The 57,671-nt window shown below is 43.7% G+C and carries 59 protein-coding genes and 4 tRNA genes (2 of these 63 only partly in view); 31 read left to right on the forward strand and 32 right to left on the reverse strand.

The annotated features are described in order from the left end of the window. The 15 genes from rpsN to CDG61_RS02660 all read left to right on the forward strand — a co-directional run. A protein-coding gene (gene rpsN, locus CDG61_RS02590; protein ID WP_087512813.1) for a 30S ribosomal protein S14 crosses the window boundary here: on the forward strand, positions 1-275 show its 3' portion. Its footprint begins 31 nt before the window's first position; the window shows 275 of its 306 coding nt (coding positions 32-306); its start codon lies off the left edge, out of view; its stop codon occupies positions 273-275. 13 nt (positions 276-288) lie between these two features. Beyond that, a complete protein-coding gene (gene rpsH / locus CDG61_RS02595; protein ID WP_087512812.1) occupies positions 289-684 on the forward strand; it encodes a 30S ribosomal protein S8 in 396 nt (131 codons plus the stop codon). A gap of 13 nt (positions 685-697) precedes the next feature. Continuing rightward, on the forward strand, positions 698-1,231 hold the full coding sequence (gene rplF, locus CDG61_RS02600; RefSeq protein WP_087512811.1) for a 50S ribosomal protein L6: 534 nt from the start codon (positions 698-700) through the stop codon (positions 1,229-1,231). A 14-nt stretch (positions 1,232-1,245) separates the two neighbouring features. Then, positions 1,246-1,596, forward strand: coding sequence for a 50S ribosomal protein L18 (gene rplR, locus CDG61_RS02605; RefSeq protein ID WP_004650473.1), 351 nt, complete (start codon positions 1,246-1,248; stop codon positions 1,594-1,596). A gap of 2 nt (positions 1,597-1,598) precedes the next feature. Further along, positions 1,599-2,096, forward strand: a complete 498-nt coding sequence (rpsE, locus tag CDG61_RS02610) for a 30S ribosomal protein S5 (protein ID WP_087512810.1) — start codon at positions 1,599-1,601, stop codon at positions 2,094-2,096. Between the two features lie 6 nt (positions 2,097-2,102). After that, entirely contained in the window at positions 2,103-2,279 is a 177-nt protein-coding gene (rpmD, locus tag CDG61_RS02615; RefSeq protein ID WP_087512809.1) for a 50S ribosomal protein L30, read from the forward strand. Positions 2,280-2,282: 3 nt separating this feature from the next. Beyond that, the gene (rplO, locus tag CDG61_RS02620) at positions 2,283-2,723 is read left to right on the forward strand and encodes a 50S ribosomal protein L15 (RefSeq protein WP_087512808.1); all 441 of its coding nucleotides are present in this window, start codon (positions 2,283-2,285) and stop codon (positions 2,721-2,723) included. A 45-nt stretch (positions 2,724-2,768) separates the two neighbouring features. Next, complete coding sequence (gene secY, locus CDG61_RS02625) at positions 2,769-4,088, forward strand: preprotein translocase subunit SecY (protein WP_171405524.1); 1,320 nt, start codon at positions 2,769-2,771, stop codon at positions 4,086-4,088. A 20-nt stretch (positions 4,089-4,108) separates the two neighbouring features. Beyond that, positions 4,109-4,225 carry a 50S ribosomal protein L36 gene (gene rpmJ / locus CDG61_RS02630; protein WP_068973582.1) on the forward strand — a complete coding sequence of 39 codons (117 nt, stop codon included), beginning with the start codon at positions 4,109-4,111 and terminating at the stop codon, positions 4,223-4,225. Positions 4,226-4,332: 107 nt separating this feature from the next. Next, on the forward strand, positions 4,333-4,689 hold the full coding sequence (gene rpsM, locus CDG61_RS02635) for a 30S ribosomal protein S13 (protein WP_004725722.1): 357 nt from the start codon (positions 4,333-4,335) through the stop codon (positions 4,687-4,689). A 19-nt stretch (positions 4,690-4,708) separates the two neighbouring features. After that, positions 4,709-5,095, forward strand: a complete 387-nt coding sequence (gene rpsK / locus CDG61_RS02640) for a 30S ribosomal protein S11 (RefSeq protein ID WP_001040166.1) — start codon at positions 4,709-4,711, stop codon at positions 5,093-5,095. A gap of 12 nt (positions 5,096-5,107) precedes the next feature. Continuing rightward, positions 5,108-5,734 (forward strand): 30S ribosomal protein S4, encoded by a 627-nt coding sequence (gene rpsD / locus CDG61_RS02645; protein WP_087512806.1) that lies wholly within the window; start codon positions 5,108-5,110, stop codon positions 5,732-5,734. 17 nt (positions 5,735-5,751) lie between these two features. After that, on the forward strand, positions 5,752-6,759 hold the full coding sequence (locus CDG61_RS02650) for a DNA-directed RNA polymerase subunit alpha (protein WP_087512805.1): 1,008 nt from the start codon (positions 5,752-5,754) through the stop codon (positions 6,757-6,759). A gap of 18 nt (positions 6,760-6,777) precedes the next feature. Beyond that, a complete protein-coding gene (gene rplQ, locus CDG61_RS02655; protein WP_067726622.1) occupies positions 6,778-7,143 on the forward strand; it encodes a 50S ribosomal protein L17 in 366 nt (121 codons plus the stop codon). Positions 7,144-7,849: 706 nt separating this feature from the next. Further along, positions 7,850-9,340, forward strand: a complete 1,491-nt coding sequence (locus CDG61_RS02660; RefSeq protein ID WP_087549948.1) for a flavin-containing monooxygenase — start codon at positions 7,850-7,852, stop codon at positions 9,338-9,340. Between the two features lie 181 nt (positions 9,341-9,521). Here CDG61_RS02660 and CDG61_RS02665 read toward each other — a convergent pair whose 3' ends face one another. Continuing rightward, on the reverse strand, positions 9,522-10,694 hold the full coding sequence (locus tag CDG61_RS02665) for an acyl-CoA dehydrogenase family protein (protein ID WP_087549949.1): 1,173 nt from the start codon (positions 10,692-10,694) through the stop codon (positions 9,522-9,524). 181 nt (positions 10,695-10,875) lie between these two features. Between CDG61_RS02665 and CDG61_RS02670 the strand changes: the two genes are divergently transcribed. The 6 genes from CDG61_RS02670 to CDG61_RS02695 all read left to right on the forward strand — a co-directional run bounded on the left by CDG61_RS02670 (position 10,876) and on the right by CDG61_RS02695 (position 18,517). After that, entirely contained in the window at positions 10,876-11,133 is a 258-nt protein-coding gene (locus CDG61_RS02670) for a succinate dehydrogenase assembly factor 2 (RefSeq protein ID WP_087512802.1), read from the forward strand. Beyond that, positions 11,126-11,506: a hypothetical protein gene (locus CDG61_RS02675; RefSeq protein ID WP_087549950.1), complete on the forward strand. Its 381-nt coding sequence runs from the start codon at positions 11,126-11,128 to the stop codon at positions 11,504-11,506. Before CDG61_RS02670 ends, CDG61_RS02675 begins: the two co-directional genes overlap by 8 nt. Positions 11,507-12,022: 516 nt before the next feature. Beyond that, positions 12,023-13,108: a hypothetical protein gene (locus CDG61_RS02680; protein WP_087549951.1), complete on the forward strand. Its 1,086-nt coding sequence runs from the start codon at positions 12,023-12,025 to the stop codon at positions 13,106-13,108. 71 nt (positions 13,109-13,179) lie between these two features. Next, positions 13,180-13,752 carry a rhombosortase gene (gene rrtA, locus CDG61_RS02685; protein WP_087549952.1) on the forward strand — a complete coding sequence of 191 codons (573 nt, stop codon included), beginning with the start codon at positions 13,180-13,182 and terminating at the stop codon, positions 13,750-13,752. A 177-nt stretch (positions 13,753-13,929) separates the two neighbouring features. Then, the gene (locus tag CDG61_RS02690; RefSeq protein WP_087549953.1) at positions 13,930-16,125 is read left to right on the forward strand and encodes a TRAP transporter large permease subunit; all 2,196 of its coding nucleotides are present in this window, start codon (positions 13,930-13,932) and stop codon (positions 16,123-16,125) included. Between the two features lie 187 nt (positions 16,126-16,312). Continuing rightward, positions 16,313-18,517 (forward strand): TRAP transporter large permease subunit, encoded by a 2,205-nt coding sequence (locus tag CDG61_RS02695; RefSeq protein WP_087549954.1) that lies wholly within the window; start codon positions 16,313-16,315, stop codon positions 18,515-18,517. A gap of 63 nt (positions 18,518-18,580) precedes the next feature. Here CDG61_RS02695 and CDG61_RS02700 read toward each other — a convergent pair whose 3' ends face one another. The 3 genes from CDG61_RS02700 to CDG61_RS02710 form a co-directional block, all read right to left on the reverse strand. Next, complete coding sequence (locus tag CDG61_RS02700; RefSeq protein WP_087512796.1) at positions 18,581-19,456, reverse strand: DMT family transporter; 876 nt, start codon at positions 19,454-19,456, stop codon at positions 18,581-18,583. A 54-nt stretch (positions 19,457-19,510) separates the two neighbouring features. Further along, on the reverse strand, positions 19,511-21,202 hold the full coding sequence (gene leuA, locus CDG61_RS02705) for a 2-isopropylmalate synthase (protein WP_228199604.1): 1,692 nt from the start codon (positions 21,200-21,202) through the stop codon (positions 19,511-19,513). 109 nt (positions 21,203-21,311) lie between these two features. Continuing rightward, positions 21,312-22,079: an AraC family transcriptional regulator gene (locus CDG61_RS02710; protein ID WP_087549955.1), complete on the reverse strand. Its 768-nt coding sequence runs from the start codon at positions 22,077-22,079 to the stop codon at positions 21,312-21,314. 111 nt (positions 22,080-22,190) lie between these two features. Between CDG61_RS02710 and CDG61_RS02715 the strand changes: the two genes are divergently transcribed. Next, complete coding sequence (locus CDG61_RS02715) at positions 22,191-23,096, forward strand: DMT family transporter (RefSeq protein WP_087549956.1); 906 nt, start codon at positions 22,191-22,193, stop codon at positions 23,094-23,096. 37 nt (positions 23,097-23,133) lie between these two features. Here the strand turns inward: CDG61_RS02715 and CDG61_RS02720 are convergent, their stop codons facing one another. From CDG61_RS02720 to rnr, 4 genes are all read right to left on the reverse strand, one after another. Beyond that, entirely contained in the window at positions 23,134-23,565 is a 432-nt protein-coding gene (locus tag CDG61_RS02720) for a hypothetical protein (RefSeq protein ID WP_087549957.1), read from the reverse strand. A gap of 15 nt (positions 23,566-23,580) precedes the next feature. Further along, complete coding sequence (locus CDG61_RS02725) at positions 23,581-23,790, reverse strand: YheV family putative zinc ribbon protein (protein ID WP_171405523.1); 210 nt, start codon at positions 23,788-23,790, stop codon at positions 23,581-23,583. A gap of 42 nt (positions 23,791-23,832) precedes the next feature. Continuing rightward, the gene (locus CDG61_RS02730) at positions 23,833-25,887 is read right to left on the reverse strand and encodes a M3 family metallopeptidase (RefSeq protein WP_171405623.1); all 2,055 of its coding nucleotides are present in this window, start codon (positions 25,885-25,887) and stop codon (positions 23,833-23,835) included. A gap of 840 nt (positions 25,888-26,727) precedes the next feature. Further along, entirely contained in the window at positions 26,728-29,163 is a 2,436-nt protein-coding gene (gene rnr, locus CDG61_RS02740) for a ribonuclease R (protein ID WP_087550026.1), read from the reverse strand. Between the two features lie 270 nt (positions 29,164-29,433). Here rnr and CDG61_RS02745 point away from each other — a divergent pair. The 4 genes from CDG61_RS02745 (at position 29,434) to CDG61_RS02760 (ending at position 30,310) form a co-directional block, all read left to right on the forward strand. After that, positions 29,434-29,523: transfer RNA gene (locus tag CDG61_RS02745), tRNA-Ser, on the forward strand. A 16-nt stretch (positions 29,524-29,539) separates the two neighbouring features. Further along, positions 29,540-29,616 (forward strand) — tRNA-Arg (locus CDG61_RS02750). Between the two features lie 49 nt (positions 29,617-29,665). Further along, a tRNA-Arg gene (locus CDG61_RS02755) sits at positions 29,666-29,742 on the forward strand. Positions 29,743-30,233: 491 nt separating this feature from the next. Next, positions 30,234-30,310 (forward strand) — tRNA-Arg (locus CDG61_RS02760). Between the two features lie 90 nt (positions 30,311-30,400). Here CDG61_RS02760 and CDG61_RS02765 read toward each other — a convergent pair. After that, complete coding sequence (locus CDG61_RS02765; protein ID WP_087549960.1) at positions 30,401-31,699, reverse strand: hypothetical protein; 1,299 nt, start codon at positions 31,697-31,699, stop codon at positions 30,401-30,403. Between the two features lie 156 nt (positions 31,700-31,855). On the opposite strand from CDG61_RS02765, the gene CDG61_RS02770 reads away from it, so the two are divergent. Together CDG61_RS02770 and CDG61_RS02775 are read left to right on the forward strand one after the other, a co-directional pair. After that, a complete protein-coding gene (locus CDG61_RS02770) occupies positions 31,856-32,353 on the forward strand; it encodes a YcxB family protein (RefSeq protein ID WP_087512788.1) in 498 nt (165 codons plus the stop codon). Between the two features lie 124 nt (positions 32,354-32,477). Then, positions 32,478-33,119: a fumarylacetoacetate hydrolase family protein gene (locus CDG61_RS02775; RefSeq protein WP_087512787.1), complete on the forward strand. Its 642-nt coding sequence runs from the start codon at positions 32,478-32,480 to the stop codon at positions 33,117-33,119. A 63-nt stretch (positions 33,120-33,182) separates the two neighbouring features. On the opposite strand, the gene CDG61_RS02780 is transcribed toward CDG61_RS02775, so the two are convergent. From CDG61_RS02780 to thyA, 6 genes are all read right to left on the reverse strand, one after another. After that, positions 33,183-33,962, reverse strand: coding sequence for a tetratricopeptide repeat protein (locus CDG61_RS02780; RefSeq protein WP_087549961.1), 780 nt, complete (start codon positions 33,960-33,962; stop codon positions 33,183-33,185). 211 nt (positions 33,963-34,173) lie between these two features. Next, the gene (gene msrA / locus CDG61_RS02785) at positions 34,174-34,695 is read right to left on the reverse strand and encodes a peptide-methionine (S)-S-oxide reductase MsrA (protein WP_087512785.1); all 522 of its coding nucleotides are present in this window, start codon (positions 34,693-34,695) and stop codon (positions 34,174-34,176) included. A gap of 108 nt (positions 34,696-34,803) precedes the next feature. Continuing rightward, positions 34,804-35,262, reverse strand: coding sequence for an META domain-containing protein (locus CDG61_RS02790; RefSeq protein ID WP_087549962.1), 459 nt, complete (start codon positions 35,260-35,262; stop codon positions 34,804-34,806). Positions 35,263-35,346: 84 nt separating this feature from the next. Further along, positions 35,347-36,399: a DUF4105 domain-containing protein gene (locus CDG61_RS02795; RefSeq protein ID WP_087549963.1), complete on the reverse strand. Its 1,053-nt coding sequence runs from the start codon at positions 36,397-36,399 to the stop codon at positions 35,347-35,349. A gap of 27 nt (positions 36,400-36,426) precedes the next feature. Beyond that, positions 36,427-36,939, reverse strand: coding sequence for a dihydrofolate reductase (locus CDG61_RS02800; protein ID WP_087549964.1), 513 nt, complete (start codon positions 36,937-36,939; stop codon positions 36,427-36,429). A gap of 84 nt (positions 36,940-37,023) precedes the next feature. Next, positions 37,024-37,866: a thymidylate synthase gene (thyA, locus tag CDG61_RS02805; protein ID WP_087512887.1), complete on the reverse strand. Its 843-nt coding sequence runs from the start codon at positions 37,864-37,866 to the stop codon at positions 37,024-37,026. 363 nt (positions 37,867-38,229) lie between these two features. On the opposite strand from thyA, the gene CDG61_RS02810 reads away from it, so the two are divergent. Next, positions 38,230-38,733 (forward strand): peptidoglycan amidohydrolase family protein, encoded by a 504-nt coding sequence (locus CDG61_RS02810; protein ID WP_087549965.1) that lies wholly within the window; start codon positions 38,230-38,232, stop codon positions 38,731-38,733. Positions 38,734-38,789: 56 nt separating this feature from the next. On the opposite strand, the gene CDG61_RS02815 is transcribed toward CDG61_RS02810, so the two are convergent. From CDG61_RS02815 to lgt, 3 genes are all read right to left on the reverse strand, one after another. Then, on the reverse strand, positions 38,790-39,161 hold the full coding sequence (locus CDG61_RS02815) for a hypothetical protein (RefSeq protein ID WP_087549966.1): 372 nt from the start codon (positions 39,159-39,161) through the stop codon (positions 38,790-38,792). 2 nt (positions 39,162-39,163) lie between these two features. After that, a complete protein-coding gene (locus tag CDG61_RS02820) occupies positions 39,164-39,550 on the reverse strand; it encodes a hypothetical protein (protein WP_087549967.1) in 387 nt (128 codons plus the stop codon). A 78-nt stretch (positions 39,551-39,628) separates the two neighbouring features. Then, positions 39,629-40,447 (reverse strand): prolipoprotein diacylglyceryl transferase, encoded by an 819-nt coding sequence (lgt, locus tag CDG61_RS02825; protein WP_087549968.1) that lies wholly within the window; start codon positions 40,445-40,447, stop codon positions 39,629-39,631. Positions 40,448-40,540: 93 nt separating this feature from the next. Here lgt and CDG61_RS02830 point away from each other — a divergent pair, with 93 nt between their 5' ends. Next, entirely contained in the window at positions 40,541-41,338 is a 798-nt protein-coding gene (locus CDG61_RS02830; protein ID WP_087549969.1) for an NRDE family protein, read from the forward strand. A gap of 52 nt (positions 41,339-41,390) precedes the next feature. On the opposite strand, the gene CDG61_RS02835 is transcribed toward CDG61_RS02830, so the two are convergent. The 4 genes from CDG61_RS02835 to CDG61_RS02850 all read right to left on the reverse strand — a co-directional run bounded on the left by CDG61_RS02835 (position 41,391) and on the right by CDG61_RS02850 (position 45,001). Next, positions 41,391-43,397 (reverse strand): PhoX family protein, encoded by a 2,007-nt coding sequence (locus CDG61_RS02835; RefSeq protein WP_087549970.1) that lies wholly within the window; start codon positions 43,395-43,397, stop codon positions 41,391-41,393. Positions 43,398-43,568: 171 nt separating this feature from the next. Then, on the reverse strand, positions 43,569-44,327 hold the full coding sequence (tatC, locus tag CDG61_RS02840) for a twin-arginine translocase subunit TatC (RefSeq protein ID WP_087549971.1): 759 nt from the start codon (positions 44,325-44,327) through the stop codon (positions 43,569-43,571). After that, entirely contained in the window at positions 44,324-44,770 is a 447-nt protein-coding gene (gene tatB / locus CDG61_RS02845) for a Sec-independent protein translocase protein TatB (protein ID WP_087549972.1), read from the reverse strand. Before tatB ends, tatC begins: the two co-directional genes overlap by 4 nt. A 12-nt stretch (positions 44,771-44,782) precedes the next feature. Continuing rightward, positions 44,783-45,001 carry a Sec-independent protein translocase subunit TatA gene (locus CDG61_RS02850; RefSeq protein ID WP_087549973.1) on the reverse strand — a complete coding sequence of 73 codons (219 nt, stop codon included), beginning with the start codon at positions 44,999-45,001 and terminating at the stop codon, positions 44,783-44,785. A gap of 171 nt (positions 45,002-45,172) precedes the next feature. Between CDG61_RS02850 and CDG61_RS02855 the strand changes: the two genes are divergently transcribed. Further along, on the forward strand, positions 45,173-46,048 hold the full coding sequence (locus tag CDG61_RS02855; RefSeq protein WP_087549974.1) for a permease: 876 nt from the start codon (positions 45,173-45,175) through the stop codon (positions 46,046-46,048). An 88-nt stretch (positions 46,049-46,136) separates the two neighbouring features. On the opposite strand, the gene rdgB is transcribed toward CDG61_RS02855, so the two are convergent. The 10 genes from rdgB to CDG61_RS02905 form a co-directional block, all read right to left on the reverse strand. Next, positions 46,137-46,763, reverse strand: coding sequence for an RdgB/HAM1 family non-canonical purine NTP pyrophosphatase (gene rdgB, locus CDG61_RS02860; protein WP_087549975.1), 627 nt, complete (start codon positions 46,761-46,763; stop codon positions 46,137-46,139). A gap of 154 nt (positions 46,764-46,917) precedes the next feature. Next, positions 46,918-48,087, reverse strand: coding sequence for a zinc-binding dehydrogenase (locus CDG61_RS02865; protein ID WP_087549976.1), 1,170 nt, complete (start codon positions 48,085-48,087; stop codon positions 46,918-46,920). Between the two features lie 444 nt (positions 48,088-48,531). After that, positions 48,532-49,119 carry a tetratricopeptide repeat protein gene (locus tag CDG61_RS02870; protein WP_087512767.1) on the reverse strand — a complete coding sequence of 196 codons (588 nt, stop codon included), beginning with the start codon at positions 49,117-49,119 and terminating at the stop codon, positions 48,532-48,534. After that, complete coding sequence (gene metW, locus CDG61_RS02875; RefSeq protein WP_087512766.1) at positions 49,116-49,709, reverse strand: methionine biosynthesis protein MetW; 594 nt, start codon at positions 49,707-49,709, stop codon at positions 49,116-49,118. Before metW ends, CDG61_RS02870 begins: the two co-directional genes overlap by 4 nt. Continuing rightward, on the reverse strand, positions 49,709-50,869 hold the full coding sequence (gene metX, locus CDG61_RS02880; RefSeq protein WP_087549977.1) for a homoserine O-succinyltransferase MetX: 1,161 nt from the start codon (positions 50,867-50,869) through the stop codon (positions 49,709-49,711). The genes metW and metX overlap by 1 nt, the downstream gene beginning before the upstream one ends. 97 nt (positions 50,870-50,966) lie before the next feature. Beyond that, entirely contained in the window at positions 50,967-52,664 is a 1,698-nt protein-coding gene (gene leuA, locus CDG61_RS02885) for a 2-isopropylmalate synthase (protein WP_087512764.1), read from the reverse strand. A 277-nt stretch (positions 52,665-52,941) separates the two neighbouring features. Next, positions 52,942-54,042, reverse strand: a complete 1,101-nt coding sequence (locus CDG61_RS02890; RefSeq protein ID WP_087549978.1) for an alpha-hydroxy acid oxidase — start codon at positions 54,040-54,042, stop codon at positions 52,942-52,944. Between the two features lie 68 nt (positions 54,043-54,110). Continuing rightward, the gene (locus CDG61_RS02895) at positions 54,111-54,794 is read right to left on the reverse strand and encodes a Fe2+-dependent dioxygenase (protein ID WP_087512762.1); all 684 of its coding nucleotides are present in this window, start codon (positions 54,792-54,794) and stop codon (positions 54,111-54,113) included. 124 nt (positions 54,795-54,918) lie between these two features. Next, positions 54,919-57,255 (reverse strand): TonB-dependent receptor, encoded by a 2,337-nt coding sequence (locus CDG61_RS02900; RefSeq protein ID WP_087550027.1) that lies wholly within the window; start codon positions 57,253-57,255, stop codon positions 54,919-54,921. 314 nt (positions 57,256-57,569) lie between these two features. Then, a protein-coding gene (locus CDG61_RS02905; protein WP_228199605.1) for a TonB-dependent receptor crosses the window boundary here: on the reverse strand, positions 57,570-57,671 show its end. The gene runs 1,932 nt beyond the window's last position; 102 of the gene's 2,034 nt are visible here — the last part of the coding sequence; its start codon lies beyond the right edge, outside the window — the gene reads right to left on this strand; the stop codon is at positions 57,570-57,572.

The raw sequence follows: 57,671 nt of genomic DNA on the forward strand, positions 1-57,671 counted from the left end.
TGAAACGCGAAACTACTGTTGCTAAATACGCTGCAAAACGTGCTGAATTAAAAGCTGTTATTGCAAACGTAAATGCATCAGATGAAGAACGTTTCGAAGCGATGATGAAGTTACAGGCATTACCACGTAATGCATCTCCAGTACGTCTGCGTAACCGTTGTGGTTTAACTGGTCGTCCTCATGGTTACTTCCGTAAGTTCGGTTTAAGCCGTAACAAATTACGTGACACAGTAATGCAGGGTGATGTACCGGGCGTTGTTAAGGCAAGCTGGTAAGGAGCGACTATAAATGAGTATGCAAGATACCGTTGCCGACATGTTAACACGTGTTCGTAACGCACAAATGGCAAAGAAACAGACTGTTTCTATGCCTAATTCAAAGTTGAAAGTTGCTATTGCTAACGTACTTCAACAAGAAGGTTATATTGCTGATGTTGCTGTTGCTGATAATGAAGGCAAAGCGACTTTAACAATTACTTTAAAATATTTCGAAGGCAAACCAGTTATTGAAACTGTGAAACGCGTAAGCCGTCCAGGTCTGCGTCAGTATCGCGGTAAAGATAACCTTCCTAGCGTTAAGCAAGGTTTAGGTGTTGCAATTGTTTCTACAAGCAAAGGCATCATGACTGATCGCGCTGCACGTGCTGCGGGCATCGGTGGTGAAGTTATTGCTTTTGTTTCTTAATAGGTGATTCCTCATGTCTCGTGTGGCTAAAGCCCCAGTAACTGTGCCTAACGGTGTGACAGTTACTCAGAACGGCCGGCAGGTCGAAGTGAAAGGCACTAAAGGTACATTGTCTTTCAACCTGCATGCGCTGGTCGAGCTCAAACAGGAAGACGGTACATTAGTTATTGCTCCTAAAGCAGAGTCGAAAGACGCTTGGATGCAGGCTGGTACTGCTCGCGCTGTGCTTAACAACCTTGTTAAAGGTGTTAGCGATGGTTTCGAACGTAAGTTACAACTGATCGGTGTTGGTTATAAAGCTGCGGTTAAAGGTAACGTTGTTAACCTTAACCTTGGTTTCTCTCACCCGATTGATTACAACCTTCCTGAAGGTGTAACTGCTGAAACTCCTACAGCGACTGAAATTATCCTGAAATCTGCTGATAAAGCGAAATTGGGTCAAGTTGCTGCGGAAATCCGTGGTTACCGTCCACCAGAGCCTTATAAAGGTAAAGGTGTTCGTTATTCTGACGAAGTTGTACTTCGTAAAGAAGCTAAGAAGAAATAAGGCGCGAGGTTCTTATGAACGAAAAGAAACAATCCCGTTTGCGTCGTGCGAAAAGCACACGCTTGCACATCCGTGCATTGGGTGCGACTCGCCTGTGTGTAAACCGCACACCGCGTCACATCTATGCTCAAGTTATTTCAGCAGATGGTGGCAAAGTTTTAGCGCAAGCTTCAACTTTGGATGCTACTTTACGCGCTGGTACAACTGGTAACGTTGAAGCTGCCACTAAAGTAGGTGCTTTAATCGCAGAACGTGCGAAAGCTGCAGGTGTAACTAAAGTTGCATTTGACCGTTCTGGTTTTAAATATCATGGTCGTATCAAAGCCTTGGCTGATGCTGCTCGTGAAAACGGCTTGGAGTTCTAATCATGGCTAAAGTTGAACAAAACGAAGGTCTTGTTGAAAAGCTGGTTGCCGTTGATCGTGTAGCCAAAGTTGTTAAAGGTGGTCGTATCTTCTCTTTCACAGCATTGACTGTGGTAGGTGATGGCAATGGTCGTGTAGGTTTTGGTCGTGGTAAAGCACGTGAAGTTCCAGCTGCTATTTCTAAAGCACTTGAAGCTGCTCGTCGCAACATGATTACTGTAGAACTGACTGACGGCACTCTGCAACATCCAATCAATGCACGTCATGGCGCAAGCCGTGTTTACATGCAACCTGCTTCTGAAGGTACAGGCGTAATCGCAGGTGGTTCTATGCGTGCCGTACTGGAAGCTGTTGGTGTGCGTAACGTATTGACTAAATGTTATGGTTCTACTAACGCTGCAAACGTTGTTAACGCGACTTTTAATGGTCTGCGTGACATGACTTCTCCAGAGAAGGTTGCTGCGAAACGTGGTCTTTCAGTAGAACAAATTTTAGGGTAATCAATCATGAAAACGATTAAAGTTACCCAGACTAAATCTGCTTCGCACCGCTTGAAAAATCACAAGCTTAGCCTGCAAGGTTTAGGTCTGCGTCGTATTGGTCATACTGTAGAAGTGGTGGATACCCCTTCTAACCGTGGTATGATCAACCAAGTCTACTATATGGTTAGTGTAGAGGAATAAGCCATGACTCTGCGTTTAAATACAATTGCACCTGCTGAAGGTGCTAAGCGTGATAACCTTCGTCTGGGCCGTGGTATCGGTTCTGGCGTTGGTAAGACTGGTGGCCGTGGTGTCAAAGGTCAGAAATCACGTAAGAGCGGTGGTGTACGCCCAGGTTTCGAAGGTGGTCAAACTGCACTTTATCGTCGTTTGCCTAAATTCGGTTTCACTAGCCAACAGGCTCTGAAAACTGCGGAAGTACGTCTATCTGAACTTTCTAAAGTTGAAGGTGATATTATTTCACTTGAAACTCTGAAAGCAGCTAACGTTGTGCGTAAAGATATGATTCGTGCCCGTATCGTACTTTCTGGTGAAATTACCCGTGCATTCACTGTACAAGGTGTTGCATTGACTAAAGGCGCTAAAGCTGCTGTTGAAGCTGCTGGCGGTAAAGTCGAGGAGTAATCTCCAGTGTCTATGTCTCCTAGTTCTTCAGGTCATGTCAATATGATGAAAGGCCAGCCATTTCATGTGAAATACCGTGAGATTATAAGCCGTATGATGTTTCTCATCGGTGCTTTGCTGGTTTTTCGACTGGGAGCGCATATTCCAGTACCAGGCATTAACAATGCAGCATTGGAAAATCTGTTTAATGCAAACCAGGGAACTATCCTTGGTTTGTTTAACATGTTTTCAGGTGGTGCACTGGAGCGGATGTCGATTCTTGCTTTAGGGATTATGCCGTATATTTCTGCATCTATTATTGTGCAGTTAATGTCGACTGTTGTTCCTTCGCTTGAAGCTTTGAAAAAAGAAGGCGAGCAGGGTAAGCGTAAAATCAATCAGTATACCCGTCAGGGTACGCTGTTGCTTGCGCTTGTGCAGGCTGTAGGTATGTGTGCAGGTCTGATCGGTCAGGGGATTACCTTGAGCTCGGGTCTTGCATTTTATGTTCCCGCAGTGTCTTCTCTGGTTGCAGGTACTATGTTCCTGATGTGGCTTGGTGAGCAGATCACTGAACGCGGAGTGGGAAATGGTATTTCAATGATCATTTTTGCTGGTATTGTTGCCGGGCTTCCAAATCTGATCATGCAGTCCCTGTCATCAGTTGACAGTGGGCAGACCAGTCTGATCGGTCTTGTTATTTTCGGCTTGCTTTCACTTGGTGTATTGGCTGCTATTGTGTTTATTGAGAAAGCGCAACGTCGCATTCCGGTAAACTATGCACAGAAGCAACAGGGTCGCCGGGTATTCACTGCTCAGCAGACACATCTACCATTAAAAATTAATATGGCGGGTGTTATTCCGGCAATTTTTGCAAGTTCATTACTGTTGTTTCCTGCGAGTCTTGGACAGTGGGTTGGCAGTTCTGATCCAAATGCCGGTTTGATTAAGCGTAGCCTGCAGGATCTGGCACTCGTGCTTTCGCCTGGGCAACCGTTATATTTGGTGCTCTTTGGTGCGTTAATTATCTTTTTCTGCTACTTCTACACAGCGCTGGTTTTCAGCCCTAAAGAAGTATCAGAGAACTTGAAACGCAGCGGAGCTTACGTGCCTGGTATTCGTCCAGGAGAGCAAACTGCTCGTTACTTAGATCATATTCTCAACCGATTGACATTTATTGGTGCGATCTATATTACAGTAATCTGTTTAATGCCAATGGTACTGCAAAGTTCATTTGGTATTCCATTCTATCTGGGTGGGACATCATTACTTATTGTGGTTGTTGTTGTGATGGACTTTATGGCTCAGCTACAGGCTCATCTGACTTCACATCAATATGATAATCAATCGCTGATGAGAAAAACGACTGCTCATCCTAAGGGATAAGCGCACTTAGAGGTTTCATCATGAAAGTACAGGCTTCTGTAAAGAAAATTTGTGGTAACTGTAAAGTTATCAAGCGTCATGGGGTTATTCGCGTAATTTGTAGCGCTGAACCTCGTCATAAGCAGCGTCAAGGTTAATCTGATCAAGACCTGTTGATTTCAGTAGGCTAATTAGGTTATTATCCGCCCCTCAAGATTTTTGTGGGGCGGTTGATTATCTTGACTGCCTTTTTGGAGAAAATTGAATGGCTCGTATTGCCGGTGTAAACATTCCGGATAACAAGCATGCTGTTATCTCTCTCACGTACATCTTTGGTATTGGTCGCCACACTGCTAAGAACATCTTAGCTGCTGCAGGTATCACTACTACAACTAAGATCCGTGAATTAGACGACGCTCAGCTTGATGCGATTCGTGCAGAAGTTGCTAAGGTTCCGACCGAAGGTGATTTACGTCGCGAAATTTCCATGAACATTAAACGTTTAATGGATTTAGGCTGCTACCGCGGTCTTCGTCATCGTCGCAGCTTGCCTGTCCGTGGACAACGCACCAAAACTAACGCACGTACCCGTAAAGGTCCGCGCAAACCTATTAAGAAATAAGATTTCTGGAAGCTAAAAGATGGCTAAAGATACTCGCACACGCAAGAAGGTCACCCGTACCGTCTCTGAAGGTGTTGCACACATTCACGCTTCTTTTAATAACACCATTGTTACGATTACCGATCGTCAAGGTAATGCATTGGCTTGGGCTACCTCCGGTGGACAAGGCTTCCGTGGATCACGTAAATCAACACCGTTTGCTGCTCAGGTAGCTGCTGAAGTTGCTGGTAAAGCTGCTTTGGATTACGGTTTGAAAAACCTGGATGTCCTTGTAAAAGGTCCTGGTCCAGGTCGTGAATCTGCGGTTCGTGCATTAGGTGCAGTGGGTTATAAAATTAACAGCATTACCGACGTGACGCCAATCCCGCACAACGGTTGCCGTCCACCTAAAAAACGTCGCGTGTAAGGAGAAACATTCATGGCTCGTTATATTGGTCCAAAATGCAAACTCTCTCGCCGCGAAGGGACAGACCTGCAATTAAAATCTGGCGTTAAACCATTTGACGTCAAAACTAAAAAACATGCTAAAGCTCCTGGCCAACATGGCGGAGCTCGTGGTGGTAAGCAATCTGAGTACTCACTACAATTACGTGAAAAACAAAAAGTACGTCGTATGTACGGTGTTTTAGAGCGTCAGTTTAGTAATTACTACAAAGAAGCTGCTCGTGTGAAAGGCGCAACTGGTGAAAACCTGTTGAAACTGCTTGAAAGCCGTCTGGATAACGTTGTTTATCGCATGGGTTTTGGTTCTACACGTGCAGAAGCTCGTCAGCTTGTATCTCACCGCTCAATCACTTTGAATGGCCGTCGTGTTAACATCGCGTCTATTCAGGTTAAAGCTGGTGATGTAATTGCTGTACATGAAGGTGCTAAACAACAACTGCGTATCAAAAACGCTGTTGAATTAGCTGCACAACGTGGCATTCCTTCTTGGATGGAAATTGACCATTCTAAGCTGGAAGGTACGTTCAAAGCTGCACCTGATCGTTCAGATTTACCTGCTGAAATCAACGAAAGCTTGATTGTAGAATTGTATTCTAAATAATCCTTGAGGTAGCAATAATGACGCGTACTGCAAATGAGTTTCTAACTCCGCAAGCGATCAAGGTCGAAGCGGCAAGCGGGACCTCGGCAAAAGTTATTCTGGAACCGTTAGAGCGTGGCTTTGGTCATACTCTTGGTAATGCTTTACGTCGCATCCTTCTTTCTTCTTTACCTGGCGCTGCTGTGGTTGAAGTTGAGATTGAAGGTGTCGAGCACGAGTACAGTACTTTAGAAGGCTTGCAGCAGGACATCGTCGAGCTCTTGCTGAACCTGAAAGGATTGTCTATTAAGCTGTTCGATCAAAACGAAGCATATTTGACATTGGAAAAACAGGGTCCTGGCGACGTAACTGCTGCTGACCTTCGTTTACCACATAATGTTGAAGTGGTTAACCCTGAACATCTGATCGGTACTCTAAGTGCTTCAGGTTCGCTGAAAATGCGCCTGAAAGTTGCTCAGGGTCGCGGTTATGAAACATCTGATTCTCGATTCCCGGAAGGCGAAACCCGTCCAGTGGGTCGTTTACAGCTTGATGCTTCATACAGCCCGATCAAGCGTGTGTCTTACACAGTTGAAAATGCTCGTGTAGAACAGCGTACGGATCTTGATAAACTTGTAATTGATCTTGAAACCAACGGTACTGTTGATCCAGAGGAAGCGATCCGTAAAGCTGCAACTATTTTGCAGCAACAGATTGCGATCTTTGTTGATCTTCAGAAAGATCAGGCACCTGTGGCTCAGGAACCTCGTGAAGAAGTTGATCCAATCCTGCTTCGTCCAGTTGATGATCTAGAGCTTACTGTTCGTTCTGCTAACTGTTTGAAAGCAGAAAATATTTACTACATTGGTGATCTGGTACAGCGTACTGAGGTTGAGTTACTTAAAACTCCTAACCTGGGTAAAAAATCGCTTACTGAGATCAAAGATGTTCTGGCTTCGAAGGGCTTACAGCTCGGCATGCGTTTAGAGAACTGGCCACCAGCCAGTCTCCGTATGGACGATCGTTTTGCCTATCGCAGCCGTTAATTAAGTAGGACTATCACCATGCGTCATCGTAATAGTGGTGTGAAATTAGGCCGTACAAGCAGTCATCGTAAAGCGATGTTCCAAAACATGGCTAATTCTTTGTTCGAACACGAGTTAATTAAAACTACTGTTCCTAAAGCAAAAGAATTACGTCGTGTTGCTGAGCCTTTAATCACTTTAGCTAAAGTCGATTCTGTAGCAAACCGCCGTTTGGCATTTGCTCGTACTCGCTCAGCTGCAACTGTTGGTAAATTATTTACCGTTCTTGGCCCTCGTTACAAAGAACGTAACGGCGGTTATCTACGTGTTCTTAAAGCGGGCTTCCGTGCAGGTGATGCTGCACCGATGGCTTACGTTGAGCTTGTAGATCGCGAAGTTAAATAATTTCGCAGAAAGAGCAACAGGTTGTTCGAAAAGGTCGGTTTTTTAACCGACCTTTTTTATTGTCTGAAAATAAAAAAGTTATATATTTGAAGCTTAATAATAACTTTAGGCTGAATGAATAATGACTGGAAAACTTAGGGGCGGAGATTGAGCATATTAAAATAGAGGATTTTTTACTAATAACACCACGTGAAATAAATAATACGTATTTTGCGTAGGACATTTAAAGTATTCTTTGTTTTTGAAATGATCATTCCTGAAGCCGAATATTCACTTTATATCTTTGAGAAGACTGAAATTGATCATGCAAATGGTTTTAAAATTCAAAGCTCGCTGATTCTGACAGTTGGCTTTTATCCGGTTCCAATAGATACTGGTTGCTGAATGAAAGTGTCGATGAGTCTGATGATTATGATCTACTGCCTTATGGGGCAGAATTACGTGCAGAAACTATGGATGAGTTCAAAAAATTATTGGACTGAATTAATGCTGGTGTTGGAAGAATGATGATTAAACTTCTGTATAGTATTTAATATCAGCATCTTATGGTGTTTTTTTAATAAAATCCAATCATTTATTGTCTGACAATATTTGAAATTGTCCTGAACTGACATGAATTTCGTCAGTTTTTTTTAAACTTGACATTGCGTATTGTCAAATTTGTGATTAAATAAAAATGTACTTTTAAAAAGGTTATAAAAAGAACATGGAAAAGCAAGTTGATATTCTGATTGTTGGTGCTGGTATTTCTGGTATTGGTGTAGCCGCGCATCTTTCAAAAAACTCACCACAACGTTCATTTGAAATTATTGAGCGCCGGGAAAGCTTTGGGGGCACCTGGGACTTATTTAAATATCCAGGCATCCGTTCTGATTCTGATATGTCTACTTTTGGTTTTAATTTTAAACCTTGGCAAAAAGCAAATGTTCTTGCAGATGGTGCATCAATCAAAGGCTATGTTGCTGAAGTTGTAGATGAATTTAAGCTTAAAGATAAGATTCACTTTAATCATCGTGTCCGCACTGCAAACTATGATTCATCTTTAAAGAAATGGGGTGTAGAAATTGAAGATCCGAATGGTAAGTTACAGACCTGGGTTGCTAATTTTGTGGTCGGTTGTACCGGTTATTATAATTATGATCAGGGTTATCAGCCTGATTATCCAGGAAAAGAAAACTTCAAAGGTGAGTTTGTCAATCCGCAGTTCTGGCCTGAAAATTTAGACTATTCTGGTAAGAAGGTAGTGATTATTGGCAGTGGAGCAACAGCAATTACCCTGGTGCCTGCAATGTCCAAAGGTGGTGCAGGGCATGTGACCATGTTACAGCGTTCGCCAACTTACATTGCGTCCATTCCATCTGTTGATTTTGTGTATGACAAAATGCGTAAGGTACTTCCTGAAGATGTTGCGTATAAACTTACACGAGCACGTAATATTGGTATGCAGCGCGGTATCTATGCTTTAGCTCAGAAGCAACCGAAGCTTCTGCGTAAACTGCTTTTAAAATCAATTGAAATGCAGTTGAAAGGCAAAGTGGATATGAAGCACTTTACCCCTGCTTACAACCCGTGGGATCAGCGTTTATGTGTTGTACCTGACGGCGATTTATTTAAAATTCTACGCTCAGGTAAGGCGAGTGTTGAAACAGATCATATTGAGAAAATCACTGAGACCGGTATTCAGCTGAAATCAGGTAAACATCTGGATGCGGATATTATTGTGTCTGCAACAGGTCTTGAGATCCAGATTCTGGGTGGTATTAAAGCCACGATTGATGGTAAAGAAATGAATACTTCACATCATATGCTGTATCAGGGTGTGATGGTCAGTGATGTACCCAATATGGCGATGATCATTGGTTATATCAACGCTTCCTGGACACTGAAAGTGGATATCGCGGGTGAATACATCAGCCGTCTTGTGAACTATATGGACAAGAAAGGTTTTGATGAGGTGATTCCACAAGGGGATGCAACTGAGTTGATGGAAGATACGGTCATGGGCAGTTTATCTTCAGGTTATATTGCACGTGCTGCGAATGTCATGCCGAAACAGGGTAAACATGCACCATGGAAAGTGACCAATAACTATCTTGCAGACCGTAAAGAGCTTAAAAATGCCAAATTTGATGATGGTGTACTGAAGTTTCATAAACGTGAGGCTCAGTCTGCAAAAAAGCCTAAACTGGTTTCTTAATCTGGTTTAAGAGACATAAAAGGAGCTTCGGCTCCTTTTTTAATGCCTTTAAATATTGTGCGAAGCGGGCTTTGAACTGTTGTGCATAAAAACAGATGCATTAAATAAAGAGCATGGATGTCTGTAATGAACAGACCCAAAAAAAGGAGCATATCGCTCCTTTTTCGTTTATGGGAAATGCTTAGAGTGAACGGGAAATCAGTTCTTTCATGATTTCATTGGTACCTGCATAAATGCGGTTTGCACGGTTGTCGATATAAGCACGGGCAATCGGGTACTCAAGCATATAGCCATAACCACCATGCAGCTGTAAGCATTCATCGACAACTTCAGAGAACAGTTCTGAAATTTTATATTTGGCAGCCGCAGCAGCATCCACCCCTAGTTTTTCTTCGAGTTGCAGTTCCATACAGCGGTCTAAATAGGCACGGCAGAAATCAATTTCAGTGCGCATTTCAGCCAGTTTGAAACGGGTGTTCTGGAAAGCACCAATCGGTTTGCCAAATGCTTTGCGGTCTTTTGTATATTGCAGGGTATGTGCAAATGCAGCCTCAGAACCCGCCTGACAGATAATGGCAACCAGCATACGTTCCCATGCCAGTTCTTTCATCAGCATAATAAAGCCCATGCCTTCCATACCCAGCAGGTTTTCTTTCGGAACACGGACATTGTCAAAGAACAGCTCGCAGGTATCCTGTCCTTTCATACCGATTTTATTCAGCGGCTTACCTTTGCTGAAGCCTGCACGATCCGCTTCTACAATAATTAAAGATAAGTTTGCTGACCCTTTGTCTGAATTACCTGTTTTACAGACCACAATCGCCATGTCACATAAGTAACCATTGGTGATGAAGATCTTGGAACCGTTGATGACATATTCATCACCATCCAGTACAGCCGTGGTACGTACACCCTGTAAGTCAGAGCCCGTGCCAGGTTCAGTCATGGCAATAGCGGTCACGGTTTCACCAGAAGCCATTTTAGGTAACCATTTTTTCTTTTGTTCTTCGTTACCAAAGTTATTGACATAATTGGCGACAATATCTGAATGAAGTGAGAAACCTGTTGAGGAGTCCATCGCATACGCCTGTTCTTCAATCAGAATCATGCTGTAACGACGGTCTACACCATAGCCACCATATTCTTCAGGCATGGTTGCACAGAGAAGCCCCATTTCCCCGGCTTTGTTCCAAAGATCACGGTCTACATGCTGTTGAGCTTCATATTTTGCGATGTTGGGAACGACTTCTTTTTCATAAAATTTACGTACTGTTTCGCGAAAAGCCTCATGTTCAGCATTGAATAATTGACGAGGCAGCATATTTGCTAAAGGGCGGATTGCACCAGACTGCATTGTTTTTTTCCTTAAGAATTTTCCTTGTAAACAGAAGTTAAAATATTGCTGAAAAATGAACAATGTGATGAATGCTCAATTGCATAAAAAAACTGATGAATTTGGTCATTTGCAGGAATTCTGTCGGCACTTTTTATACTGATGCGTTAAACTAGGCAGTAAAACCGATTGGGGAAATTGTATGAGCGAAGAAATCAGCCTGGAAGAAAGAAAGGTCATTTACCGTGCCCGCAGAGGACTGAAGGAAATTGATGTTTATTTTGATCCCTATGTAAAAAATTATTATCTTCAGGCGGATGCAGAAGAAAAAGCTGTTTTTGGTGAACTGGTGGATCAGGAAGACCCGGATTTACTTGACTGGTTTATGGAGGTTTCTGAACCTCCCCGTCCGGAAATGAAAACGCTGATCCAGAAGCTGAAACATTACGTTCATGGCTGATCTGAGTTTTAATGTAGGGCGCAGCAGAACGGGCTGCGCAATACAGATACTTGCTTTGATGCTGGTGCTGACGGCACTGTATCAGGTGATCAGTCCTGGAATATGGCTGGTTGGTGTATGTATTGCGCTATATTCACTGATCAGGCTGAATGGAAATCAGAAGCCGTTTGTGCTGTCCAGACTTGATCATCAGTTATGGTCAGTGACAGAGCAGGGTAAATCCAGTCAGCTTGAAATTGAAAAAATTCTGGATTTTCAGTTACTGGTCATCGTCTGTTTTCATCAGAAGGAAGATCAAAACCGTATCATCTGGCGTGATCAGTTAAGCTATAAGCAATGGAAAAGTATAAAAACACTGGCAGAAATGCTCTGATTGTCCAACAGGCATTAAATTTTAAGAATAATTATATTGAATAAATACAGATAGATAATACTTTTTCAGGAGTACATTGTCAGACAGGGTCTGTATAAATATGCATAAAAGATTAATTGTCAGACAATTTTTAAGCAATGAAACTCAAAGCCCATGTACATTAAACCTACCAACAGCCAACTGAGGAAGTCACCATGGTGATGTCAAACTGGATGTTTCTGGTAATAGCGATTGTTCTTGCAATTGTTATAGGACGACTGGGAACTGTGCTGAAGGAACGATTTGCACAAGAATAGCCCCGAAAGGGTTTTGAGTTAACAAGTAGCATGTGCCGAACCGTCGCAATGCTACTTTTTTTTGCCCGAAATTTCATATTTCTGCCAGTTCAGTCAATTATCCCGCCCTGATTTCGTGGCAAAGTATTCATTGGATTAGAGTAAATACTCTTTTATTCACATTTCGCTTCTGCTATGTTTAGTTTGCATGGACATAAACACAATTATAGAGGACAGGAAAATGTCGCAAGTCCAAAGAATATGCCAGGGTATGGCAGTTACAGCATTAACTCTTTCCGTTTTGTCGGGATGTTCACAGGTGATTAAAACAGGCGCAAATGTCGCCTTGGGTTTTACAGAAAAACACATTGTTCCACCTATCTTGGCGATGGAAGATGCCGATATGGCGTGTAATTCCGGTAATGCCTTAACACCTGCGATTATGGCAACCAAAGATATGGGGGCTGATCCAACGCGTGTTGCTGTACTTCTGTATGCATCAGCGGGGATCTGTGCTGAAAACGAAGCCAACAGCGCAGAACTGCGTTATTTAAGAGCATCTAAAGCTGGTCAGGTGACTGAAGCTCAGGATGCACGGATAGAACAGAAACGCTGGGCTGCCATTGCTGCACAGCGCCAGTACACAGGTTATCAGCTGTTTGAAAAACGCTGGGAATCAAAATACAAGAAAAAACTGGGTGAAGAATGCCCGAAAATGAAAAGTGATCTGGATCAGACAGTTTACCTGATGGGCATGATCAGTGGTTTGCAGGCTATGACCAACGATATTAACTCGGGTGGTGCAGTCAATGTTCCAAAAGACATTGCTGCCATCGTGGAACGGGGCATGGTCTGTCTGAACAATGAAAAATTCTGGGGAGCACCTGAAGCAACACGTGCTGTCATCTGGACGCTGTTACCAGGTGCAGGTGATGGTAAGCCTGATCCTTATCAGACGCTCAAGCAGTCCATGCAGATTGGTGAACAGAAAGGTGTGAGATTGTCTCATGCACTTTATGCTGTTGCTGCACAGGCAAGTGGCGATGATGCGAAAGTGCGTGATGCACTGAAATCTTATGCAGCATCCCGTGAGGAAGGCAAACTGGTCAATCCGCAGTTTAAACTGATCGACAGTATGGCGGCTGGTATGATTCAGGGTATTGCAGACCGTTACTGGACTGAAAATACAGGTGTGCGTGCAAACGATGAAGGCATGAGCAAGTTCTGGGATGATAAGGAAGATTCATCAGAACTGGATGATCTGTTTGATGGTGATGCCAAAGCAGATGCTAAGAGTGATGCAGCTCAGGAAGCTGAAAGTCAGTAAAACTGTTCCAGGTGTAAAAGGCAGAAACTCTATTCCCATGGATGGGAGCTGAACTGTAAAGGGGCATAATCATGCAGGACCGATTTTTGATTACAAGAATTGTGTTTATCGCAGTGTTTATGTCCCTTTCTGCGTGTTTACAGGTCTTTGCCAGTGTGTTTATTTACTGGCGTGAGGCACTGCTGCACGATTTCTGGCGATTATGGACAGCACACTGGGTACATGTCGGCTGGGTACATTTTGTCCTGAACATGCTGGCATTTATGTGTTTGCCTTTTATATTTCCAAGGGTTCAGGTCAGGCATTTTATTGCTTTACTGCTGTTGTTACCACCATGTATCAGCCTGTGTTTTTATTATTTTCTCACGGATATCAGTGCTTATGCAGGACTGTCAGGCGTATTGCATGGAGCGTATGTGACGGTAGCCTGTATACATCTGCTTTACCCGCGGGAGAGAAATTTTGCTGCTCTGGTACTGCTGCTGGTTCTGGGGAAACTGCTCTGGGAAAACAGTTTTGGCAGTATGGGAACAGCTGAACTGATCGGAAGTCCGGTACTGGTTGAAGCACATTTGCTGGGTGTGATCTGGGGAATGATTTTTGCTGTTGTTTATGTGATTCACATGTATGTGACGGATAAGTGAATCTGTTGACTATTTAAACAAAAAAGAAAATGTGTATTGTCATTTTATTTAGGTTTGTTTTCGGTCAGATTTATAGAAAACAAGGAATATGAGATGGTCCAGGATGTTGACCGTTCATAAAGAAGGATCGGTGATCACGACGCTGTCGGAAGAGCCAGTATAAAAATAGGTGTGCGTATGCAGGATAATGGACTGAAAAGATCAGGACTTGATCAGATAAAACATATATGGACAAAATGGGTGTCCACCCTGGTGGTGCTGGTTTTACTGATGCTGACCTTAGTGATCGGCACGGGCGAGATGATTCATGGTCAGTTACTGCGAATGGGGGAAAGCCTGTATGGTAATCCTGCGACAGGTATGCAGTATTCATTTTTACGGGCAGACCCGGTAGCACCTCAGTGTGATCGTCATCCCAATATTGATGCACTGGTTCAGACACAGATGAAAGCCAATGCTGCAGATGAGTTTGCGGATGTATTTGGAACGGCATCTGAAGCCGATGTCCGTGCTTCTATTCTTGCTGCTCAGCAGATGTGTGAAGAAAAATATCAGTTCTTTGATAAAGCTGAAAAACATCTTGCAGAGCATCCAAGCCTGCCGTTCTATCGGACTGTTGAAACGTATTTCTTTGGTATTTTTAAATTTGGTACAGATAACCGTGCAATTTTACTGGTACTGATGGTGGTGTTTGCTGCAATCAGTGCAACACTGAATGCACATCATATCGGACTGCGTAGCCCAGTGACGAAGCTCGATTTCAGGGTGTATTCTGTATATATGTTTGTCGGGAATGCATTCCTGACGGCATCCAGTATCAGTCAGTATATTTCAGTCATTAATTCAGGCGTTCCCATCACTGGTGAAATGCAGACGATTTACTGGTTATGGATGACGCTGTTTACAATACTGACAGTGATCAGCTTCTGGCAGCTGCTTAAAGTCCCATCGCAAGCCAAAGAAGGCGGTAATTTTGGAATGGCTTTCTTAAGCATTCCACTCTATGCACACATGGCAATTATTACAGGTGTGGCATTTACCTTCTTCATGGATTATCCAATGGGGCAGGGTATTTACCTCGGACAGCTGGTTGAATTCTCCAGTATTTTCCTGAATCTGGCACTGTTTATCTGGGCAGGTATGTTGCTGAAACAGACCCGCATTGTGGATCTGTTTCTGAATATTCTGCGTCCGTGGAATCTGGCTCCAGAAACTTTGACCTGGTTGATTCTGATTGCAGCGGCATTACCAACGGCTTATACCGGTGCATCGGGTATTTTCGTTATCGCTGCAGGTGCGATTATTTATAAGGAAGTCTGGAATGCAGGTGGTCGCCGTCAGTTTGCTCTGGCAGCAACCGCAATGTCAGGTTCTTTGGGTGTTGTACTGCGTCCATGCCTCTTGATCGTGGTGGTTGCATCACTGAATAAAGAGGTCACGACTGATCTGCTGTATCACTATGGTGTCTATGTGTTCCTGCTGACCTCGACGATGTTCCTGGTGATTTCGCTGTTCTTTGCTGAACAGAAATTCCGGATTGCATCACCTGCTGTTGCATTTCCGCAGTCTGCACGTGCATTTGTACCGGTACTGCCATACATCCTGATCTTTGTTCTGATCTGGCTGTTCTATAAATATGCTCTGTCTACGGATCTGAATGAATTTACAGCACCTGTCATGATGCCGGTTGTACTGCTGATTATGGTTCTGTTTGATAAATTACGTCATGTGCCTGCACCTGTCGCAGCGACAGGACACTGGGATGCAAGCCTTTCAGAAAACTCTTCTCAGACCAATGCTGCGAACTATAAAGCACCTGATCACGGTGGTGAAAGTTCAGCTCAGGGCTTCTGGGGATCCATGCACACGGCAACCACTGAAACTGTGGGTCATATCGGTGCGCTGATCATTCTGATGGCTCTGTCTGTGAGTGTTGGTGGATTCCTTGAGCGTATCGAAGTGATGGATATGTTCCCAACAGACATAAGCAGTATCTTTATTGTGATTACTCTGATTGTTGCACTGATGGTCTTTGTCGGTATGATCATGGATCCGTTTGGTGCTGTAATTCTGATTTCTGCAACAGTTGCTCCAGTTGCTTATCAGTACGGTATCCATCCTGTGCATTTCTGGATGATTACGCTGATTGGATTCGAGTTGGGTTATGTCACACCTCCTGTTGCACTGAATCATCTGCTTGCCAGGCAGGCGATCGGTGATGAAGAAGTTGCAGCAGCAGATGCTGAGGTTCGCCACAAACCATTCTATTACCGTTATGAACGATGGATATTACCTGTGATTGTGATGTTACCCGCAATGCTGATTGTGGCTTACATCCCATATATCTTTAAGTTATTTGACTGGTATAAATAAATATGTAAAAAATGATCGGAACCTGGGTTCTGATCATTTGTTTCAGGCGTGGTAAACAAAAAAAATACGGAACTGTTCGGGTATTAGCTAAACCCTGGCAGATGCTGGCTGAATGATTGAATGGATAATCAGTAATGCCGAATTTCTGAGTGGTTCTCCACGAAGAGAAAAATAAGAAGTGGATATTATGCAAGAGAATAATCAGAACAGGACAGGAATGGGCCTGTTGAGCTATATATGGAATGAATGGATCTCAACGTCGGTCACGTTGTTACTTCTTCTTCTGACATTGGTTATTGGTACGGGTGAGATGATTCATGGGCAGTTATTGCGCGTGGGTGAAAGCCTGTATGGTAATGAAAAAATCGGGATGCAGTATTCATATCTGAGAGCCGAGCCTGAAAAACCGACCTGTGACCGTCATCCCGATATTGAAATGCTCGTTCAGAAGCAGATGAAAACAAATTCCAATGATGAGTTTGCCGATATTTTTGGTACAACCTCAGAATCGGATGTGCGTACTTCTGTCATGGCGGGTCAGCAGCAGTGTGAGGAAAAATTCCAGTTCTATGACAAAGCCATGAAATATATGGAGAGTCATTCAACTATCAGAGCATACCGTACACTGGAAACATCGTTTTTTGGTATTTTCAAATTCGGTACAGAAAACCGTGTACTGATTCTTCTGCTGATGGTCGTGGTTGCAGCAATTACCGCTTCTGTGAAATTCCATCACATTGGACTGCGCGCACCAACGACAACACTCGATTATCGGGTGTATTCAGTTGCCATGGCGCTGGGGAATGCATTACTGACTTTCTCTGTGTTCAGTCAGTACCGTTCAGTGATTAACTCAGGTGTAACGGCAACAGCCGAAACCATAGGCGTTTACTGGTTATGGATGATTCTGTTCTCGGTTGTGACCCTGATCAGTATTGTTCATTTTATAAAACCACCTGCGCCTAAGCAGTCAGGTCCTGGTAATTTTGGTCTGGCATTACTGAGTGTACCATTGTATGCCTACATGGCGATTATTACCGGTATTGCATTTACCTTCTTCATGGATTATCCAATGGGGCAGGGTATTTATCTTGGGCAGCTGGTGGAGTTCTCAGGTATTTTCCTGAATCTGGCGCTGTTTATCTGGGCAGGTATGCTGTTGACCCAGACCCGTGTAATGGATCTGTTCCTGGGTATTCTGCGTCCGTGGAATCTTGCACCTGAAACACTGACCTGGTTGATTCTGATTGCAGCTGCAATTCCAACGGCTTATACTGGAGCTTCAGGTATTTTCGTTGTCGCAGCTGGTGCAATTATCTATAAGGAAGTGTGGAACTCTGGTTCACGCCGTCAGTATGCACTTGCGGTTTCTGCCATGTCAGGTTCACTGGGTGTGGTGATCCGTCCATGTCTGCTGGTGATTCTGATTTCCATGCTGGACAGTCGTCATGTCACATCAGATGAACTGTTTGACCACGGTATTTATGTCTTCTGGTTAACAGCATTTATTTTCCTGGGTGTTTCTCTGTATCTGGCTGAAACCCGTTTCCGTGTAAATTCACCTAAAGTTGCGGTTCCTGGTATGTTGCGTGCCTGTGTACCTGTCATCCCATATATCGTGATTACCTTTATTGTGGTTGCCCTGTATAAATACGGGCTGGACACAAAAATGGATGAGTTTACGGCACCTGTGATTCTGCCAATCATTCTGATTGCCTACATCATGTTTGATAAATGGTTCAGTGACCGCTTTACATCAGATGTACCTGCGACAACGCATGATGTGCTTGCGCTGGAACATGAACAGAAATCTGAATTTTTGCGTGAGCATGGTTCAAACAGTGCAGGGAATAAACGTGGTTTCGGTGGGGCAATCTGGTTTGCTTCAGCAGAAACCGTTGGACATATCGGGGCACTGATTATTCTGATGGCATTGTCTGCAAGTGTTGGTGGTCTGATTGAGCGTACTGAAATTGTAGAGCTGTTGCCGACACATCTGGGTAATATCTATATTTCTCTTGCCTTTATTGCCTTGTTGCTCGCGATTATTGGCATGACGACCGATCCATTCGGCGCCGTGATTCTTGTGGCAGCAACGGTCGCACCTGTGGCTTATGAGAACGGTATTCATCCGATTCACTTCTGGATGATCGTACTGGTGGCATTTGAACTGGGTTATGTGACACCACCTGTTGCACTGAATCACCTGTTGACCAGGCTCTCGGTCGGTGATGAAGAAGTCAGGGCAGCCGATGCAGAAGCGAAAGAAAAATATACCAGTTTCTACTATCGTTATGAACGCTGGTTATTGCCAATCATCGTGTTGTTTCCGTCATTACTGATCGTGACTTATGCACCTTATCTTTTCAAAATGTTTGGCTGGTATCAGTAACAGTCAGAATGATAAAAAGCACCTTCGGGTGCTTTTTTTATGGTGAATTTCTGAATCTGTGTATCAGTGCTGAAGCCGCTTCTGTAACAGGGGACTGCATAAAATAATTGCCAGCAGAATAAAAGCAAAGCCCAGCAGGCTGTATGTGTCAGGAGTTTCCTGCCAGAACAGATAACCCCAGATACCGGCAAAAATAATGGCAATATAATTGACAGGACCAATCTGACCGGCAGGTGCAAGTCTGTATGCATTCGACATAAAAATCTGGCTGATGTTGGCGAGTAAGCCCGCAGCAATCAGAAAGCTCAGCTCTTTTAGGGTATACCATCTGAAATGCCAGAACATGGGAATCACTGAAATCAGTGTCCCGATAAAACAGAAATAAAACACAATACGTTCAGGCGGTTCGGTCTGGGTCAGCGCACGTACCGTGACAAAAGCCGTAGCAGCCAGAAAACTGGCACCTAGTCCGATGACAGATAACTGGTTAAACATGCCGGCATCCGGTTTGGCAACAAAGATGACACCGATTAAACCGATTGCTGCTGCCAGCAGCATGGAGCGGGTCATTTTTTCTTTCAGAAACAGCCAGGCAATCAGTGGAATAAAAACAGGGGATGAATAAGTAAAGACCATCGCGTTGGAAAGTTTCAGGTGCGCAATGGCATAAAAGAAACCATACATGGCAATCAGTCCGACCACAGCTCGCCAGGTGTGCATCCACAGTTTCTCTGTTTTAAAGAACTGCGGACCCTGTTTAAAAATCAGAGGTAAAAATATAAACAGACCGATAAAATTCCGGAAAAAGACAATGGTGGCATTGTCCACAGTGTAGGAGGCATTACGGATACAGACGCCCATCAGTGAAAACAGCAATGCTGACAGGGTTAACAGCCCAATCGCTTTAAAAAGGGGCAGTGAAGCAGTGGATTGATTCATGAAAAGATTTGCCAGAACACCTGATGGTATTCTAGCAGAATCATTGAACTGAAATTACAGCGCTTCAGGGATGTGGGTAACGGTTTCAGCCTGGGCACAGGCATTCAGCAGCGCCTGAATAGAGGCTTTGCCGATATCATGATCTATAGCTATTCCCCAGAAAATACCGATGCCTTTCAGCTGTACCTGAAGATAGCAGATGGAGCGGCTGGATGTGGCTTTACCGAGAGTATGTTCCTGATAATCCAGCACCTGAATCTGTTGAGGAATCAGTTCACTTAAGGCATTGCAACTCGCTGAAAGCAGACCGTTTCCACATCCCTGCAAAGTACAGGTGACATTCTGCCCGTTCAGGGACAGTGTGATTTCTGTCAGTCCCTGCTCAGGCTGAAAACTGTTATAACTGCTCAGCCGCAGTTTTTCCTGTTTCAGCGCATAGTGCTCACAGAATATATCCCAGATCTGAGCCTGCCCAAGCTCTTTGCCATCCTGATCGGAACGTTGCTGAATAATCTGACTGAACTCACGCTGAAGCTTTGGTGGCAGATCAATACCGTGATTCTGTTGAAGAATCCATGCCGCACCACTTTTACCTGATTGACTGTTGACTCTGATGACCGCTTCATAATTACAGCCCAGATCTTCAGGGTCTATCGGTAAATAAGGGACTTCCCAGTAACTGTGCTGCTGGTTTTTACGGGCAGCAAATCCCTTTTTAATGGCATCCTGATGGCTGCCTGAAAATGCTGTGAAGACCAGCTCTCCTGCATAAGGATGTCTGGGATGAACAGGCAGCTCATTACATTCTGTCACCACTTCAACCACTTGCTGGATATGACTGAAATCAAGCTGTGGTGAAATTCCCTGGGTATAGAGATTCAATGCCAGTGTGACCAGATCTACATTACCGGTACGTTCTCCATTACCAAATAAACAGCCTTCTATCCGGTCTGCGCCTGCAAGCAATGCCATTTCAGCCGTTGCAACACCTGTACCACGATCATTGTGTGGGTGAATACTGATACAGACATTTTTTCGCTGTGAAAAATTCCGGCAGAACCATTCCACCTGATCAGCAAATATGTTTGGCATACTGACTTCAACGGTGGTCGGCAGGTTCAGAATCATGGGGCGGTTTTCAGAAGGTGCCCATGCAGCACTCACTGCTTCACAGATTTTCAGGGCAAACCGGGCTTCAGTAAAACAGAAAGTTTCTGGTGAATATTCAAATGTCCACTGGGTTTCTGGGTGCTGGTCGCACAGTTCACGGATATATTGTGTTGCGCTGACAGAGAGTGCAGTAACTTCCTGTTCACTCATTTTAAATACAATACGTCTGAACACTTCTGCCGTAGCATTGTACAGATGAATGGTTGCCTGTTTAGCTCCCCGTAATGATTCAAATGTACGTTCAATCAGGTCCCGTCTTGCCTGAGTCAGCACCTGGATCTGAACATCATCAGGAATCAGATCATGTTCAATCAGCAGACGGACAAATAGAAAATCTGTTTCTGAAGCAGAGGGAAAGGCAACTTCAATTTCCTTAAAACCGCATTCAAGCAGCATTCTGAAAAATTTCAGTTTCCGTTCAGGATTCATTGGATTGACCAGGGACTGATTACCATCCCGCAGATCGGTTGAACACCACCGCGGTGCATGGCGGATTTTATGGTCAGGCCATGTACGGTCAGTCAGCTCAATACTTTCAAAAGCTCTGTATTTTTGTTGTGGATGCAGCAACATCATTTTTCTCCATCATGAGGGACTGAAGAAAATTATGTGCTGTGATCGGAATATATTCGCCTGAATTACTGCCATAAACTGTCGGGAAACAGACAGGCGTATATCGCATTTTTTACTGAAACTGCTGGATATACTCAGATGGACTCATCCCTGTTTCACGTCGGAACATTGCACTGAAAGCACTGGGGCTGTCATAACCAAGATCCAGCGCCACACCGAGAACAGGTTTTTTCAGCGCCAGTTCGGTCATGGCATGTAACAGTTTTGCCTGACGCAGCCACTGACTGAAATTCAGTCCGGTCTCTTTCTGAAAATGCCGACTGAATGTTTTACTGCTCATGTGAACATGCTCTGCTGCATGCTCAATACTCCAGGGCAGATTCAACTGAGCCCGAACAGCAGTACAGAGCGCAAGCAGACCTGGATGTCGGGGCTCTGGCAGGTTAAACGGGAGATCGTATAGCTGTCTGACTTCATCCAGAATCAGTTCAAGAACCCGTTCATTTCTGCTGAAAGGGTGGATTTCTTCCTGAATGTTCTGAGCCGCAGTAATCAGTTCCCTGAGCAGGGGAGGAACAGCGACGACACGACATTCCTGGATCAGGTCAGCCCGGGCAAGCGGGTCAATAAAGACACCACATGCCAGTACATCACCACTGATATGCAGGGAGTGTGACTGTCCTGCTGGAATCCAGACTCCACGACCAGGAGGCGTGACCCATGTCCCTGCTTCCGTCTGAATACGAATAACACCGGTTAATGTATGGATCAGCTGAATCCGTTCGTGTTCATGCCAGTCTTCAACATGACCATGCCGATAGTCCTGTGAAAATGCATAGACGGGGTAATTCAGATAACCATGTGAATAACGGGTGCCCATATTTTTGCCTTACTTGTCTTTTTATCGACAATAAATGTCTTTTTGTCGTGTAAATGATCCTTTTGATCTTTTTAGCATACATACAGCAAATCTGAAAATACAGGAGTTCCGATGAGCCGTTATGCTTTTATGTATCCCTTGCTGGCGATTCTGTTCTGGGCGGGTAATGTTGTTGTGTCGAAAATGGCAAGCCATGCGATTTCACCTGTGGCAATTACATTTTATCGGCTGGTTCTTGCTCTGACTGTGATGAGTACCTTTGTCCTGATTCCGGCCTGGAAAAACCGTCAGATGATCATCCGTTACTGGAAGCAGCTGGCTGTTGGCGGTTTTCTGTCTGTCTCACTGTTTCAGTGGCTTTCCTATCAGGCAGCTTCCACAACAACTGCAACCAATATGGCAGTTGTTACAGCCCTGATTCCATTGCTGACGCTTCTGATCAGTACCTGGATTTTAAAGGAAGTACTGAGTTATGGCATGGTACTGGGAGGAATACTTTCTCTGATCGGAATTGCTTATCTGCTCAGTCATGGTCAGATCAGTACTTTATTTGCAGGTGGTGTGTATGCAGGCGATGGTCTGATGCTGATAGCAGCGACTGGATATGCACTGTACAGCGTTTTACTCAAATACTGGAAAATGCCAGTTCCTGCATGGCAGTCCACGTATGTACAGGCAATATTCGCATTGATTTATGTTTTCCCGTTTTTTGTGGGACTGCAAAACAGTGAGCGGCAACTGAACATGCAGACAGTACCATTGATTGTGTATGCCGGTATTTTTTCTTCTGTGCTGCTGTCTTATTTATGGATTGAGGGCGTGCGCTGTCTGGGCCCCAGTAAAAACAGTATTTTTATGAATTTACTGCCTTTATTTACGGCTCTGATTGCAGTCATGATGCTGGGTGAGCAGCTTGAATTTTATCATCTGGCAGGTGGTGGGCTGACACTGGCAGGGATTCTGATGGCACAGTTATTGAATAAACCGCTGAAAACAGGTCAGTTGCAATCCAGCTGAAAAGGGTTTTATGCAGTATTTTATGTCTGATCAGGGCTCAGTTCTGAGCAAGCTGAGCTTCCAGCAGTTTTAACTGTTCTTCTTTGAGTTTAATCAGTTCATCTGCATCAGCATGCTGCTGTTTCAGCATTTTTTCCTGATCTTTGAGCTGAGCCTGAAGGTCATCCATTCGGGCAATTTCTTCTTTGGCTAATGAGGCATTTTCAGGAACAGGTGCTTTTAAAAGATCTTCTTCAACCAGTTTGATGGTTTCTTCTTCAGTGGCAACAGGAGGCTGTTCTACAGATGCAGGTACAGCAGATTTTTTAGCAGGGCTTACAGATTGAGCATTGATGTCCTGATATTCAGGCAGCTTTTCGTTGCCGGTTGCAAAGAGCCACTGATATGCAAAAAATATGACTACTGCCGCAACCAGTGCAGCCGTAATTCCCCATAAAAGTACAGAGCTGTTTCTTGAATCTGACGCCATGAAAAGGACCTATAATTATTCAGGTTGACGTGGTTTAAACTGAATGACGCCCACCTCATCAGGCTGAGGTGGTTCTTCTGGTGCATCGACATGGGTTGGACGGTTTTCCGAATAACCGCAGTCGATACATTCAATCCATTCGTCTTCACCAGAGGTGAGCATAACCACCCGATCCATTGCCTGGCATTTCGGACATTTCGCCCCTGCAATGAAGCGACGTTTAATGGTCATTCAGCTCACCCTGTGATCTAATCAAAGGTCAATAGTTTAAGCGTTTTTAGAGGTGTTAGTCCAACCTTGATGACGTAATAAAGCATCTATTTTCGGCTCGCGTCCACGGAAATTGATAAACGCATCAAGTGCTGAATCTTTTCCGCCAACTGCCAGAATAAACGTTCTGAATTGCTTGCCAGTGACAGTATTAAATACACCTTCCTGTTCAAAGCGGTCAAAAGCATCACTTGCTAAAACTTCTGCCCATTTGTAGGAATAATACCCCGCAGCATAGCCACCGGCAAAGATATGGCTGAAACTGTGCTGAAAGCGGTTGTATTCAGCAGAAGGCGCAACAGCATATTTCTGACGGATTTCATTGAGTGTCTGCTGGATCTGATCTGCCTGAAGTGCAGGAGTTTTCCTGTGAATAGTCAGGTCAAAAAGAGCAAACTCGATCTGGCGCAAAGTCTGCATACCGGACTGGAAAAAACGGGCATCAAGCAGTGCTTTGAGCAGGTTTTCTGGCAGGCTTTCAGATGTCTGTATATGCTGACTGATCAGTTGCAGACTTTCAGTATCCCATGTCCAGAATTCCATGAACTGACTTGGCAGTTCCACAGCATCCCAGGCAACGCCGTGTGTACCGGCAACAGAAATATTATCCACTTCAGTCAACATGTGATGCAGACCATGACCAAACTCATGGAACAGGGTCACGACTTCATCATGCGTCAGTTGTGCAGGTTGATCACCCACTGCAGGTGTAAAGTTACCGACCATATAGCAGACCGGTTTCTGCATGCCGTTTTCAGTCTGCATCCGTGAGCGGAACCCACTCATCCAGGCGCCACCACGCTTACCGTTGCGGGCATAAAGATCGAAATAGAAACCACCGATTACGATGCCCTGGTCTTCAAGCTCATAATAACGTGCATCGGGATGCCAGACAGGTGCTTCACGTTCAATCACCTGAACACCATAAAGACGGTTCACTACGCTGAATAATCCCTGAATCACTTTAGGTGCAGGGAAATACGGCTTTAAATCTTCCTGAGATAAATTGAACTTCTGAATTTTAAGTTTTTCTGAATAATAAGAAACATCCCAGGGCTGTAACTGTTCAACACCATCTGCCTGTGCACTGTTCTTCAGTTCAGCAATTTCCTGCTCAGCCGGTGCTTTTGCATGCTCAGCCAGATCAACCAGGAACTGATGGACCGTTTCAACATCAGGCGCCATTTTGGACGCCAGGGAATATTCTGCATAATTGTCAAAGCCCAGCAGTTTTGCCATTTCCTGACGTAAGCTCAGGATTTCGACCATGACCGGGGTATTGTCAAACTGTAAATCAGCTGCCTGATCTGATGCACGGGTGGTATAAGCTCTGTACAGTTGCTCACGTAATTCACGGTTATCGGCATAGGTCATCACAGCCAGATACGATGGAATATCCAGTGTCGCAACGGGCTGGTTCAGTTCACGCTGCTGCCCATACTGTTTTAACAGTTCAATACTGCTCTGAGGCAAACCTTTTAACTGATCTTCTGACAGGGGCAGACTGAAAGCCTGCGTTGAATCCAGTACATGATTGGAAAAGTCAGAAGACAGCTGAGACAGGCGTGCTGAAATTTCTGCATAACGTTTTTTAGCAGCACCTTCCAGTGCAACACCAGACAGCTTGAAATCTCTTAAAGCAAGTTTAACGGCACTTTGCTGAGCAGGGGGAAGGGTATCAAACAGTGATGCATCATAAACATGCTGATAGGTCTGGTACAAAGGAACATGCTGACCAAGCTGTGTGTAATATTCACTTAATCCAGGGAGTAAAGCTTGGTACAGCTCACGTGTCTCAGCATTATTCATGACCGCATTTAAATGGGACAGAATGCCCCATGCTTCGCTCATGCTGTTTTCAAGCGTGTCAATCTGCTCCAGCGTCTGAAGTTGCTGCTGAATACTGTCAGGTACTGCCTGCAGGTCATTTAAAAAAGCCTGACCATCTGCAATTGCCTGTTCAATCTGTTGTTTCAGCTGATCTAGTGTGATCTGATCGAACTGGGGTACAGGTAAAGTTGCCTTTTCTAATGTCATGTCTTTATGCCAGATAATGTCCTGAATTATTTATAGATGTAGGGCTTCTGAACGGGGAAATCAAGCTTTGACAATAAATTTAAACAGTGTTGCAGGATTTCATACATTTTCAGACTGGATTTAAATGATGCTGAAAATGGATCGGTATTAAAGTCAGTAAAAGCCGTCACTCTATCTGTTTATTTCGACAGGATACAGACTCATTGCAGATGACTGCTCCTGGACACTCGAATATGATCAATCGAGTGGACTATAGTTCCGAGTGAACTTTTCTGACGGGTGATCTGTAAAATGACTTTTCTGTTCTGGTACTGTGCAAATTCCCGATCACTGATCTTACAAACAGGTAAGCAGGAGTATTTGTTTGATAGGCAGTAAGTTGTTTTTTTCTTAAAGTGATGTTCTTTTGTATGTGCTGTTAAAATTTCAACCGATTTAATTCCAGTGATTTTCGTATAAAACATAGGAAAAAGCTGAGAAAAATTAAGCCAGCAGACAGGGATAAAGCAGATGGGAAATATAATCAGACAATAAAGCAAAGGTCGTTTCTGGAAATTCCGCCACGAACGGGGAATGATCCATTGCTGTTTTCTGTATAAAGAACAGAAGTACAGAATGATAACAACATAGAGCATGACTGATGCACAAAGAGCAAAGATATTGACAGCTTCTGTTGCATGAAAATTAACAAATGAAACAGCATAAGCTGCACTGATGGCTAAAACAGACAGAATGAAAATCACATAATAGTGATGATCATATTTTGTGATTAAATTTTTTGCCATGACAGATTTTGTTGTTAAATTTCAATCATCATAAACAAAAAGAGCGCCGAAGCGCTCTTTTTAATTCAGATTATTCATCCTTTGCTTTCGCATTGGCTTTTTTCTTTTTGGCTTTCGCCTTTTTCTTCACTTTATCTTTAGCCTTTGCTTCAGACTTAGCTGCAGTGTTTTTACCAGGCTTTTTGCTGTAAGAACTGGGTTTTCCTTTGGGCTTCTTTTTAATGGGAGGTCGCTCACCATTTTCGTCGCCTGTGGATGCTGCAGCCTGTCTGCTGGGACGTTCAGAAAAAACCTGCTCTGAAGCCTGAGTTTTTGCAATCCGTGGAGCTTTACTGCGGATGGCACGTCCGGCATGAGTCAGCTGCTGTAACAGTTCAAAGTCAATTTTGCGCTCTTCAAGATTCACTGCTGCAACTTTAATTTTAACTTCATCTCCCAGGCTGAATGTCTGCCCACGGGACTGTCCAGCCAGGCTCTGGCTTGGCTGATCATAAACAAAGTAGTCATCGCCCAGCTGGCTGACATGAATCATGCCATCGACATACAGGTCTTTGAGTGTGACAAACAGACCAAACTCAGCAACAGCACTGATGGTTCCGATAAATTCTTCACCCAGATGCTGTTGCAGATAATGACATTTCAGCCAGGATGTGACCGAACGGGAGGCTTCATCTGCACGACGTTCAGTTGCAGAGAAGTGTTCTCCTGCATCGTCCAGTGCTGCACCTGAAAGAGGATATTTCTTTGTGGTCAGACTGGCTTTGATAGCACGGTGTAACAGCAGATCAGGATAGCGACGGATTGGAGAAGTAAAGTGTGTATACGCTTCATAAGCCAGACCATAATGCCCCAGATTATTGGCACCATAATATGCCTGCATCATCGAGCGAAGCAGAACAGCATGGATGCTTGGCGCATCAATACGGTCTTTGGTTGCTTCAATCACTTTTTGGTAATCTGCCTGTGTTGGCTGATCAGGGAAGGGCAGACCAAGTAACTTCACAAAGTCTTTTACTTTCTGAATACGTGAAAACTCAGGTGCTTCATGCACACGGTACAGCATCGGTACTTCATTTTTCAGACAATATTCAGCCGCTGCAACGTTGGCAAGCAGCATGCATTCTTCAATCAGTTTATGGGCAACATTACGTGAACGTGGCAGGATTTCTTTAATTCCTCCGAGTTCATCGAAGGTCATGTAGGTTTCAACGGTTTCAAATTCCATTGCATGACGTTCTGCACGTAAACCTTTCAGCGTTTCATACAGCTGATACAGTGTATTTAGCGATTTTCGTACGTCTCGGTTTTCTGGAACGGCAGTACTGTCACCATCCAGATACTGAGCAACCTGAGTATAGGTCAGACGTGCCTGAGAGTGCATAACTGATGGATAGAACTCAAATTTTGTCACACGACCGGCACGGCTTAAATTCAGATCGCAGACCATACACAGACGGTCTACATCAGGATTTAAAGAACATAAGCCATTGGAGAGTGCTTCAGGCAGCATAGGCAGCACATAGTGAGGGAAATACACCGATGTCCCACGTTCCTGAGCTTCATCGTCCAGAGGTTTACCAATACGGACATAGTGACTCACATCTGCAATTGCCACGACCACACGATAACCCCCACCAGGGCGTTTTTCAGCATAGACGGCATCATCAAAGTCGCGTGCATCCTCACCATCAATCGTGACTAAAGGCAGATCACGCAGATCTATACGTCCTTCACGGTCTTTGGCAGTCGGCTCTTTAAACCGCTCAGCTTCCTCAATCACTTCTTCAGGAAATTCATAAGGCAGACCAAACTCAAGAATGGTCTGTGGAATAATAATTTCAGTGTCGGCTTTGTCTGCCATGGACTGAATAATATGACCAGTCGCCAGTTCTTCACGGGTTGGATAATCATCAATCGCAACACGGATTGAGTCGCCGACATTTACCTTAGCGTGTTCAATCAATTCTTTTTCCAGCGTAATGGGCTGATGCGCATTGGGATTGCCTGGCTGAACAAAGTATTCGCCTTCGTGAACAGTGACTTTACCAATAATCTGTTTCACCCGATGCTGCAGGACTTCGGTAATAAATCCCCATGCCTTACCTTTACGGTCTACTGAAGTCTGACGGACTTTCACCTGATCGCCATTAAAGACCAGGCGTAATTCACGTTCAGGCAGCATCAGATCATCCTGCCCGGTAATGCTGGCAGTACCAAATCCTTTCGAGTTGATATAAACCGTTGCTTCATGTTCTGGCAGTTCAGCAGCAGGCTGAAATCTGTGACCATCTTTCATCAACTGCCCATCACGAACCATGGCACTCAGACGATGACTCAGCGCATCTATACTTTTCTGGTCTGCAATATCAAATTTTTCGACAAGATCTGCATGAGACTGTGGCGCATTCATCTGTTCCAGTGTTTCAAGAATCAGTGTCCGGCTCGGGATTGGGTTTTCATAACGTTGTGCTTCGGCTTTTGCCTCAGGGTCTTCCCAGTTTTTCATCATGTATTTTAGCTTCAGTTCAGAAGATTAAGTTAAGCATAAGACATGCAGAACAAGACTGCACGTAATTGATTGCAATAATGTGTTTTATGGGGGCATTTCAGTGGATTTACAGTGCAGCTGAGTGCTCTGGATTGTTTTTTAACCACAGAAAACAGTACCTGAGCATCAAATTGTTTAAAAAATAATTCATTGAGCGAAATTCTTTATTTTTTTTAGCACTATGACTTGCTGAATCGGGTTTAACTTTGTATTATGGCGGCTCGTTACGGTGAGATGGGTGAGTGGCTGAAACCACATCCCTGCTAAGGATGCATACGGGTAACTGTATCGAGGGTTCGAATCCCTCTCTCACCGCCAACGATTTACTTATGTCGCGCTCATAGCTCAGCTGGATAGAGCACTTGGCTACGAACTAAGGGGTCGGGAGTTCGAATCTCTCTGAGCGCACCAATAAGTTAAATCGTTACAACGCATTGCCCTTGCAGGCAACACAAGTATTGCGCTCATAGCTCAGCTGGATAGAGCACTTGGCTACGAACTAAGGGGTCGGGAGTTCGAATCTCTCTGAGCGCACCAACTTGAACATCTTAAAGATGACTATTAAATCGCACATGTTGCGATTTTTTTGTGTCTGATGGTTTTGCACAGGTACAGAATGATGCCGTATTCTGGCAGAATGCTTCGTACTGTATTGTTTTATGTTTTACCGCTTTGCTGCATTGTGGTTAAGTTTATGGGTGCAGCACAGGCAATAATTCTGTTTTTCTGTAAGAAATGAAATGTGGTTTGTAATACAGACGATATGAAAGGTCTGATTTTTTGGTCGCTGACCCGAAACTGTTTGCTGAGAGTCAGAAAGAAAAATGATCGTCATTGACCCGTGTTGAACGATTCTGATTTTTTTGAATATAAAAATGAAAGTTAAAATATGGAATAGATTATATATCGCTTAATTTTTGTATGAATAAAAGTGAAATCGTCCAATATATATCCGTTCAGTGACATTCAGGTTAAAAATCACTTAACAACGAAGTGAAAAGGCGTATAATGCGTCCCATCAAGACGTCGCGCTCATAGCTCAGCTGGATAGAGCACTTGGCTACGAACTAAGGGGTCGGGAGTTCGAATCTCTCTGAGCGCACCAGCTTGATTACATCGACAGATGTAAAATGAAAGAAACCGCATATTTTATGCGGTTTTTTTGTGTCTATAATATTCATCAAATATGAAAAAATTATTTCAGTTTCTGCTTTATTTTTAACGTGAAAACGGTATTTCCACCCACAGCAGGCAGCATCTCATGATAGGGGAGACTACGCATTGCTCTGAGCAGAAACGGAGCTTTTTCATCAATTTTTACAGCGCTGATGACATTAAGCAGGGTTCCATTTTTTTGTGAAATTATTCGCATTGCACCCCGTACAAATTTTAAATCTCCACCATTGGCATAAAAACTGTTCTGCGTGGCATCAGGATATTGAAAGCGCATCTGAAAATCGAAGGGAATGCTGATCACGCCCAGACCGACTGAAATTTTAAATGCGGCATCTTCTGCATTATTGCCTGTCGCGGTGGTTTTAATCTGTTTGATCTGACGTGGAAACAGTGTTTTATATGCGGTGGGTTTCAGCCAGGGTTGTAAGGCTTCCGGTGTGGCAGCATAATACTGGTAGCTGGTGGTGAAACGCATATTTTCCATACCATGGGTATAGGGCACCTGATTTTGCGGCAGAATAAAAGAAACAGGTTCCTGTGATTGCTGGCTTAGACTGGTAATTTTCTGCATCTGCTGACTGTTCAGTGATGGATAGGGCAATTCACCTGCTTTTAAGGGCGTGGCACTGGATGGTTTGTAGCGACGTTGTAGTGCTTCAAGCAGAAAAGCATCTGTACCCGCGGGCATGCCAAGTCGGACTTCAGGCAATGCTTTTAAAATTTTACTGAAAATAAAACCTTTGGGCTGAGTCAGGTCGCCCCATTGAGTAATGGTTACCAGGGTTTTATTGTTGCCCAGATCAAACCATTCCAGTTTTCCTGCACCATACGGAATCGGTGCATCTATCACCAGGCTTGAAATGCTGTTTGCAGTCAGATGATGCTGCATGGTGATATTTTCTTTAAAGTTCAGTACCGGAATCGGAGTCGGGATATGAATGGCATATCTGACCTGACTGATACTGTCTTTCTGCTCCAGGATTCTGACAGATTTCACTGTGGGAAAAAGCCCTGCATAACCGCTGTAGGTGGAAAGCAGTTTTGCAATGTTCTGGCTGCTGGTTGGAATGACCACCGCACCACTGTAAAAACGGGCTGAGGTTCTGGTATTGCTTTTCATGGTGGGCAGATGAATCTGCTGTACGGGGTGGGCAAAAATCACAATACGGTTGGCAGTCAGTCCCGCAAGTTCTTCGGCACTGTTGTTGAACAGTGAAAGACTGGAAGGGACATTGTCGGTCCAGTCAATCAGTTTCGCCCAGCTGCTGCTACAGATCAGTGTAGTAACCAGGAGCAGTTTCCATTGCATTATGCGCATAGTGTTCCATCTGCATTTTTATTTTTCTGAATGTCATTTTTACCATTTTTCCAGAAAAATGTAGTGACATGATGTATCTGAAAGGGAAAAACCTGAGGAAAACTGGAAATTCAGTGTAGAATCCAGAACAGTTATAGCCAATTTGATGATTGTTCGATGTCTGAGACTAAGCCTGCTTTATCTTTGCGTTATTACCTGAATCTTGAAGAATCTCAGGATGGTTTTTCCCTTGCTACCTTTGGCAAAAAACAGATTACACGCTTTATTACCCCACTGGTCAGTATTGGTATTATTGTCTGGGGCTTTATGATCGGGTTTGAGGGAGTAGGGCGTTACTATATTGCGTTGGGTACTTTTTTCCTGTTACTTCAGATCATTATGCGATACTGGTTTTTACCGATGATGTTTAAACGTCAGTTTGTAAAATATCAGTTCGGGAAAAGTGAACAGGGTATGGATCTGTATCAGGATCATGCTGAGCTGTATGCCAATGGACGTAAACAGATGATTCATTACCATGATGTACAGAATTTTGCTGTCGGTAAACTGACGTATATGATTGAGATGAAAAGCCGTACTGTGGTGATTGTACCGAAACGTGCTTTTGAAACTCAGGCTGATCAGACTGTATTTGAAAATACATTTAAAAAGTAAAACAGATGTAACAGCACTTTTTCATACTGATGTTTAAACTGAACAGGTGCTTAAAGAGCACGCTGCACAATAACCATGAAAAAGTGCAAATCAGCGATATGGAAATACAGGAGCACGCCAGACTATGAGTTCACGTCCATCTAAAATTGTCTGTATTGGTCGCATTTATGCAGATCATGCAAAAGAACTTGGAAATGCAATTCCAGACCGTCCGGTGTTATTTATTAAACCGCCGAGCAGCCTGATTTCACTCGATGAGGGTATTTCCTGGAACCCAGAGTGGGGAAACTGTCATTATGAATGCGAACTGACATTACGTATTGATCAGCCTTTAAAGCAGGAAACCGACCCGATCAGGGCACTTGAGGCAATTGGCGCAGTAACACTGGGGCTTGATCTGACTTTACGTGATTTACAGGATGACCTGAAAAAGAAAGGACAGCCCTGGGAGCGTGCCAAAGCATTTGATGGTTCCTGTATGTTGGGCGACTGGGTCAGCCGTTCAGAAATCAAGGACTGGGCAGATGTGCATTACACGCTGCATATCAATGATGAATTACGTCAGTCAGGGGATACTGCACTGCTGCTGTTTGATATCGGGACTTTACTGGTCGACATCAGTCAGGTGTTCAGTCTGGAACCGGGTGATGTGGTGATGACAGGAACACCTGCGGGTGTAGCTGCGCTGTTACCAGGTGATCAGCTGACCATGACACTGAAAGGTCAGACTCAGGACTTCAGCTGGAAGACTGCTGTAAAAGCCTGATTGATAAAACGTCAATGAAACTGTGTTAAAAAAGGACTGCATGATGCAGTCCTTTTTTAATGTTTACTCAGCTGATGGATCTGTTTCTGAGTTTTCAGCAGTCGGTATTTCAAGCGGTCCTTCATTTTTCCACTGTTCATAGGTATCGACCATCTGCTGTGAATGCTGATCGCCCAGTTCTGCAGATTTCCTGTACCAGTTCAGTGCCTGTTGTCCATCTCTGACGTCATAGTGATAATAATGTGCGACTTTGACCGCAGCATCATTGTTTTTATTTTCCAGCGCTGCTGTTTTTAAATATTCGATACCTGTTTCTGGGTCGTCTGAAGGAATTTTATTAAAATAATACAGATTTCCCAGTACCTGTTTTGCCAATACATTGCCCTGATCGGCGGCTTTCTGATACCAGTGCTGTGCTTTACTCTTATCTTTGATCAGTCCTTTACCTGTGTCATACATCCAGCCTGCTGCGTATTGTGCCTGACTGTCTCCCTGTTCTGCGAGTGTCAGCATCCACTGGGCAAAATGTACATTACCACGTTCAATCAGCTGGGTCATGGTTGTGGTTGCCTGAGTATTTCCCTGAAGAGCCTGCTGTCTTAACCACTGAAAAGCCCGGGTATCCTGCTGCTGTGCTGCCTGAATATACCAGCGGGTGGCTTCCTGTACATTTTTTTCAGTGCCCTGAGCATTCAGATACATGTCCGCCAGCTGAATCTGGGCATCTACTTTGCCGGATTGCGCTTCTTTGGTGGCTTTTTTGAAGGCACGCTGTTCGGGTGTGCTGCAGGCAGACAGCATAAACAGTGAACAGATGGAGAGGATCAGGGCAGTTTTTTTCATTTTGTATCGTTATTTTAAAGATCAGGAATTTGAGTCTGACTATGCAGATGAACCTGATATTTTTCAACTGTTTGTTTAAGATTTTCAGTTTTTTGATATTACCAGATGCGATGATCTGAAAAATACGGATCCATCAATAAAAAATCTGCTGAGGACAGCAGATGATTTTATGGCGAATAAAGGGTGTACTTTTTATGCATGAACCCGGTGTTCAGTCTTTGAGCAGTTCCTGAAATTTACTTTGCAGTTTCATCAGTTTCGGTGGAATCGCGAAATTACAGTAGCCCTGTGCAGGATTTCTGGCAAAGAAGTTCTGATGATATTCTTCGGCAACATAAAACACAGGTACAGGACTGACTTCAGTCACGATGTCCAGACCTTCTTCCTTGAGTTGCTGTATGAGCTGGTCTGCGGTCTGTTTCTGTTCATCATTATAATAATAGATCACAGAACGGTACTGAGTCCCAATGTCATTGCCCTGACGGTTCAGTGTAGTCGGGTCATGTGTTGCAAAAAATACATTCAGCAACTGCTCATAACTGATCTGATTTTCATCAAATTCTACCTGAATGACTTCAGCATGCTCGGTGTCGCCACGACAGATATCTTCATAGCTGGGCTGAACGGTATTTCCGCCTGCATAACCACTGATGACCTGAGTCACACCTTTGAGCTGCAGAAATACGGCTTCGACACACCAGAAGCATCCACCGCCTAATAAAGCCTGTTGCATAACTGCTTCCTTATTTTATTTTCAGTATGTATATAGGGACGAATCATCAAGCTGCAATGTCCATGTTGCTGAAAAAAGAAAAAAGCCTGAAATCAGGCTTTTTTTATCTTACTGCTGTGGGACTTCACTGGTGAACTGAAGGACAACATTGCCATGTCGGTCAGTCAGTTTCAGTGTTTTGCCATAGGCCTGATAATTTGCAGTTTTTGCCAGCGCTTCATTAAACTGCTGGTCAATGTTGCTGTTGTTCAGACATGCCATGCGGGTAGAAGCTACAGGTCCCAGGGTCAGGGTGTCACGTCCAGCAGTATAACTGCCCATAATACGGTTACAGCCATCTGAACCGCTCAGACGCTGAGTTGTCTGGTCAAACTGCAAGGTTGGTGTGTTACGGTCTGCTGTTGTTTTAATTTCAGTATGACCAATCTGAGTCAGATACCAGGTTTTGCTTTGTAACAGGCTCAGGTTATTTGCCTGGATGCCTGCTGCTGCATTTGGTGTGGTCTGACAACCTGTGACAAGAATAGCTGTACCGATAACCCCAACTGCAAGTAAGTTTTTTAACATTATGGAAATACTCATGTTTTAAATGACTTGCCTACATATAAACAAATAATTGTGAACAGCTCCAGCAGGAATTGTATCTTTATTTTAATAGGCGTCAGATACGGGTAATCCCTGACGGGCCAGTGCTGAAAAACCGGCACTGCTGAGGGTGTCATGATCCTGTACGCGAGGGTTGATATGGGCGGTCTGATACCATTGCTGTAAAGTCAGCTGTTGATCCAGGGCTTTTAAATCATACATATAATTAGGCAGATAGCCCGATGCCAGCAAGCGGTAATCGATAGGTAAAGGTTGCCATGTCACGGCCTGTACCATGTCAAAAATCAGAGTCGTACAATTACTGGTCAAAGTATTGTACCAGCGTGGAGTATCGGCGAGCTGATCTGCTTTCTGCAGATATTCTTCAAAAAGTGCTTTCATTTCGGGACGGGGCATCTGAACAGGGAAGAAATAAACCTGTTCTTTACGGATATTGCTGCGGGTAAACACAATATCTTTTTCATCCGATGCAATCAGGCTGAGTTCGTATTTTCTGAAAAACCCACCCAGTGCTGAAAATTCTTCATTCTGCTCTTTTCTGATTTCGATGGAAAAGGTCAGGGGGGCAGCATTGGCAAAATCAAAACTCACCAGGGTATGTGCAATCTGAGGTCCCATCCAGTAGGAGGTAATAATATTGATGCCTGTAATACTGTTCAGATCATACTGGCGGGTTTCCCAGCGTTCATCATAGCTGCCATCTGCATGCCAGTTAAAATTACGGACATTATGCAGCGTTACCAGATTGCCTTGTTTTTCATAACTGAGCATGCGGGCAACTTCAGGATTCCACTGTCTGTCCTGACGGGGTTCAATACTGAAGTACCAGCACAGACTGAGGATGAAAATAATCAGATAAAGCAGAATATCCTTAGTGCGGCTGAAAATATGCCCTGTAAAATAGATGCCTAAAATACTCAGTGCAAACAGTATCCATAAACCAATCAGAAGTTTGCTGAAAAGTGGACTGACAGGTACCTGGAACCAGAGTGCCATGCACAGCCAAAGCGAGCTGAGCAGGACTGCCAGGCTGAATATAAAATGCAGAAACCCTACGACAACGGTTCTGATAAATTCCTTTTTATCTGTTGTTGGCATGCGACATATTTATGCTTATGGTTTTACTTATTTTTGATAAGTTGCGAACTCAAAAGCAATGCCTGTTTTGTCGTCAATATGTTTTTCAGAAGCTGTTTTCTGGAACTCAGCAGGTACAGCAGGGTAGTGTGCATCTCCCTGGACATCGAGTTCGACATGAGTCAGTTCAAGACGGTCAGCAATATCGATGGTCTGCTTAAAAATTTCACCGCCACCAATAATAAAAATACTGTTCGGCTTTTCAGATGCGAGTACATCGGTTGTTGCAAGTTGCAGTGCTTCTTCGATGCTGTGCGCTGTTTTGACTGTATCAAATGACCAGCTGGTATCCCGGGTGATCACCCAGTTGACGCGTTTGGGTAAAGCTCTGCCCATCGACTCAAGGGTTTTTCTGCCCATAAGCACGACACCGCCCTGAGTGATTTCCTTAAAATGTTTTAAGTCTGCGGAAATGTGCCAGGGTAAATCATTGCCTTTACCAATGCAGTTCTGCTGATCCATTGCCACAACGTGTACAACTTCGAAATTTTTAAAAGCCATGTTTCATTCTCGGTTTCAGACTTTGATATAAAAGTCCCCCTCGTAAGGGGGAGATAAAAGGAAAATACAGAAAACCCGCAGGAATCAGACAGCGACAGGTGCTTTGATGGCAGGGTGTGATTCGTAGCCTGTAATTTCAATATCTTCAAATTTAAAATCAAAAATATCTTTAATTTCGGGATTCAGTTTCAGCTGGCACAATGGCAAAGGTTCACGGGTCAGTTGTAACTGTGCCTGTTCAAAATGGTTGGCATATAAATGTGTGTCGCCGCCAGTCCAGACAAAATCACCGACACCCAGTCCACAGACCTGAGCAATCATATGGGTCAGCAAGGCATAACTGGCAATGTTGAACGGTACGCCCAGAAATACATCTGCACTGCGCTGATACAGCTGACAGGAAAGTTTTCCGTTATGGACGAAGAACTGAAACAGGGTATGACATGGAGGTAAAGCAACCCGTCCTGCCTCGTTTGGATTCCATCCAGATACAATCAGACGGCGTGAATTTGGATTGGTTTTAATTTCATTGATGAGCCATTTGATCTGATCAAATCCATTTTGCTCATATAAACCATCTGCTTTTTCGGTTGCGCCAAAATTACGCCACTGATGACCATAAACAGGTCCAAGCTCTCCTGCTGGACGCCCAAAACGTGCAGTCTGTTCGGCAGTTGACCATTCATCCCAGATGGAGACTTTGTTGTCCTGTAAATACTGGACATTGGTGTCGCCTTTCAGAAACCACAGCAGTTCAATCACAATGGAGCGGAAATGAACCTTTTTTGTGGTCAGTAAAGGAAAACCCTGGTTTAAATCAAAACGCATCTGATGACCAAATACCGAACGGGTACCTGTACCGGTACGGTCGCCTTTGTCGCCGCCGTTGTCCAGGATATGTTGCAGAAGGTCTAAATACGTTCTCATAAAATTCTCAAACTGTATGGATGGTCTGTATGCTGAAATCCAGTGCATGCGTCTGGTTTTTCAGGGACATCATAATATATCAGTTTATACGGAATGGATGGTTTTTTTAAACCGTCAGAGGTTCGCTGTCAGTGTCTGAAAACAGCAGATCAGAATAATCTGCAGGCAGAATATAAAATTATGAACAGCAGGTTGGTCAAAAAATATTTCTAAAAAATGAATGTAAAATAATCACTTGAACGATGTGTATTTACAAACTCAAACTTTTTTACATATTTTTTCATGAAATTTCTGGCTCAGGGGCGTACCATCGCCTGACATTGAAAAATGTTATAGTGTTTCAAAAGAGGTTATGGTTCAGGAATGATTTACGATCAGGGAACAGATGTGAGCAGTGATGTATATGCTCCAGCCGAAGTGAGAGTTGCGTTACGTTCAGGATCGACAGATCACGGTTCGCAAAATCCATCCAGAGCGAAAAGCTACACATCAGCCAGTGCACAGCGTGTTGATATTGACAAGTTTACCCAGAAACTTCAGTCCATTACCCGCCTGACCAGTACTCAGCGTTGTGCCAGAAGTATCCGTGTTGCACTTGAGTCTGCCGGAGCTAAAGTGAAAGGACATCCTGTTGCTGCAGCGGACTGGGGTGGTACCTTGACTAAAATTGGTTATCGTAAAATCAACCCTTCTTTTGAAAATCCTAAAAAAGGTGATATCTATATTATTGACCGCAACGGTTCGAGTAAGTATGGGCATATTGCCGGTTATTCAGGTTCAAACTGGGTATCTGACTATAAGCAGTCAGGTTATGCGGTTTATCGGAATAAAAATGTAAATTACAGTTATTACCGTCTGGATCACTGATTCTGATTCAATAAAAAAGGTCTGACCGATGTGCAGACCTTTTTTATGTGCGCTGTTTATTCATGCCGCCGTGCGCGGTTGTCATAAATGGACACTGTAAATAACCCCAAAGCAATGAATCCGATGCATTGAAGCAACAGGATGACCTGATGCTCCTGAGGCAACCACAGAATCAGGTTCAGTAAAACGATAAAAGGCAGAAGTCCCATCAGGATATTGATACCCCGCTGATACTGTGCTTTGACTCTGATGCGGGACTTCAGCTGATACAGAAGATGCAGCCCTATCCCCATTGCCAGGCAGAGCAGCGTCAGTGTTGTGGACAGTTGTGCAACTGTCGTGCACATATAAATCAGCACACAGGTACTGATACAGATGATCAGTCTGATCTGACGGTTACAGCGTTCTGAATACCAGTAATCCAGCATATTTATTTCTTCTGTTCCGATGAGCTGTTCTGATGAAGTAAAGACAATGGGGAAAACAGACAGATGGCAATCGCCATAAATCCGATACCCTGAGCACCAGGAATCAGTATTTCACCTGACTGAATATTCATGAAAACCAGTGCCAGGATTAAAGCAAGCGGTATCCAGGTCAGTAAGCGATACAGCAGTCCTGCTGGGTTTTCTGCGGCAAAATGAATTTTGCAGTAGCGACAGATCAGAAAAATAATACCCGTTCCTGCAAACATTAAGATCGCATCGGGTTTTAAGGGAGCCATCCAGTACAGTACAGCGGTCAGTACCGAAATGGAGATCAGAATCAGGAACTTTTTCAGTACGGATACTGTGGGATCAAACCAGAACTCAAGCATAGTGGCATTCAGCGAAAACAGTCAGTAAAACAGAATATGAGTGAAGAATGAAAACAGGTTTCATTCTTCACTTAAGGATTAATGGGGCGTATTTTTCTGAGGACCCCAGTCATAAATTTTCTTCTGGTAGGCGTACCACATCATCGCAGCACCTGCCAGGATCATTGGAATAGTCAGGAACTGACCCTTACTCATCCAGGCAATGAATAACTGTCCGTTATCCGGTTCGCGGAAGAACTCGACAGTAAAGCGGGCAATACCATAACCGATCAGGAACAGCGCAGAAACGGCGTAACGTGGACGGGGCTTTGAGCTGAACCACCACAGTATAATAAACAGAATCAGACCTTCAGCCAGTGCCTGATACAGCTGTGACGGATGTCTGACCAGACCCAGTGGGTCGGTTGGGAAAATCATGCCCAGCGCAAAGTTGGGGTCACCGACGGGACGTCCGTAGAGTTCACCTCCAATAAAGTTCCCGATACGACCAAACATGAGACCGGTTGGAACACAGGGTGCAATGAAATCCAGGGTCTGAAACCATGTTTTACTGTATTTTTTACACCAGAGCAGCATGGCAATCATGACACCGAGGAATCCGCCGTGGAAACTCATGCCCCCTGTCCAGACCTGGAACAGCCACAGAGGATTGGCAAGGAACTGCTCAAAGCCATAAAAGAAGACATAACCCACACGACCACCGACCACGACACCCAGTGCGCCATAGAAAATCAGGTCAGACACCATTTCAGAGGTCCAGCCATCCCGTTGTCGGGCACGATGTGTTGCAAGTCCCCAGGCAAATAAAAATGCCAGTAAATACATCAGTCCATACCAGTGAACCTGTAGTGGTCCCAGAGCAACAGCAATGGGGTCAATATTCGGATAGGTCAGCATTCCTGTTCCTTGTCATTTTACTTTGCACAGATTTTAGCTGAAAGAGATGAAAAATGTTGTACATTCAGTGTGTAAAGATATTGAGCCTGAAATATGTGTATTGTTGCGTTTGCATGGCAGGTCATTGAAGACATGCCTTTATGCCTGATTTCAAATCGGGATGAGTTTTATCATCGTCCGACCCGTGGTCTGCATCAATGGCAGGACAGTCCGGTGGTGGCTGGACAGGATTTACAGTCCGGTGGCAGCTGGATGGGGGTAACGGAACAGGGGCGCTGGGCAATCGTGACCAACTTCAGGGATGGGGCAGACAGGCAGAGCTATCCAACTTCACGGGGTGATCTCATCCGCTCATATCTGGAGTTGGATCAGACACCGATCCGTTTTGCCCAGGAGCTGGAAAAAAATCAGCGGGATTATGCAGGCTTCAATCTGTTTATGGGAAATGCACAGCAGGCGGTCTATATGAGCAACCGAGGAGAAGCTCCTCAGGTTTTGCCCAAAGGCGTATATGTGGTATCCAATGGGCTGATGAGTGATGACTGGGAGAAAACCCGACATTTGCGTAAACGTTTCACACAGGAATTTTTACCGATACTTCAGCTGTCAGGAAAAGAGCAGAGTGTTTCAGAAGCAGATTTACAGCATGCGGTATGGGATCTGCTGGAAGATGAACGGAAAATTATCCCAGCATTATTGCCTGAGACAGGTATTGATGCTCAGATGGAGGAACTGCTGTCTTCGACATTTATTCAGAGTCCAGTGTATGGAACCCGATGTTCCAATTTTCTGAGAATCAATCATGCCGATATTCACTGGCTGGAAAAAAGTCAGCAGGGTGAAACCCAGGGGCAAATGGTTGATCTGCGTCTGCCACTAAAAACAGCCTGAGTGATCGTGAAATAAAAAAGCCGACATGACGTCGGCTTTTTTGATATTTAACTTATGCTTTTTTCTGTACCGATGGTGCAATCGGGTCAGCTGTAATATAGCCGACTGATGCTGCATAACCATCGTTATAATTTTCGTTGATGAGCGGTGTCAGCTGGCTTTTGACGATATTGTGAATACCACCCCAGTCACCTGCGTGCTGGAAGTTGCTCATGATATAAGTCCATCCATTAATGGAGTCTACAGCATGCAGACCTGTCGCTTCAGCTCCTGCAGGAGTGGACAGAATGCGGGAGAATGTCTGAGTATCCACATTATACGCCCAGAGGAAGTTATTCACGTGGTTACCACTGTCTTCACCCACGAAAAGTGTGCGAAGGCTTTCAGAGTATTTTAAGTTGTCTGGGCTGGCCACTTTTTCAGGGTTTGCTGTATTACCCAAAGCATCGGCTGAAATATCCTCGCCCATAAACAGCATATGACTCTGGTATGGTGTCCATTCACTGTTGATCAGCGCATTGCTGCTGTCCACCTGACCGCCTTTTAAGTCATGTGCCAGCACACCACCGGCTTTGATTGTTTTCTTGAATTTAACCTTGTGTTCAGCAACCCAGCCAGAACCATTTTCAATCATGGAATCCTGAATGTTCGCCAGTGCAGAATATGCCACTTTATCTTTCAGGTTAACGGTTGTTCCTTCCATTTTTGTAAATGCCATGCTGCCACCTTTCAGGGCTGCATAGCGGTGTGTTTCCAGGAAAGCGGCTGCAAGTTCAATCTCTTCTTTACTGAAACCGTTATTGGCTTCTTTCAGTCTGATCCACAGGGTTTTCTTATCCAGTACGATCTGAGTATAGCCTGTAGTGTCCTGAGGTGCAGTTTTCAGGCTTTCCATAATATTTTCAGCTTTGATACCGCGGACATTTACAAGGTCATCAATCGTTTTACTGTCTGAATGACCAAGTTTGATCCACTGGATTGGAGCTGTGGATGTTTCGTTCAGTTCTGCTGTGTATTTTGCTACGTACAGGGTGCCTGCAGACAGATCTTTTTCTTTGTCTGCCACAAACATGAAGAAACCACCATTGGTGAAGTCATCTCCCATAATGACCGTGCGGTTATCTGCCATGACTTGAATCAGTTCATGAGAAATACGACCTAAACAGAAATGTTTTTTCGCTGTCGCGCCACCTTGACCATCGAGCACAATTTCAGGCAGATGACCGTAGTTGTAGACATTGGCTGTATTTTCATTGCCATACAGATTTTTACTGTAAGCTCTTAATGTACTGAGTGATGTTCCGATCTGATCGAAAGCATCCGGTTCATATTCTTCGCTCGACAGATGTGTGTTCCACGGAGACAGACTTGCTCCGCAGGTAATCCATAAACCATGTACTTTGGACATATCCACATTGAAGTATTTTTTCAGTTCCAGATGTCCTGTTTTCTGATCCTGATCAAGAGTCAGTACAGCAATTGGAGACGGCAGTCGTCCATACATATCTTCTTTTGCAAGGTTCTTACTGGTGTATTCAAACTGCACCACGTGGAATACAGGAGTCGTTACACCGCTGACACTTGCGTTATCAAGGTGGATCAGGGATGAACCGTCTGGACAGTCTGAAAAGAACTGACGTTCCTGACCTGGAGCAGAGCGGTCAATAATAGGGTTATTGTTAATATCGTAATAACCACCCGCCAGGATTTTTCCACCTTTCAGGTTGTCAACTTCAACGCCTGTGTTGAAAAATGCTTTATAGCCCAGCTTATATTCTGTTGAGCTGTTGTTATCCCATTCCACAATCAGTTTTGAAGTCACTGTAGTGGTTGCCATTGCTGCTGCGTCTGTCAGTGACGGTGCAGGCATAGCGGTGAAGGTTGCTTTTTTCAGGTTGACCGGTTTTACTGGCGGTGTGACAACGGCAGTATCGTTATCATCATCGTTACAGCCTGTTAAAGCTGCTGCTGTGGTCATTGCCCCAAGCGGTAAAAAAGGTATTCCCGCAAACCATTTTAAAATATCACGACGACTTGGCTGATTGGTATTGGCTGTCATAGTAAATCCATTTGATGAATTGTAGATAAGTTGGTCTAGATTGTATGAACAGGCAGTGACAGTTTTTTTACACTTATAAGTCATTTTGAAGACAGTTTTTATTTTTTATAAAATATTGAGCTATAAAGTAAAAATTAAATGCAGGACAGCAGTTATGGCTGGTTCAGCCATTTATGCCGCTCTGCGTTTTTCCAGTATTTTTCCAAAAAACAGACCGACTTCAAACAGCATCCACATGGGTAAAGCAAGCATGACCATGGACAGTGCATCAGGGGGAGTGACGAACATGGAGACAAAAAAACAGCCAACGATAATAAAACGTCTTTTTTCAATAAGGCTCTGTGTACTGACTAAACCCACCAGGATCAGAATCAGGGTAATCACGGGTATTTCAAAAGTCAGACCAAAGACCAGGAACAGTTTAAGACAGAAGCTCAGATAACTGTTGATGTCAGTCATCGGTGCAACGGATTCTGGGGACACGCTGATGAAAAAATGCAGTATGGCAGGCAGTGTGACAAAATATGCAAATGCAACGCCCAGATAAAACAGCGTAATGCTGCCCAGCAGCAGTGGAGTCGCAAGATGCCGTTCTTTTTCATACAGTGCCGGTCTGACAAAAGACCAGAGCTGATAAATAATAAACGGCATGGCAAGTACAAGTGCAACAAACAGATTCAGCTTAAAGGGTGCCATGAATGTTGCGGTGACATCTGTTGCAATCATGGTGGATGTTGCAGGCAACTGCTGTCTTAAAGGCTCAGAAAGTAACTGGTAGGTATAATTCCTGAAAGGAAGCAGACAGAAAAACAGAAACAGTGTGACTCCCACAATTCTGAACAGATATTTGCGCAGAACAATCAGATGCTGCATGACAGGCATCTGTTCCAGAGATTCTGTTTTTACTGTGGTGGAGGGTAACTGGTTCATACGGCAATTTTTAACTCTGAATTCTGATGGGATGGCATGGAGCAAAGCAGATTGCATTGACTGTTGTTCAGATAAGTGGCAGTAAATGGAGGAAATATTTCAGGTTGATACGGAAGATAAGTTTTATGTGCTGAGACTTCCATGACCGGTTCAGATGCTTCGGATTCATCTGAAAGAATCGACTGATTTTTCATCTGATCCAGCTGTTGCTGCATACGGCGTTCAAGTTCCGTGATCTTTTCGATTTCTTTCTGCATTTCTTCCCGAAACTCTGAAAGTTTCAGTTCTCTGTCTATTTCATTCTGAATATTGCTGACAAAGCGTTTGATTTTTCCATACCATTTTGCTGCAAAACGTGCAGCTTCCGGAAGTTTGTCAGGACCCAGCACCAGTAAAGCAATGATGGCAAAACACAGTATTTCAGTCATTCCCAGATTCAGCATGAGATCACCTGCTTAGCTTTTTACCGAGCTTTCAGTGCTTTTGACATCTGCTTCAATCGTACGGGGATCTTTTAACTGCGCTGATTCAGCGTCATCTTCCTTAATGGATTTTTTAAAATCCTTGACCGCACCACCCACGTCTTTGCCGAGGTTTTTCAGTTTGGAAGTACCAAACAGTAAAATGACCACAATTGCGAAAATCACAACGTGCCAAATTGATAATCCAGCCATGTTTATATCTCCTGTTTTATTGCAACTATCTCAACAGGTCTGTGTGACAGCGATGTGACATCTGTATTGCAGTTTTACGACATTGATTTTTCAGTAGCCATGAACAGGATGTTTCTGACAGCAACCAAAATGACGTGATAGCATAAGTGACCCAATCAAGGACGACCGAATTTGGCTTTGCTATTTCCTTTGGCGGCATTCATCTGTGGGCTTCTGCTTGCATCAGCTGCTGTCGCTACTCAGCTGAAACCGCTGTTGTCCATGCTGCTGGCAAGACTGCTGATTCCTGTTGTGATTATTTACAATATGGTGTTCTACAAAACAGGCAGTGTCATGCTGATTCTGTTTGCCTTCTTTTCCTGTTTTATTCTGTTCATTGTTTATCTGAAACTCTCCAGAGACCGTCTGGCTTCATTATGTTTCAGCTATACCAATATGGCATGGCTTGGATTTCCTGTTGCAATCGCCATTTTTGGTACAGAACACAGTATGGCAATGATTCCTCTGTATATAGGTGTTTCAATTTTTGGTAACTCCTGGGCAGTGACTTCAGTCAGTTCTGAACCGCAGGCGAAGCTGTATCTGTTGAAAAAAATGCTCCAGTCTCCGCCTGTGATTGCCTTGATGATTGCGGGTGTTGTACGTTGTTTTGATGTGCAGCATTTTCAGAATACTCTGCTGGTTGAATGGATTTACACCCTGGCAAAATGGAGTATGAGTTTTGCAGGCATGTGCGTTCTGGGCATGTGGCTGAGAAAAACCAAAGTACACTGGGCGGACATACAGACCAGTGCCAGACTTGCTGTACTGAAAATGCTTTGCGGTCTGATTCTGTGTGGACTGGCTTATTTTTTTCTGCCACTTCCCCAGATCAATACTTATATTGGCGTGATGTTTTTATTGTTCTGTTTACCCCCAGCCGCCAATATTGTGGCATTGGAAACTCATTATCAGGGTACAGGTATTTCAGCCAAATACATCGCTTCGGGGACAATGGTCAGTGTGGTGGTCTGTGTGATTTATGGCGTGGTTGTTCATTTATTATAAAAGATTTAAGTAATAGAAAGTCTTTCTTATCATAGCTTTGAATCCATCCTAACCCTCCTTTGAAAAAGGAGGGGATTCTCATAGGGACTTATTTCTCTAAACTTGCTTTAAATAACTGCATTGCCTGACCACGGTGACTGATTTTATTCTTTTCTTCTTTGCTCATTTCAGCACTTGAGATGTTCAGTTCGGGTAACCAGAATAAAGGATCATAACCAAAGCCATTTTCACCACGTGCCTGCTCCAGAACTTCACCTTGCCAGATACCCTGGAAAATTTGTGGAAGCGGGTCTTCTGCATGTTGTACAAATGCAAGAACACAGACGAACATACCTTGAACTGGATTTCCATCCTGGCGATATGGTTTCAGGTCTGCCAGCAGTTTTGCATTATTGGCAGCATCATCGCCGTGTTCACCTGCATAACGTGCAGAGTAAATGCCTGGTGCGCCACCTAAAACCGGGACACAGATTCCTGAATCATCTGCAATCGCAGGTTTACCTGAAATTTTAGAGGCATGACGTGCTTTGATGATGGCATTTTCAATAAAACTTAAACCATCTTCAATCGCGTCTTCGATATTGAGTTTTCCCTGAGGGATCACTTCAACGGGTAGGGCTAATTCGGCAAACAGTTTTTCAAATTCAGCAATTTTGCCTTTGTTATTACTTGCGAGTACTAATGTTCCCTGGGATAACCAGTCTTGTGCAGACATTTCAATTGCTCTGAGTTTGAATCGTGGAGGGTATTTTAACGGATTCCTGGCATGATTTGAAAAATAGAAATTTTATCCAGGGGAGATTGGTTCATTTTCAGTAAAAAGCCACACCTGTTTTTAACGAGGTATGGCGGATTGAAGCCTGTCTGAATTATCTTATTGAAATATCCGAACCCGTTTTCTTTGGATCAACCAGAATTTTTGCGTGCTGCTCAGGGTCACGCAGTGCAGAAAATGCATTGATCACGCCATCTAAACCCACGATACCTGTAATCAGCGGTGAGCAATCAATTTTGCCTTCTGCAATCATATGTAAAGAGTCACGAAATTCTAAAGGGGTATAGCCAAGAACAAACTGCATTTCGATTTCTTTATTAATCGCAAGTGCAGGCTCAATACGGTCACTTTGCATGCAGACACCTACGCCAATAATTTTGGACAGTAGCGGTGCGCCATCAATGATCTGTTGCAGGATTCCAGGAACGCCCACACATTCAAAAATAACAGGACGTTTTGGCAATGCACCAAGTTTATCTGCGACACGCCATGCATGCCACCACGGCATACCTGTTGCCTGAATTTTATCAAAAAGACCTAAACCATAATTCAGTGCTTCGGCAGCATCGCCTAGTAAACCAAGCTCTTTCCAGTTTTCAAAAGGGGAGTTCTGTGCAGGGTCAATCACTGCATCTGCACCGCAACGTTCAGCCAGTTTACGACGGTTGGCTGAGAAGTCACTGGCGATGATTTTTTTCACGCCTGCTGCTTTTAACATCAAAATAATACCCAGTCCGACTGGACCACAACCGATCACGATAGCAGGTTCACTGGTTTTAATCCGACTGCGTCGAACAGCATGCAAGGCAACTGCCATCGGTTCAGTCATGGCAGCACTGTCTGCATCTAAACCATTAGGCACTTCAAACATCAGGCTGGACTGGACTAAAACCTGTTCCGCATAACCACCCGATGCATTGGGTGACAGCCCCGTAGACTGATAACCCAAATCCTCCAGTTGTAATAAAGGTATGGCACAGACTAGGGTATCTGTTTTGAATTTTTTACGTGTCTTTGGTCCATAATCGACAATTTTTCCGCAGAATTCATGTCCCATGACAAATTTATCTGAATTTCTGGCAAGTCCCTTAAAGCCAACTTTTGCAGCGAGGTTATGCATATGGTCGCAGTTGTGCTGCATGTGTAAGTCACTGCCACAGATTCCGCAGCGGATCACGTCCAGCAGTACCTGACCTTTGGCAGGGAGCAGTTCAGTTAAGTGTTCTATTTTTAATTCGGCATTCTGACAGACAACTGATTTCATTTAATTTCCGTATTTTTATTTGAATATTCAGCTCATCATTACAGTTCCTGCTGTGGAAAAATATGACTGTGATCGACTTTATATACTTTAAAAAGGTAAATACGGAATTTAATTGATTTTGATTTTTCAGGCAGATTAAACGTGGGCTCGATAAGTTATTTTAATCATTCAGGAAAATAAGATTTATTTATCCTTCGCAGAACCCGTTGAACTTCAAAGCATATCAAAATGATTTTAAAGCATTCACCTGTAGATTCAATTCTGCCTCAAACAACTGCAAAGGATGATTCCGTGTATTGAATAGTGGTGAAAATGAAGATCAGATTCAGGTTGGATTGATGATGGCACTGTGGATGTGTTCAGGCTGTGGCATGGATTCTGTGATGGGTTCTGCCAGGATTAAAAAAAGCACCCGAAGGTGCTTTTATATTTTGAATATCTTATTTACTGTGCCTGAATCCATTGGTCTGCACGGTCACGCGCAGTACGGATCTGATCTGGTGTCAGGTTGGCAGCCAGAGCGGTTTTTTTCGCTTCAGACATGTTGATGACTTTATTGTCCAGCATACCGTCACGTGTGGACAGTTCATACCACTGGTAAGCACCCATGTAGTTTTTCTTCTGCTCATCCATCATGGCAAGGTTAAAGCTGGCGCGGTTATCACCATGACTGGCCGCTTTTTCAAAATATTTACGGGCAAGCGCTTCGTCTTTTCGGGTTCCGATACCATCAGCAAGCATACGGCCAACATTCAGCTGAGCAGGAGACAGTCCCTGATCGGCAGCTGCTTTATACCAGGCAAATGCCTGATGGTCATCTTTCTGTACATCTTTACCATGCTGATATTTGGTTGCCAGGTAAAACTGTGCGCCAGGCTGACCTGCTTTCGCAGCTTTGCTCAGGCTGTTAATGTCCATTACAGAATACTGTGCTGCCTGACTTGAAACAGATGGGGCAGGAGCTACATAGTCTGCATGAGTCTGAATGCTGAACAGTCCAACAACCAGTGTGCTGAATAATATTTTTTTCATAGAGCGCTCACTCGATAAATTGCGACTTCACCAAACAGATTCGGGAGATGTTTACTGAGTAAACTACCTTGCTGGTCCCCATTTACGGCGAGTCGGTTAATAATCCGGATGTTATTTTCAGCACATAAAGCTTCAAAGTCACGGAAAGTACATAAATGAATATTAGGCGTGTTGTACCACATATAGGGTAGGGCTTCTGAAACAGGCATTTTTCCTTTCAGTGCCAGGAAAGAACGGGTCTTCCAGTGTGCAAAGTTTGGAAAAGTAATAATTGCCTGTTTCCCCACGCGCACCATGTCACGTAATAAAACGTCTGGTGCATCTACGGCTTGCAAAGCCTGTGCCATGACAACATAGTCAAAAGACTGGTCGGCAAAACGACTCAAACCGAGGTTTAAGTCCTGCTGTATAATATTTAACCCTCTACTGACCGCAATTGCAATCTTTTCCTGGTCAATTTCCAGACCATAGGCACGGATATTGTGTTTTTTGCTCATATGCGCCAGCAGTTCACCATCACCACAACCGAGGTCAAGCACCTTGGAATCGGGTTTAATCCATGTCTCTGCAAGCTGATGATCAATACGCATTATACTGTCTCCCGTGGTGTTGCATTCAGGTGTTCAACCCCACCTAAAAAGGCACGTAAGGATTTGACATATAAGGGAATAGGGAACAGGAAGGAGTCATGTCCCTGTTCTGCATCAATGTCCAGATAACTGACCGGTTTATGGTTACTGATCAGGGCATCCACAATCTCCTGAGAGCGCTGTGGAGAGAAGCGCCAGTCAGTGGTAAACGAGATCACCATAAACTGACATTTTGTGTTTGCCATCGCTTTTTTCAATGACTGCTCATACTCACGGGATGGATCAAAGTAGTCCAGTGCCTTGGTCATGATCAGATAAGTGTTGGCATCGAAATTACGGCTGAACTGTTCACCCTGATAACGCAGATAGCTTTCCACCTGGAATTCCACATCAAAGCCGTACATAAACTTGCCGGACTTCAGATCGCGTCCAAATTTCTGTTTCATGGCTTCTTCAGACAGATAGGTGATATGTCCAACCATGCGTGCCAGAATTAAACCACGTTTCGGATAGCTGTCATGCTCCAGGTATCGACCATTATGAAAGTCAGGGTCGGATAAGATGGACTGACGTGCAACCTCGTTAAAGGCGATATTCTGAGCAGAAAGTTTAGGTGCACTGGCAATGATGACGCATTTCTGTAAGCGGTCTGGGTAATCCACAGACCATTGCAGCGCCTGCATGCCACCAAGAGAACCACCAATTACAGCATACCAGGTATCTATACCCATACGGTCAGAGAGCATCGCCTGAGTTTTGACCCAGTCACGGACAGTGACCAGTGGGAAATCCGGTCCATAAGGACGGTTTTCATTTTCAGGGTTCGGCGAAGTGGGTCCTGTAGAACCACTGCATCCACCAATATTGTTTAAGGCAACGACAAAGAACTTTGAAGTGTCAATGGCTTTTCCTGGACCTATACAGGCATCCCACCATCCTGGTTTTTTGTCATCTTCATGATGATAACCGGCAGCATGGTGATGTCCTGACAGTGCATGACAGATTAAAACCGCATTCGATCGGTCTGCATTGAGCTCACCATAAGTTTCGACCATAATTTCAAAACGTGGAAGGATTCGGCCGCATTCAAGCTCTAATGGCTCTTCAAACTGAAACTTTTCTGGGGTGACAACACCCACTGAGTCAACTGGTAAAGACACAGGAATAATTCGCCTTAAATTCTTTAGAGTGAAGAAATAAAAGAAAGGATACCATCTGGGGTATCCTTTCTAAAGTCTTTTATTTTCTAAGCAGTGCTTAAACAGCAGCAGCAATAACCTGGTCAGTACTTAACACACCCTGTTCAATCAGGCGGTTGGTTGCTGCAATAATCGCTTCAATGGATGAAGTGACAATATTGTCATGTACGCCTGCGCCAAATGCAGATTTACCTGTACCCTGAACCTGAAGTTCAATCAATGCCAGTGCTTTGGCATGTGCACCAGAGCTGATACCGCGTTCTTCATAATTCAGAACATCAATCGGCAACTGAAGAGCATTCAGAATTGCAGAAATCGGACCGTTGCCTTCACCACGTAAATGCTGAGTTTCACCATTTACAACCACATCAAGCTCAATCACCTGATTGCCGTTTTCATCTGACAGACGATAGTTCTTCGCTGAGTAATGGGCATCTTTCGCTGCAACATAAGTGTCTTTGAACAATGTCCAGATCTGTTGAGCTGTGACTTCCACACCTTCATCATCAGCAACCTGCTGAACCACCTGAGAGAATTCAACCTGTAAACGACGAGGTAACACCACGTTGTAGTTGGATTCTAACAAGTATGCGATACCACCTTTACCGGATTGTGAGTTAACACGGATCACCGCATCATAGTCACGACCTAAATCACGTGGGTCAATTGGCAAGTAAGGCATATCCCACATTTCTTCGTTCTTCTGGAACTCGAAACCTTTTTTGATTGCATCCTGGTGTGAACCTGAGAATGCTGTGAAGACCAGATCACCTGCATACGGATGACGTGGGTGTACAGGTAAGCCTGTGCATTCTTCTACAGTTGCAATGATTTCGTTGATATTTGAGAAATCCAGTTCACATGGCACGCCCTGGGTGTACATGTTCAATGCAATCGCAGCAACATCGACGTTACCTGTACGTTCACCATTACCAAACACACAGCCTTCAACACGGTCAGCACCTGCCATGATTGCTAATTCAGATGCAGCGATCCCACAGCCACGGTCGTTATGACAGTGAACTGAAATGATTACACCATCACGACGCTGTAAGTTACGGTGCATCCATTCAATCTGGTCTGCATAAACGTGAGGACCAGAAACTTCAACCGTTGCAGGTAAGTTCAAGATCACTTTATTTTCAGGAGATGCTTCCCAGATTTCAGTTACAGCATCACAGACGTCTTTAGCAACTTCTAACTCAGTTGCAGTAAAGCATTCAGGGCTGTACTGGAAAATAAAATCTGTTTCAGGCTGTTTTGCTGCATATTCTTTGACTTTGGTTGCAGCATTGATTGCCAGTTGTTTTGCACCTGCAACATCAACATTCAACACTTTCTGACGGAAAGTTGGAGAGTTTGAGTTGTAAATATGCACAATCGCGCGTTTTGCACCCTGTAAAGATTCAAAAGTACGTGCAATCAAATGATCACGTGCCTGTACTAAAACTTCGATATAAACATCTTCAGGAATATGACCTTCTTCAATCAGTTTACGTGTGAAATCAAAGTCCACCTGAGACGCTGAAGGGAAGCCAATTTCAATATGTTTGAAACCGATTTTCACCAGCATCTGAAACATTTTGAACTTCTGTTCAATGTTCATCGGTTCGAAAATCGCCTGGTTACCATCACGAAGATCCGTGCTCATCCAGATTGGCGCTTTATTGATTTCGTTGTCAGGCCATTGACGGTCAGGCAAGTCTACACGCTGGTACATGCGACGGTATTTTTTACTTGGATCAGCCAACATCATGAGGTAACTCCTTGTGTAGATGACGTTGCTCGTGTCTTGGATAAAGGCAACGCTCTACTGTATAGATTGTGTCTATTTGACCCATTTACAAGTAAGTTCTGATGAAATTTTACTTTAATTTGCATCAACTTATGTGCAGTTTGAGCAGCATAAGCCCGAAGTCTTAAAACGTGTACAGGGTCTGACTTTAGATTAATTCTAAAACACTCTCTGCGGGAATAATTTCCTTAATTTGCATCATTCAGAACATTCTGGAAAATTATTTCCTTAAAAAGGCTTATTTGTGAGAAATATATTCTGAATTAATCTCAGCTACGGTAGCTGTTCCCATTAATGCCATGGTAATTTCAAATTCTTCTTTTAAAATCTTCAGGACATGTGCAACGCCTAAAGCACCTGCAACGGCTAAACCATACATGGCAGGGCGACCGATCAGTACCGCAGATGCACCCATTGCCAGGGCTTTGAATACATCTGTACCCCGACGGATACCACCATCGAGTAATAAAGGAAAATCTTCAGGCACAACCGCTTTTATATTCTGTAATGCAGTCAGGGGTGAAATGGAGGTATCCAGAACACGTCCGCCGTGATTGGAAATAATCAGACCTTTGACACCCAGTTTGACTGCTTTTTTTGCATCAAGAGGATGGAGAATTCCTTTTAATATGACAGGCAGTCTAGTCTGAGAAATAATATATTCAATGTCAGCCCATTTAGGTGCAATCTGCATCAGACCATCAAAAACAGGGTGCTGAAGTTCCGTAATTTCAGGAAGGGGAATATGTGCAGGAGTATGCGGATGTTGCATACCTTCAGGCAGTTCAAAGAATGCCTGGCGCTCACGGTCACGGATGCCTTTATGTGGTGCATCCACCGTAATCACAATCGCTTTGAAGTCATGCTGTTCAGCAAGTTTCAGTAACGCCAGTGACTTCTCTCTGTTTCCCTGCCAGTACAGCTGAAACCATTTATTGGGATTTTCTTTTTTCAGCTGATGCAGGTCGGTATTGGTAAATGTACTTAATACATAATTACTGCCCATGACTTCAGCTGCCAGTGCAGATGCAGCTTCACCATCCGGATGAAACAGCTGCTGATGTCCAATGGGAGCCAGAAAAACCGGGTGAGGGAATTTCTGCCCAAGTATTTCGATCTCGGTTGAACCACCGCTTAAATCATTCAGCAGACGTGGAACAAGTCGAATCTGGCTGAACTGATTCAGGTTATCCTGAATGCTTTGTTCATCCATTGCGCCACCATTTAAATAATGCCAGCTTGCTTCAGGTAAATGTTTAACCGCCTGTTTTTCATAATCGTTCAGCGTCTGTAAATAGGGCGGAATTTGTGTCAATGGGGCTAAAATTGCGTTGCTCATATTTACCTGACCGATGGCTGAATATTTTTTGGATTTAAATTTTTGCTATTGATAATCGTTGAGCTGTTTTACAGTTCAGCCCATTTACGGATTAAGTTGTGGTACAGACTGGTCAGTTTAACCACCTCAGTATGTGCATCCCCCAGTTCTGTTCTTAAATTCTGAATGGTCTGATCCAGGTTAAACAGCATATGCCGCGTTGCATCGTCACGGATCATGCTCTGTATCCAGAAAAATGAGGCTGTGCGACAACCTTTGGTCACAGGTGTAACTTCATGCACGCTGGTTGATGGGTAGAGGATCATATCTCCCGCAGGAAGTTTGACTTCGTGGTATCCATAAGTGTCTTCGACAACCAGATCGCCACCTTCGTATTCTTCAGGTTCACTCAAAAATATGGTGCAGGATAGGTCAGTACGGATACGATGTTGCGTCCCACGTATATTTCGGATGGCATTATCGACATGAAATCCAAAAGTTTCATGATTTTCATAACGGTTGAAATAAGGCGGTAAAATATCCAGAGGTAGGGCAGCGGATAAAAACAGTGGGTTTTTGCCCAGTGCTTCCAGAATAATATTGCCCAGTTGCTGTGTCAGTGGATGATTTTCAGGAAGCTGCTGATTACGTTTTACACTGGCTGAAAGAGAGCCGGTAGACTGCTGTCCATCAACCCATTCAGCATTTTGCATGGCATCGCGGAAATATTGAACCTGTTCTTTGCTTAGCACATCTGGTATGTGGTGGATCATTGCAGCACCTTAAACTCGATGAGTTGGGAATATATTGTTTTATAGAAAAATAGCCTCTATGAATAGAGGCTATTATATAACAGTTGAGCTTAATCCATATTTTTATTATGGATTAATTTTAAACTCAGTACTTAAAGTTTACAGACAGTACAGCACTGCGGCCTTCAGCTTCAGTTGCATAGTGTGATGCATATGCTTTAGTGAAATAACGTTTGTCAGAAAGGTTGTTTACGTTCAGCTGTAAATCAACGTTTTTGTTTACGTTATAACGAGCCATTGCATCGTAACGTACATAGCCTGGAACCCATTTAGTATTTGCAGCATCACCATAGACTTTATCCATCGCAATTGCACCTACACCTAAATTTAACTGTGGCAGAACCTGGTAAGTTGTCCACAGAGTTGCTGAATTTTTAGCAACGTTCTGAACCTGGTTGCCATTATTAGGACTGATTTCATAGACTGGTGGTTTACCTGAAGCCGCAGTATTTACAAAACCAGCATCTACAATTTCACTGTCCAGATAAGTATAACCCGCTGCAACAGCCCACTTGTCAGTGATGTTACCGTTTGCACCTAACTCGATACCATCTACACGTGTTTCACCAATATTACGTGTAAAGCCATCTGCATCAGTTGCACGTGTATTTTCTTTTTCGGTACGGAAAATAGCCGCAGTTAAGTTCAACTTATCGCCAAGAACATCCCATTTAGTTCCCAGCTCGTAAGTTTTAACTTCTTCAGGCTTTAAGTTGTTTATAGCACGTGCCTGTTCATCGTTATTATTACGACCTGGAACGCTGATACCTTCTGAACCATCACCTGCATCCACACCAACAGGGTTTGCAGAAGTTGCATAGCTTAAGTATACAGAACCATTTTCAACTGGTTTAAAGGTTACACCTGCCTGATAGTTAAAGAAATCAGTGCTTGATTCGTAAGCAGTTCCTGCTTTGATTGAGCCTGAATCTTTATTGTATTTGATATCAGTATCAAATTTATCCCAGCGAACGCCAAGATCAAGAATCCACTGAGGTGTAATAGTAATACTGTCTAAGAAATAAATGGATTGTGTTTCAGATGTATTGGTTGAAACAGCTTTATTTGCAGTAAATGTACCTAACCACGGGTCGTTGGAGTTTGGATTTGTTGCAGATGTACACCAGTAGTCAGAAGATACCGACGTAGTATTTTGACAGTTGGGATTTTTTACACTGGATAAATAACCACCTGAACCAGTACCTGACCAACTATTGGAAGCATCAGCATTGCTTGCCCAGTTATGGTTACCAACATCTGCTTCCTGTTTGGAATATTCGGCACCAGTATTGATGCTGTGTTTAATTTCACCAGTATTGAATTTACCAGTCAATGCAAGTTGATCTGTAAATGCATTAGTATCTGAAATACGGGAATTTAAACGACGCCATACCTGACCATTCTGAATATTGGTTTTCGAGTCATCAGGTTGAGACCATGCGTAATTATTTTTAGTATTACTGTACATTGCAGTATTACTGATTGTGAAATTATCAGTAAGGTCATGCTCAAGTTTTAACGTACCACTTTGGTTTTCCTGACGCTGGAAGTCACGATCTTTCCATCCGTAGTAAATACCTTGTTTTGCTTCAAATGGTTTGCCTGTGGATGTTTTTGTTGCAGCATCCCAATAAGGTACACCTGAATCCGGTGTGTCGTCAGTTTTCAGGTAATAGTAAGCTAAAGTTGCACGAGTTGCAGTGTCTAAACCAAAAGTAATACTTGGTGCAATACCTGCACGTTTGTATTCTGCACCGTTATCCTGACCTGCTTTTTCGTTATGGTGTCCCATCACTGCTACACGGGCAGCAATACCATTACCAAAGTCTTTATTTGCATCTAAAGTAATACGCTGGTAGTTGTCTGTACCGCCTGCTACAGAACCTTCTAAGAAGTCGCCTTTTTTAGCCACTTTAGAAATCATGTTGATACTACCACCAGAAGTACCAGCACCACCCATTGCAGATGCAGAACCTTTGGTGACTTCAACCTGTTCAATTGCAAACATTTCACGGTTCTGTGAAGTAGCGTTACGGATACCATCTACATACATTGAACTTTCAGAGCTGTAGCCACGGATAAATGGACGGTCACCGTTTGGGTTACCACCTTCACCAGCACCTAAAGTAATACCTGGAACTGTACGCAGTGCGTCGCTAAGGGTTGTCACCTGAGTGTCTTCAATTAGCTGTTTAGAGATAACAGAAACAGATTTAGGTGTATCCAGTAAAGGTGCTACGAATTTGGAGTTTGCAGATGTATCGACTTTCAAACCCTGTTCAGCAGTTGCTTTAGTACGGATCGTTTCAAGTTGCTGAGCCTGTGTTACGCCATCCTGAGCGATTGCAGCTGTAGCCATGACAGACAAGGAAGAAGCGATTGCTGTAGAAACAATCTTTTTACGTGTTTTAATGAAAGACATATGCATCCCAAACGAGACTGTTAATTTGTATGCGAATAATAATAATTCTTATTTAATTTTTACATCACTGTTTGATTGCAAATGGCGATAAATAATCACAATATGATAGTAGTATTTAATGTAATGATATAACAAAAAACACTTAATGTTATGTTTTTGTTAAATATTGATAAAATGGTTGGATTTTTAAATTTTTATTGAGAATACTGATTTTTAGTCTGTGCTTTTATTATTCTGTATAGATATACAGAGAAAATATGGATAAAAAAGCAGCATAAATGTATTTTATGCTGCTTTTTCTTATATTTTCAGTTTTAGAAACGATAAGTGCCTTTCACAGCAAATGAGCGACCTGGGGCAATTGTTGAAAATACACCAACATGTGAAGCATCATAAATACGCTCATTTGTAATGTT

This window comes from Acinetobacter sp. WCHAc010052, from assembly GCF_002165295.2.
GTDB lineage: Bacteria > Pseudomonadota > Gammaproteobacteria > Pseudomonadales > Moraxellaceae > Acinetobacter > Acinetobacter chinensis.

Bases quoted from the DNA above. Each gene is read 5' to 3' on its own strand.
- rpsH (WP_087512812.1), top strand. From the start codon at position 289: ATGAGTATGCAAGATACCGTTGCCGACATGTTAACACGTGTTCGTAAC.
- rplF (WP_087512811.1), top strand. From the start codon at position 698: ATGTCTCGTGTGGCTAAAGCCCCAGTAACTGTGCCTAACGGTGTGACA.
- rplR (WP_004650473.1), top strand. From the start codon at position 1,246: ATGAACGAAAAGAAACAATCCCGTTTGCGTCGTGCGAAAAGCACACGC.
- rpsE (WP_087512810.1), top strand. From the start codon at position 1,599: ATGGCTAAAGTTGAACAAAACGAAGGTCTTGTTGAAAAGCTGGTTGCC.
- rpmD (WP_087512809.1), top strand. From the start codon at position 2,103: ATGAAAACGATTAAAGTTACCCAGACTAAATCTGCTTCGCACCGCTTG.
- rplO (WP_087512808.1), top strand. From the start codon at position 2,283: ATGACTCTGCGTTTAAATACAATTGCACCTGCTGAAGGTGCTAAGCGT.
- secY (WP_171405524.1), top strand. From the start codon at position 2,769: ATGAAAGGCCAGCCATTTCATGTGAAATACCGTGAGATTATAAGCCGT.
- rpmJ (WP_068973582.1), top strand. From the start codon at position 4,109: ATGAAAGTACAGGCTTCTGTAAAGAAAATTTGTGGTAACTGTAAAGTT.
- rpsM (WP_004725722.1), top strand. From the start codon at position 4,333: ATGGCTCGTATTGCCGGTGTAAACATTCCGGATAACAAGCATGCTGTT.
- rpsK (WP_001040166.1), top strand. From the start codon at position 4,709: ATGGCTAAAGATACTCGCACACGCAAGAAGGTCACCCGTACCGTCTCT.
- rpsD (WP_087512806.1), top strand. From the start codon at position 5,108: ATGGCTCGTTATATTGGTCCAAAATGCAAACTCTCTCGCCGCGAAGGG.
- CDG61_RS02650 (WP_087512805.1), top strand. From the start codon at position 5,752: ATGACGCGTACTGCAAATGAGTTTCTAACTCCGCAAGCGATCAAGGTC.
- rplQ (WP_067726622.1), top strand. From the start codon at position 6,778: ATGCGTCATCGTAATAGTGGTGTGAAATTAGGCCGTACAAGCAGTCAT.
- CDG61_RS02660 (WP_087549948.1), top strand. From the start codon at position 7,850: ATGGAAAAGCAAGTTGATATTCTGATTGTTGGTGCTGGTATTTCTGGT.
- CDG61_RS02665 (WP_087549949.1), bottom strand. From the start codon at position 10,694: ATGCAGTCTGGTGCAATCCGCCCTTTAGCAAATATGCTGCCTCGTCAA.
- CDG61_RS02670 (WP_087512802.1), top strand. From the start codon at position 10,876: ATGAGCGAAGAAATCAGCCTGGAAGAAAGAAAGGTCATTTACCGTGCC.
- CDG61_RS02675 (WP_087549950.1), top strand. From the start codon at position 11,126: ATGGCTGATCTGAGTTTTAATGTAGGGCGCAGCAGAACGGGCTGCGCA.
- CDG61_RS02680 (WP_087549951.1), top strand. From the start codon at position 12,023: ATGTCGCAAGTCCAAAGAATATGCCAGGGTATGGCAGTTACAGCATTA.
- rrtA (WP_087549952.1), top strand. From the start codon at position 13,180: ATGCAGGACCGATTTTTGATTACAAGAATTGTGTTTATCGCAGTGTTT.
- CDG61_RS02690 (WP_087549953.1), top strand. From the start codon at position 13,930: ATGCAGGATAATGGACTGAAAAGATCAGGACTTGATCAGATAAAACAT.
- CDG61_RS02695 (WP_087549954.1), top strand. From the start codon at position 16,313: ATGCAAGAGAATAATCAGAACAGGACAGGAATGGGCCTGTTGAGCTAT.
- CDG61_RS02700 (WP_087512796.1), bottom strand. From the start codon at position 19,456: ATGAATCAATCCACTGCTTCACTGCCCCTTTTTAAAGCGATTGGGCTG.
- leuA (WP_228199604.1), bottom strand. From the start codon at position 21,202: ATGATGTTGCTGCATCCACAACAAAAATACAGAGCTTTTGAAAGTATT.
- CDG61_RS02710 (WP_087549955.1), bottom strand. From the start codon at position 22,079: ATGGGCACCCGTTATTCACATGGTTATCTGAATTACCCCGTCTATGCA.
- CDG61_RS02715 (WP_087549956.1), top strand. From the start codon at position 22,191: ATGAGCCGTTATGCTTTTATGTATCCCTTGCTGGCGATTCTGTTCTGG.
- CDG61_RS02720 (WP_087549957.1), bottom strand. From the start codon at position 23,565: ATGGCGTCAGATTCAAGAAACAGCTCTGTACTTTTATGGGGAATTACG.
- rnr (WP_087550026.1), bottom strand. From the start codon at position 29,163: ATGAAAAACTGGGAAGACCCTGAGGCAAAAGCCGAAGCACAACGTTAT.
- CDG61_RS02765 (WP_087549960.1), bottom strand. From the start codon at position 31,699: ATGCGCATAATGCAATGGAAACTGCTCCTGGTTACTACACTGATCTGT.
- CDG61_RS02770 (WP_087512788.1), top strand. From the start codon at position 31,856: ATGTCTGAGACTAAGCCTGCTTTATCTTTGCGTTATTACCTGAATCTT.
- CDG61_RS02775 (WP_087512787.1), top strand. From the start codon at position 32,478: ATGAGTTCACGTCCATCTAAAATTGTCTGTATTGGTCGCATTTATGCA.
- CDG61_RS02780 (WP_087549961.1), bottom strand. From the start codon at position 33,962: ATGAAAAAAACTGCCCTGATCCTCTCCATCTGTTCACTGTTTATGCTG.
- msrA (WP_087512785.1), bottom strand. From the start codon at position 34,695: ATGCAACAGGCTTTATTAGGCGGTGGATGCTTCTGGTGTGTCGAAGCC.
- CDG61_RS02790 (WP_087549962.1), bottom strand. From the start codon at position 35,262: ATGTTAAAAAACTTACTTGCAGTTGGGGTTATCGGTACAGCTATTCTT.
- CDG61_RS02795 (WP_087549963.1), bottom strand. From the start codon at position 36,399: ATGCCAACAACAGATAAAAAGGAATTTATCAGAACCGTTGTCGTAGGG.
- CDG61_RS02800 (WP_087549964.1), bottom strand. From the start codon at position 36,939: ATGGCTTTTAAAAATTTCGAAGTTGTACACGTTGTGGCAATGGATCAG.
- thyA (WP_087512887.1), bottom strand. From the start codon at position 37,866: ATGAGAACGTATTTAGACCTTCTGCAACATATCCTGGACAACGGCGGC.
- CDG61_RS02810 (WP_087549965.1), top strand. From the start codon at position 38,230: ATGATTTACGATCAGGGAACAGATGTGAGCAGTGATGTATATGCTCCA.
- CDG61_RS02815 (WP_087549966.1), bottom strand. From the start codon at position 39,161: ATGCTGGATTACTGGTATTCAGAACGCTGTAACCGTCAGATCAGACTG.
- CDG61_RS02820 (WP_087549967.1), bottom strand. From the start codon at position 39,550: ATGCTTGAGTTCTGGTTTGATCCCACAGTATCCGTACTGAAAAAGTTC.
- lgt (WP_087549968.1), bottom strand. From the start codon at position 40,447: ATGCTGACCTATCCGAATATTGACCCCATTGCTGTTGCTCTGGGACCA.
- CDG61_RS02830 (WP_087549969.1), top strand. From the start codon at position 40,541: ATGTGTATTGTTGCGTTTGCATGGCAGGTCATTGAAGACATGCCTTTA.
- CDG61_RS02835 (WP_087549970.1), bottom strand. From the start codon at position 43,397: ATGACAGCCAATACCAATCAGCCAAGTCGTCGTGATATTTTAAAATGG.
- tatC (WP_087549971.1), bottom strand. From the start codon at position 44,327: ATGAACCAGTTACCCTCCACCACAGTAAAAACAGAATCTCTGGAACAG.
- tatB (WP_087549972.1), bottom strand. From the start codon at position 44,770: ATGCTGAATCTGGGAATGACTGAAATACTGTGTTTTGCCATCATTGCT.
- CDG61_RS02850 (WP_087549973.1), bottom strand. From the start codon at position 45,001: ATGGCTGGATTATCAATTTGGCACGTTGTGATTTTCGCAATTGTGGTC.
- rdgB (WP_087549975.1), bottom strand. From the start codon at position 46,763: ATGTCTGCACAAGACTGGTTATCCCAGGGAACATTAGTACTCGCAAGT.
- CDG61_RS02865 (WP_087549976.1), bottom strand. From the start codon at position 48,087: ATGAAATCAGTTGTCTGTCAGAATGCCGAATTAAAAATAGAACACTTA.
- CDG61_RS02870 (WP_087512767.1), bottom strand. From the start codon at position 49,119: ATGAAAAAAATATTATTCAGCACACTGGTTGTTGGACTGTTCAGCATT.
- metW (WP_087512766.1), bottom strand. From the start codon at position 49,709: ATGCGTATTGATCATCAGCTTGCAGAGACATGGATTAAACCCGATTCC.
- leuA (WP_087512764.1), bottom strand. From the start codon at position 52,664: ATGATGTTGGCTGATCCAAGTAAAAAATACCGTCGCATGTACCAGCGT.
- CDG61_RS02890 (WP_087549978.1), bottom strand. From the start codon at position 54,042: ATGAGCAACGCAATTTTAGCCCCATTGACACAAATTCCGCCCTATTTA.
- CDG61_RS02895 (WP_087512762.1), bottom strand. From the start codon at position 54,794: ATGATCCACCACATACCAGATGTGCTAAGCAAAGAACAGGTTCAATAT.
- CDG61_RS02900 (WP_087550027.1), bottom strand. From the start codon at position 57,255: ATGTCTTTCATTAAAACACGTAAAAAGATTGTTTCTACAGCAATCGCT.